The sequence below is a fragment of the Methylomonas methanica genome, assembly GCF_001644035.1.
Classification (GTDB): Bacteria; Pseudomonadota; Gammaproteobacteria; order Methylococcales; family Methylomonadaceae; genus Methylomonas; species Methylomonas methanica_A.
In genome coordinates, this window is sequence record NZ_LUUG01000053.1 from 1 (window position 1) to 57,671 (window position 57,671).

General features: G+C 51.6%; 55 protein-coding genes (1 of these 55 running past the window's edge). 26 read left to right on the plus strand and 29 right to left on the minus strand.

The genetic code is table 11. The features are described from left to right. On the plus strand, nt 1–299 hold a 299-nt coding region (locus A1332_RS06505; protein ID WP_231890228.1), incomplete at its 5' end, for a hypothetical protein. Here the strand turns inward: A1332_RS06505 and A1332_RS06510 are convergent. Further along, nucleotides 282–788 carry a YkgJ family cysteine cluster protein gene (locus A1332_RS06510; RefSeq protein ID WP_064007746.1) on the minus strand — a complete coding sequence of 169 codons (507 nt, stop codon included), beginning with the start codon at nt 786–788 and terminating at the stop codon, nt 282–284. The genes A1332_RS06505 and A1332_RS06510 overlap by 18 nt on opposite strands. A 378-nt stretch (nt 789–1,166) precedes the next feature. Between A1332_RS06510 and A1332_RS06515 the strand changes: the two genes are divergently transcribed. The 3 genes from A1332_RS06515 to A1332_RS06525 all read left to right on the plus strand — a co-directional run bounded on the left by A1332_RS06515 (nt 1,167) and on the right by A1332_RS06525 (nt 2,566). Then, a complete protein-coding gene (locus A1332_RS06515) occupies nt 1,167–1,331 on the plus strand; it encodes a hypothetical protein (protein WP_231886643.1) in 165 nt (54 codons plus the stop codon). 103 nt (nt 1,332–1,434) lie between these two features. Next, entirely contained in the window at nt 1,435–1,824 is a 390-nt protein-coding gene (locus A1332_RS06520) for a glycine zipper family protein (protein ID WP_064007748.1), read from the plus strand. Between the two features lie 187 nt (nt 1,825–2,011). Next, on the plus strand, nt 2,012–2,566 hold the full coding sequence (locus A1332_RS06525) for a hypothetical protein (protein WP_064007749.1): 555 nt from the start codon (nt 2,012–2,014) through the stop codon (nt 2,564–2,566). 89 nt (nt 2,567–2,655) lie between these two features. Here the strand turns inward: A1332_RS06525 and tpx are convergent, their stop codons facing one another. From tpx to queF, 13 genes are all read right to left on the minus strand, one after another. Further along, nucleotides 2,656–3,159 (minus strand): thiol peroxidase, encoded by a 504-nt coding sequence (gene tpx / locus A1332_RS06530; RefSeq protein ID WP_064007750.1) that lies wholly within the window; start codon nt 3,157–3,159, stop codon nt 2,656–2,658. Nucleotides 3,160–3,185: 26 nt separating this feature from the next. After that, entirely contained in the window at nt 3,186–4,577 is a 1,392-nt protein-coding gene (der, locus tag A1332_RS06535; RefSeq protein WP_064007751.1) for a ribosome biogenesis GTPase Der, read from the minus strand. Between the two features lie 4 nt (nt 4,578–4,581). After that, nucleotides 4,582–5,793 carry an outer membrane protein assembly factor BamB gene (gene bamB, locus A1332_RS06540; RefSeq protein ID WP_064007752.1) on the minus strand — a complete coding sequence of 404 codons (1,212 nt, stop codon included), beginning with the start codon at nt 5,791–5,793 and terminating at the stop codon, nt 4,582–4,584. 28 nt (nt 5,794–5,821) lie between these two features. After that, nucleotides 5,822–6,478 (minus strand): YfgM family protein, encoded by a 657-nt coding sequence (locus A1332_RS06545; protein ID WP_064007753.1) that lies wholly within the window; start codon nt 6,476–6,478, stop codon nt 5,822–5,824. A gap of 33 nt (nt 6,479–6,511) precedes the next feature. After that, on the minus strand, nt 6,512–7,798 hold the full coding sequence (gene hisS, locus A1332_RS06550; protein WP_064007754.1) for a histidine--tRNA ligase: 1,287 nt from the start codon (nt 7,796–7,798) through the stop codon (nt 6,512–6,514). A gap of 17 nt (nt 7,799–7,815) precedes the next feature. Further along, nucleotides 7,816–8,541, minus strand: a complete 726-nt coding sequence (pilW, locus tag A1332_RS06555; RefSeq protein WP_231890229.1) for a type IV pilus biogenesis/stability protein PilW — start codon at nt 8,539–8,541, stop codon at nt 7,816–7,818. Nucleotides 8,542–8,566: 25 nt separating this feature from the next. Further along, nucleotides 8,567–9,679 carry a 23S rRNA (adenine(2503)-C(2))-methyltransferase RlmN gene (gene rlmN, locus A1332_RS06560; RefSeq protein WP_064007756.1) on the minus strand — a complete coding sequence of 371 codons (1,113 nt, stop codon included), beginning with the start codon at nt 9,677–9,679 and terminating at the stop codon, nt 8,567–8,569. Further along, nucleotides 9,654–10,085 (minus strand): nucleoside-diphosphate kinase, encoded by a 432-nt coding sequence (gene ndk / locus A1332_RS06565; RefSeq protein ID WP_020485277.1) that lies wholly within the window; start codon nt 10,083–10,085, stop codon nt 9,654–9,656. Before ndk ends, rlmN begins: the two co-directional genes overlap by 26 nt. Nucleotides 10,086–10,233: 148 nt before the next feature. Next, a complete protein-coding gene (gene secD / locus A1332_RS06570) occupies nt 10,234–12,081 on the minus strand; it encodes a protein translocase subunit SecD (RefSeq protein WP_064007757.1) in 1,848 nt (615 codons plus the stop codon). A 75-nt stretch (nt 12,082–12,156) separates the two neighbouring features. Further along, entirely contained in the window at nt 12,157–12,507 is a 351-nt protein-coding gene (gene yajC, locus A1332_RS06575) for a preprotein translocase subunit YajC (RefSeq protein ID WP_082879572.1), read from the minus strand. A 108-nt stretch (nt 12,508–12,615) separates the two neighbouring features. Then, entirely contained in the window at nt 12,616–13,476 is an 861-nt protein-coding gene (gene asd / locus A1332_RS06580) for an archaetidylserine decarboxylase (RefSeq protein WP_064007759.1), read from the minus strand. Next, entirely contained in the window at nt 13,473–13,757 is a 285-nt protein-coding gene (locus A1332_RS06585) for an EscU/YscU/HrcU family type III secretion system export apparatus switch protein (RefSeq protein WP_064007760.1), read from the minus strand. The genes asd and A1332_RS06585 overlap by 4 nt, the downstream gene beginning before the upstream one ends. 7 nt (nt 13,758–13,764) lie before the next feature. Continuing rightward, nucleotides 13,765–14,154, minus strand: coding sequence for a preQ(1) synthase (gene queF, locus A1332_RS06590; RefSeq protein ID WP_064007761.1), 390 nt, complete (start codon nt 14,152–14,154; stop codon nt 13,765–13,767). Between the two features lie 294 nt (nt 14,155–14,448). Here queF and A1332_RS06595 point away from each other — a divergent pair, with 294 nt between their 5' ends. Beyond that, nucleotides 14,449–14,808 (plus strand): hypothetical protein, encoded by a 360-nt coding sequence (locus A1332_RS06595; RefSeq protein ID WP_064007762.1) that lies wholly within the window; start codon nt 14,449–14,451, stop codon nt 14,806–14,808. A gap of 57 nt (nt 14,809–14,865) precedes the next feature. Here the strand turns inward: A1332_RS06595 and A1332_RS06600 are convergent, their stop codons facing one another. The 4 genes from A1332_RS06600 to nhaD form a co-directional block, all read right to left on the minus strand. Beyond that, nucleotides 14,866–16,743 (minus strand): potassium transporter Kup, encoded by a 1,878-nt coding sequence (locus A1332_RS06600; protein WP_064007763.1) that lies wholly within the window; start codon nt 16,741–16,743, stop codon nt 14,866–14,868. Between the two features lie 150 nt (nt 16,744–16,893). Next, nucleotides 16,894–17,613 carry a response regulator gene (locus A1332_RS06605; RefSeq protein ID WP_064007764.1) on the minus strand — a complete coding sequence of 240 codons (720 nt, stop codon included), beginning with the start codon at nt 17,611–17,613 and terminating at the stop codon, nt 16,894–16,896. Further along, nucleotides 17,610–19,145, minus strand: a complete 1,536-nt coding sequence (locus A1332_RS06610; RefSeq protein ID WP_064007765.1) for a DUF4118 domain-containing protein — start codon at nt 19,143–19,145, stop codon at nt 17,610–17,612. The genes A1332_RS06605 and A1332_RS06610 overlap by 4 nt, the downstream gene beginning before the upstream one ends. A 24-nt stretch (nt 19,146–19,169) precedes the next feature. After that, complete coding sequence (gene nhaD, locus A1332_RS06615) at nt 19,170–20,618, minus strand: sodium:proton antiporter NhaD (protein WP_157203963.1); 1,449 nt, start codon at nt 20,616–20,618, stop codon at nt 19,170–19,172. A 370-nt stretch (nt 20,619–20,988) separates the two neighbouring features. On the opposite strand from nhaD, the gene smc reads away from it, so the two are divergent. From smc to A1332_RS06665, 10 genes are all read left to right on the plus strand, one after another. Further along, a complete protein-coding gene (gene smc, locus A1332_RS06620) occupies nt 20,989–24,489 on the plus strand; it encodes a chromosome segregation protein SMC (RefSeq protein ID WP_064007766.1) in 3,501 nt (1,166 codons plus the stop codon). After that, nucleotides 24,489–25,226 (plus strand): cell division protein ZipA C-terminal FtsZ-binding domain-containing protein, encoded by a 738-nt coding sequence (locus A1332_RS06625; protein WP_064007767.1) that lies wholly within the window; start codon nt 24,489–24,491, stop codon nt 25,224–25,226. Before smc ends, A1332_RS06625 begins: the two co-directional genes overlap by 1 nt. Before the next feature lie 71 nt (nt 25,227–25,297). Next, complete coding sequence (lepA, locus tag A1332_RS06630; protein WP_064007768.1) at nt 25,298–27,097, plus strand: translation elongation factor 4; 1,800 nt, start codon at nt 25,298–25,300, stop codon at nt 27,095–27,097. A gap of 12 nt (nt 27,098–27,109) precedes the next feature. Then, nucleotides 27,110–27,886: a signal peptidase I gene (gene lepB, locus A1332_RS06635; RefSeq protein WP_064007769.1), complete on the plus strand. Its 777-nt coding sequence runs from the start codon at nt 27,110–27,112 to the stop codon at nt 27,884–27,886. 102 nt (nt 27,887–27,988) lie between these two features. After that, complete coding sequence (locus tag A1332_RS06640) at nt 27,989–28,366, plus strand: DUF4845 domain-containing protein (protein ID WP_033155535.1); 378 nt, start codon at nt 27,989–27,991, stop codon at nt 28,364–28,366. Continuing rightward, entirely contained in the window at nt 28,363–29,046 is a 684-nt protein-coding gene (gene rnc / locus A1332_RS06645; protein ID WP_064007770.1) for a ribonuclease III, read from the plus strand. The genes A1332_RS06640 and rnc overlap by 4 nt, the downstream gene beginning before the upstream one ends. After that, nucleotides 29,043–29,933 carry a GTPase Era gene (gene era, locus A1332_RS06650; protein ID WP_064007771.1) on the plus strand — a complete coding sequence of 297 codons (891 nt, stop codon included), beginning with the start codon at nt 29,043–29,045 and terminating at the stop codon, nt 29,931–29,933. The genes rnc and era overlap by 4 nt, the downstream gene beginning before the upstream one ends. Then, nucleotides 29,933–30,634 (plus strand): DNA repair protein RecO, encoded by a 702-nt coding sequence (gene recO / locus A1332_RS06655; RefSeq protein ID WP_064007772.1) that lies wholly within the window; start codon nt 29,933–29,935, stop codon nt 30,632–30,634. Before era ends, recO begins: the two co-directional genes overlap by 1 nt. 73 nt (nt 30,635–30,707) lie before the next feature. Next, complete coding sequence (gene pdxJ, locus A1332_RS06660; protein ID WP_064007773.1) at nt 30,708–31,451, plus strand: pyridoxine 5'-phosphate synthase; 744 nt, start codon at nt 30,708–30,710, stop codon at nt 31,449–31,451. A 4-nt stretch (nt 31,452–31,455) separates the two neighbouring features. Further along, complete coding sequence (locus A1332_RS06665) at nt 31,456–32,199, plus strand: PP2C family protein-serine/threonine phosphatase (RefSeq protein WP_064007774.1); 744 nt, start codon at nt 31,456–31,458, stop codon at nt 32,197–32,199. 52 nt (nt 32,200–32,251) lie between these two features. On the opposite strand, the gene A1332_RS06670 is transcribed toward A1332_RS06665, so the two are convergent. The 5 genes from A1332_RS06670 to epmB all read right to left on the minus strand — a co-directional run bounded on the left by A1332_RS06670 (nt 32,252) and on the right by epmB (nt 40,044). Continuing rightward, complete coding sequence (locus A1332_RS06670) at nt 32,252–33,205, minus strand: sigma-54 interaction domain-containing protein (RefSeq protein WP_064007775.1); 954 nt, start codon at nt 33,203–33,205, stop codon at nt 32,252–32,254. A gap of 11 nt (nt 33,206–33,216) precedes the next feature. Next, nucleotides 33,217–33,942: a sulfite exporter TauE/SafE family protein gene (locus A1332_RS06675; RefSeq protein ID WP_020485298.1), complete on the minus strand. Its 726-nt coding sequence runs from the start codon at nt 33,940–33,942 to the stop codon at nt 33,217–33,219. 89 nt (nt 33,943–34,031) lie between these two features. Continuing rightward, nucleotides 34,032–34,955, minus strand: coding sequence for a diguanylate cyclase domain-containing protein (locus A1332_RS06680; protein ID WP_064007776.1), 924 nt, complete (start codon nt 34,953–34,955; stop codon nt 34,032–34,034). A gap of 4 nt (nt 34,956–34,959) precedes the next feature. After that, nucleotides 34,960–38,958 carry a PAS domain-containing protein gene (locus tag A1332_RS06685; RefSeq protein WP_064007777.1) on the minus strand — a complete coding sequence of 1,333 codons (3,999 nt, stop codon included), beginning with the start codon at nt 38,956–38,958 and terminating at the stop codon, nt 34,960–34,962. A 99-nt stretch (nt 38,959–39,057) separates the two neighbouring features. Next, complete coding sequence (epmB, locus tag A1332_RS06690) at nt 39,058–40,044, minus strand: EF-P beta-lysylation protein EpmB (protein WP_064007778.1); 987 nt, start codon at nt 40,042–40,044, stop codon at nt 39,058–39,060. Between the two features lie 73 nt (nt 40,045–40,117). Between epmB and efp the strand changes: the two genes are divergently transcribed. Together efp and epmA are read left to right on the plus strand one after the other, a co-directional pair. Beyond that, nucleotides 40,118–40,687: an elongation factor P gene (gene efp, locus A1332_RS06695; RefSeq protein ID WP_020485302.1), complete on the plus strand. Its 570-nt coding sequence runs from the start codon at nt 40,118–40,120 to the stop codon at nt 40,685–40,687. Beyond that, nucleotides 40,684–41,664, plus strand: a complete 981-nt coding sequence (epmA, locus tag A1332_RS06700) for an EF-P lysine aminoacylase EpmA (RefSeq protein WP_064007779.1) — start codon at nt 40,684–40,686, stop codon at nt 41,662–41,664. The genes efp and epmA overlap by 4 nt, the downstream gene beginning before the upstream one ends. A 90-nt stretch (nt 41,665–41,754) precedes the next feature. Here epmA and A1332_RS06705 read toward each other — a convergent pair whose 3' ends face one another. From A1332_RS06705 to A1332_RS06715, 3 genes are all read right to left on the minus strand, one after another. Next, the gene (locus tag A1332_RS06705; protein ID WP_064007780.1) at nt 41,755–42,030 is read right to left on the minus strand and encodes a hypothetical protein; all 276 of its coding nucleotides are present in this window, start codon (nt 42,028–42,030) and stop codon (nt 41,755–41,757) included. 264 nt (nt 42,031–42,294) lie between these two features. Next, nucleotides 42,295–44,085: an aspartate--tRNA ligase gene (aspS, locus tag A1332_RS06710; protein ID WP_064007781.1), complete on the minus strand. Its 1,791-nt coding sequence runs from the start codon at nt 44,083–44,085 to the stop codon at nt 42,295–42,297. A 91-nt stretch (nt 44,086–44,176) separates the two neighbouring features. Next, the gene (locus A1332_RS06715) at nt 44,177–44,440 is read right to left on the minus strand and encodes an FmdB family zinc ribbon protein (protein ID WP_064007782.1); all 264 of its coding nucleotides are present in this window, start codon (nt 44,438–44,440) and stop codon (nt 44,177–44,179) included. Between the two features lie 113 nt (nt 44,441–44,553). Here A1332_RS06715 and pyrC point away from each other — a divergent pair, with 113 nt between their 5' ends. The 6 genes from pyrC (at nt 44,554) to hemJ (ending at nt 49,627) form a co-directional block, all read left to right on the plus strand. Then, nucleotides 44,554–45,591 carry a dihydroorotase gene (gene pyrC / locus A1332_RS06720; protein ID WP_064007783.1) on the plus strand — a complete coding sequence of 346 codons (1,038 nt, stop codon included), beginning with the start codon at nt 44,554–44,556 and terminating at the stop codon, nt 45,589–45,591. A 204-nt stretch (nt 45,592–45,795) separates the two neighbouring features. Then, on the plus strand, nt 45,796–47,376 hold the full coding sequence (locus A1332_RS06725; protein ID WP_064007784.1) for an ArnT family glycosyltransferase: 1,581 nt from the start codon (nt 45,796–45,798) through the stop codon (nt 47,374–47,376). Nucleotides 47,377–47,452: 76 nt separating this feature from the next. Next, complete coding sequence (locus tag A1332_RS06730) at nt 47,453–48,178, plus strand: glycosyltransferase family 2 protein (RefSeq protein ID WP_064007785.1); 726 nt, start codon at nt 47,453–47,455, stop codon at nt 48,176–48,178. A gap of 48 nt (nt 48,179–48,226) precedes the next feature. Further along, nucleotides 48,227–48,604 carry a lipid-A-disaccharide synthase N-terminal domain-containing protein gene (locus A1332_RS06735; RefSeq protein ID WP_082879573.1) on the plus strand — a complete coding sequence of 126 codons (378 nt, stop codon included), beginning with the start codon at nt 48,227–48,229 and terminating at the stop codon, nt 48,602–48,604. Nucleotides 48,605–48,731: 127 nt separating this feature from the next. Continuing rightward, nucleotides 48,732–49,184, plus strand: coding sequence for a DUF4124 domain-containing protein (locus tag A1332_RS06740; protein ID WP_064007786.1), 453 nt, complete (start codon nt 48,732–48,734; stop codon nt 49,182–49,184). Nucleotides 49,185–49,201: 17 nt separating this feature from the next. Next, nucleotides 49,202–49,627 carry a protoporphyrinogen oxidase HemJ gene (gene hemJ / locus A1332_RS06745; protein WP_064007787.1) on the plus strand — a complete coding sequence of 142 codons (426 nt, stop codon included), beginning with the start codon at nt 49,202–49,204 and terminating at the stop codon, nt 49,625–49,627. On the opposite strand, the gene murU is transcribed toward hemJ, so the two are convergent. Both murU and A1332_RS06755 read right to left on the minus strand, forming a co-directional pair. After that, a complete protein-coding gene (gene murU, locus A1332_RS06750; protein WP_064007788.1) occupies nt 49,624–50,322 on the minus strand; it encodes an N-acetylmuramate alpha-1-phosphate uridylyltransferase MurU in 699 nt (232 codons plus the stop codon). The genes hemJ and murU overlap by 4 nt on opposite strands. Further along, complete coding sequence (locus A1332_RS06755) at nt 50,319–51,320, minus strand: aminoglycoside phosphotransferase family protein (RefSeq protein ID WP_064007789.1); 1,002 nt, start codon at nt 51,318–51,320, stop codon at nt 50,319–50,321. The genes murU and A1332_RS06755 overlap by 4 nt, the downstream gene beginning before the upstream one ends. A 212-nt stretch (nt 51,321–51,532) precedes the next feature. Between A1332_RS06755 and A1332_RS06760 the strand changes: the two genes are divergently transcribed. The 3 genes from A1332_RS06760 to A1332_RS06770 are packed head-to-tail and all read left to right on the plus strand — an operon-like array spanning nt 51,533 to nt 56,087. Next, the gene (locus A1332_RS06760; protein WP_231890230.1) at nt 51,533–54,241 is read left to right on the plus strand and encodes an LPS-assembly protein LptD; all 2,709 of its coding nucleotides are present in this window, start codon (nt 51,533–51,535) and stop codon (nt 54,239–54,241) included. A 7-nt stretch (nt 54,242–54,248) separates the two neighbouring features. Beyond that, nucleotides 54,249–55,535 carry a peptidylprolyl isomerase gene (locus A1332_RS06765; protein WP_064007791.1) on the plus strand — a complete coding sequence of 429 codons (1,287 nt, stop codon included), beginning with the start codon at nt 54,249–54,251 and terminating at the stop codon, nt 55,533–55,535. Between the two features lie 6 nt (nt 55,536–55,541). After that, on the plus strand, nt 55,542–56,087 hold the full coding sequence (locus A1332_RS06770) for a DbpA RNA binding domain-containing protein (protein ID WP_064007792.1): 546 nt from the start codon (nt 55,542–55,544) through the stop codon (nt 56,085–56,087). A 33-nt stretch (nt 56,088–56,120) separates the two neighbouring features. Here A1332_RS06770 and A1332_RS06775 read toward each other — a convergent pair whose 3' ends face one another. After that, nucleotides 56,121–57,671: the 3' portion of a TonB-dependent receptor gene (locus A1332_RS06775; protein WP_064007826.1), read on the minus strand. 777 nt of this gene lie beyond the right edge of the window; only the last 1,551 of its 2,328 coding nucleotides appear in the window; its start codon lies off the right edge, out of view — the gene reads right to left on this strand; the stop codon is at nt 56,121–56,123.

The following is a 57,671-nucleotide window of genomic DNA, read 5'->3' on the forward strand; positions in this document are numbered from 1 at the left end:
AAAAGCATACGGTAATGAACAAAATAGACTACGGGCGAAATTGCCCGCTTGCGCGATACTTGGAAGAGGTATCGATGATAGACAATGGCGGTCGCAAAGCCCAGTTCGCCAGCACTTTGTTACTCGGGCTCGGCTATCCGCTATATATCAAGCCACCCGACAATAAATTCAATGCGTATTTGTTGCGGCAAATTCAGGAGGAAAAGCAGAATGATCTATTGTCGGAAGTGGCAAGTATTTGTTCGCATTGCCCCCAATCAGTTCACTGCGAGGCTGGAGCCTCATTTCAAGTCTGCTAGAAACCAATCCGTAAACCACTCCGGTAATTCGCGCGACTCGCCTAGCGCAAGTAGCCGATGATCAATGCCGTCATGGTTGCCCCACACCACTTCGCTCAGCGCGCCGGCGCTTACGCGCGATTCGATGTCCTTGCAGTAAAGCCCTAGGTCGTGCTGGACATAGAAACCGTAAGTTCGGCAAGCGATAGGGCGGTGGGCATAGACCCGGCAGGCGCCTTTCGCTTTGTCCAGCAGCGGGCAGATGACCGGGCGCGATGTCTGACCGGCCTGCGCGGCTATTGCCCGGCCGATTTCCTGAAGTTGCTCCGGGGGTAAGGCCATTAGGCCTTCTTGCAGACAATGCCATTCCTCCTCTGTGATTTTGGGTACTGCGGCAAGCCGACGACAACAGCCGTCGCAACCCTGGCGGCATAGCCAATCGGATTGGCTGTCCCGGATGGTTTTTACGCGCGTGTCTATATCTGTCTGGAGTTGGGTGAGGGTATTCATTTGAATATACTGTCTGTTTAATTCTACTTTGTCAGATTATTTTCTAGGTCTTCATGCCCGCTGGGATACCCACAGGTCACAAGAGTGGACATCCAGTGCCACGGATGACAGCCTTCTAGCTATCCATGCAGCCTGGATTCCGGCGATCCATGCCGGAATGACGACCTTTGACAAAGGTTGTAATGTAATCTAACAAAGTAGAATTAACCAGGTTTTGCAAAGCCTTTCCGAGCATGACGCCGGTTCGGCGTGAGCTGTATAGGCAGCCGCTTTTAACCGGATCCTAATCAAAGCTTAAGTAGATTTTAAGTCGCCAAACTTAGAATTTTCCGCAAGTGAATAACTTACGGAGTGATTATGTGCGACTCGAATACTTTAATGAATCAACAGCTTGGCGAAAAACGCATTGGCGGCGGCACTTATGTTGCCATTGACGGCCTATTGAAATATTGCATAACAGCGCCCTTACTCGAGCTGCCGATAGATTTTAAGGAATGGTACAAACCCACCGGCACTAATATCCCGCAACTTTATCAACTCTAATGCGTGCCGAAGCATCTCTCCCGCAGCGGCATTCCTCTATGTCTCAAGCATAAATGTCGAAATTTTATCTAACGATTTAAACCTGTCTGTTTTTGGAGAAAAAATGACACAAAAATATTTACCCACTATTTTGGTACTTGCCACATTAACCAGCGGCTGCGCATCCATGAGTGGCTGGCATCCGATCATCGATCCGCGCTTAGACCAACACCCCGATACCACGCAGCGCGACATGGTCGAGTGCAAGTCACTGGCGGAACAAGCGTCGGATATCACCAAAGAAATCGGTATGGGCGCGGGTGTCGGTGCGGTTACCGGTGCGGCGGGTGGCGCGGCAGTCGGTGCGATAGCCGGCAGTGCTGCAACCGGTGCTGCGGGTGGCGCTATTTTGGCTATTCCCGCAGGATTATGGGAAGGTTACAAAGCTAACGAGGGCGTTAAACGGGCATTTAAAACCTGCATGCGTCAACGCGGCCATACGCTGGTTAACTAAAGAAAATCTCTGAAAATACCTCAGTCCCACGTAGCGCATTCAATTGCAAGCTGGGCGCCCACAGCGCGGGAGCAACAATATTAAGGGGGCGGTTTAATAGTCCTAGACACACTATAAATATCCGTTATCAGGCATCGGCTTGATACTATATCGTCTGGATATTTGTTGAACTTATTTAGAAATGACGATGCGTGAATTAACCGACCGAGAGTTGTATCAGGCCCTGCAATACGCCAAAAGCCAGGATGAAAATGCTGGCCGCGCCATACTTCAGCAATTCCAAACTGAGCAGAGCGCCTTGGCGCAAACCATCTTTGGGGTGTTTTCGGCTTTGATTGCCGACAAAGATCGGCTCCTGGCGAATGTATTCATGGATCTTTGCTTCGATGTGATTTGCGTATTCAGGCATGCTTTCGGCGATTTGCCGAACCAGCGGGAATTGAACATGGAATGGTTGCAGAATACCGCCACCTTGCTCGATACGGAGTTGCAAGCATTCATGCCGGGTAAGGAGATGGATACGAAATTCCGCGACAAATTTCAGAACCGATTTACCGAGCGTATGATCGATAGCAATTCGCAAGTGGGCTTGGTTAAATTCATGGACGAAGCGATCAGCGAATATGTCGCCGAAAGCCCGGCCGACCCTGAAGCGGTTCGAACCACTCGGAGCATGATATTTGTGGTTATTCAGCTATTTTGCGCGATGTACGATCAAGCGGAACGCCAGGCCAAGGCTTAATAATTTCTGCGGCTAGGAGTAGCCCGGACGTAGATAGATCTTTAGCCTGTTCTTTGCGCCGAGTTGAAAATTTGACTCGGCGCTCTGGATTACGGTTGATGCAGAGCGGCCAAGGCGCTGACATAATCCGGCTCATCGGCAATTTCACTGACCAGTTGGGTGTAGATCACTTTGTCGTTTTCATCGATGATGACGATAGCGCGGGCGGTCAGACCGGCCAAAATGCTGTCCAATAGTTCGACGCCATAGTCGTGTGCAAATTTGGAACGAAAGGTCGAGAGCGGCACGACGTGTTTGATGCCCTCGATTTCGCAAAACCGTACTTGCGCGAAGGGCAGGTCGGCGGAGACTACCAGCACCACGGTATTGTCCAGATGTGCGGCTTTTTCGTTGAATTTGCGGGTCGAGGTGGCGCAAGTCGGGGTGTCCAGGCTGGGGACAATATTGAGCACTTTGCGTTTGCCGGCGAACTCAGCCAAGCCCACGTCCTGCATTTTTCTATTGGTTAGCTGGAAATCCGGCGCTTGCGTACCTACCGACGGTAAGTCGCCGATAGTGTTGATCGGCTTGCCTTGGAAAGTGATGGTTGCCATAAGAATGCTCCAGGTATCTTGAGTTGTTATTTTTTCCGTTTACTGAAATCGATCAAGCGTTTGCGTTTTTTAACTTGGCGATCGCTTAGCGGATTTTTCTGGCCTTGAAACGGGTTTTCCGGCGACTTGAATACCAAGCGTATCGGTGTACCGGTCAGTTGCAACTGGTCGCGGAAATAATTCATCAAATAGCGCTTGTAGGCGCCGGGCAGGGAGTCGGTCTGGGTGCCGTGTATTACTACTACCGGCGGATTGCGGCCGCCCTGGTGCGCGTACTTCAATTTGATCCGGCGGCCACCGACCAATGGCGGCTGATGCGCGGCCAGCGCGTCGGTCAAAATCCGGGTCAGCAATGGCGTTGACATGTCGGTCATGGCCGAGTCGTAAAGAGTATGCACCACATCAAACAACTTGCCGACGCCGCTGCCGTGCAAGGCAGAGATGGGATGTTTTTCTGCAAACTCCAGAAACGACAATTTGATTTCGATCTGTTTTTTCACGAAATCGCGGTGTTCGGCGTTCAGGCCATCCCATTTATTCAAGCCGATGATCAAGGCCCGGCCGGCTTCCAGCACCAAACCTAAAATATGCGCATCCTGATCGGTCACACCTTCGCGGGCGTCAATCAAATAAATGACCACGTGAGCTTTCTCGATGGCTTGCAGCGATTTGATGATGCTGAATTTTTCCACCGTCAACGATACCCTGGAGCGGCGGCGCATGCCGGCGGTATCGATCAGGGTAAACTTTTGGCCGTTGCGTTCGAAGGGAATATAGATACTGTCGCGCGTTGTGCCGGCTTCGTCGAATACCACCACGCGTTCTTCGCCGAGCAGGCGATTCACTAGCGTCGATTTACCGACGTTCGGCCGGCCGACAATCGCGATGGCGATACCCGGATCTTGCTCTTCGAATTCGTCCGCGACCACCGGCAACAGCTCGTCGATGCGATCCAGCAAGTCGTGGACATTGCGGCCGTGGGTGGCGGCGATACCGATGGGCTCGCCCAGCGCCAGACTATAAAAATCGTTGGTCACGGTATTGCTGTCGATGCCGTCAACTTTATTGACCACCAGCACCACCGGTTTGCCGAGCTTGCGTAGCATGTCGGCGATGGCTTCGTCGGTGGCGTTCAGGCCATCGCGGGCGTCGACCATGAAAAACACCACGTCGGCTTCCTGCAAGGCGATTTCCACCTGCTTCTTGGCGAATACATCTATGCCTTCTTGTTCGTTGGTAATACCGCCGGTATCCACTATCAGACAATCGCGTTCGCCGCGTTTGACGCGACCGTATTGCCGATCGCGGGTTAGGCCGGGATAATCGGCGACTAATGCTTCGCGACTGCGGGTTAGATAATTGAACAGCGTGGATTTGCCCACATTGGGGCGGCCCACTAGGGCTATAACGGGTAACATGGATTTATTTTGCTCTCAAGGCGGCCAAGGTGCCGTCTTTGGCGTAGATGAAAACAGTGTCGTCCACGACTACCGGCTTGGCTTCTATCGCCGCTTTACTGACCTGAATGCGGCCCAATTGGCGGCCGTCGCTATTGGACAGCCAATGTACATAGCCTTCGAAATCGCCGACTACCACATAATTTTGATATACCACCGCCGCCGTCAATTGGCGGTTGTGTAAGTCTTTTTGTTTCCACAACGAGGCGCCGCTGCGTTGATCGAGCTGCCAAACCTCGCTTTGCGTATCGCTGACATAAAGATAACGATAATCCAGGCTTAGGCCGGTGTAGGACGACACCGCTTCGTTGCGCCACAGTACGTCGCCGTCCACTTCCGAAACAGAGGACGCGCCGCCGGTGAAGCCGGCAATATAAATCGCGCCGCGCGCGGCGACCGGATCGACATCCAGATCGACCAAACGTTCGACTTCGGAACGGCCGCTCGGAATCGCGATGGTGGCTTCCCAGATGGATTTACCGTCTTTCAATTGCAGGGCTTCCAGCTTGCCGTTAGCCGAGCCGGCGATCACATTGTCGTCAATGATGATGGGCGCGCCGGTGCCGCGGATACTCAAGGCCGGTACGTTGTGCTCGAAGGTCCAGAGTTGTGCGCCGTTATCTTCTTTTAAGCCGATGATCTTGCCGTCGGTGGTCCGGACGATGACGATCCCGCGACTCACCACGGGAGCGGCCAATACTTCGCTGGGCACGTCGACTTTCCAGCGTTGTTCGCCGCTGGCTTTGTCAAAACCTATGACTTCGCCGGTACTGGTACCCATCACCACCGTATGTACACCCAGACCGGGACCCGCCGAGAAGCTGTAATCGGTGTTGTTTTCCCAGGTCAGGCTGCCGTTGCCGGCCCCGCGAGCTTGCAAATGGCCTTTGTTGTCGCCGACATACACAGTGCCTTCGGCAACTGCGGGTATCAGTTTCAGATATTTTTCGTCCGCGCCATTACCGATTGATTCCTTCCACAGCACCTCGACTTGCACTTCAGGGGTATATTCCTGCAAGGCGGCCGGTGGATCGGCGTTGTCGTCGTCGCCGGTGATATATTCCGTTAAGCCCGAGATAAAGTCGCGTCCGGCATCCAGTCCGGCGCAGCCGGCCAGCATAGGCAGACAAGCAAGCAGCGGGAAAAGTGAGCGGTATCTGAAGTTCCTGATTAACATGCTAAAGCGTGTATCCGTTGGAGTGAGCTTAATTGGCGGTCGCCGGGGCAGAGTTGCTCGGCGTCGCGACGTCGTCCAGCTTGAACTGCGTCAGCGGGGTGGCTTGACCGGTTCTGATTGCGCTTTGGTAAGCGCTACGGGCTTCGTCCAAGCGGTCCAGCGCGACGTACAGGTCGCCCTGTAATTCGTCGTAACTGGCGGAAAAGCCTTCGGATTTGGCCGGATCGACCGCAGCGATCAGTTGCAAGCCTTGTTCGTATTGACCGGTAGCCAGCATTAATTGAATCAGGCGCAGACGGGCCACGTGTCTTAATTCATCACTGTCGGCATCCTTGATCGATTTTTCCAGAATCACTTTAGCGCCTTCCAGATCGCCTTTTTGCACTTTGCTTTTGGCCATTTGCAGGCCGGCATAGTGGGCGTAAGCGGTACCCGGAAATTCGATAGGCAAGCGTTCCGCCAGTTTTTCGGTGGATTCGCTATTGTCCTTGGCCGCGCTGTCCAATAATTGTTGGTACATTTGTGAGGCTTGGGCGCGTTTTTCCAATTGGTGGTTTTGCCAGAGATTCCAGCCGCTCACCAAGACGATGGCGGTGACCACGCCGGCGATCAATGAAGTTTGATTGGCTTCCCACCATTTTTTCAACTGTTCCAGCTGTTCTTCTTCGGTATCGTAAATTGCCACGGTAGTTCTCTTCTATTCTCAGGTTACAAGGGATTATCGGCTGTGCCAGTCTTGCAGGGTTTGCAGGAGTTGGTCGTGATTGTGCGTGCTTTGTTCGGCGTCGATGCGCAAGGGTTTCAAAGCCGCTTCGCCGCGTTGGGCTTCGTCGTCGCCGATGATGATGGCGTACTCGGCACCCGATTTATCGGCTTTTTTAAATTGGCTCTTGAAACTGCCGGCGCCGCAATTGACTTGCAATTTCAAGCCGGGAATCGCATCGCGAATGCGTTCGGCCAAGCGCATGCCGGCCACTTCGGCGCTGGCGCCGACGCGTATCATGTAGACGTCCGTGGTACGTTCGACCGGTACGTTATCCAGCAACTCGAGCAGGGCCAGGATGCGCTCCATGCCCATCGCAAAACCGATAGCGTGATTAGCCTTGCCGCCCAGTTGTTCGATCAGGCCGTCATAGCGGCCGCCGGCACAGATGGTGCCTTGCGAGCCCAAATGCTCGGTGACCCATTCGAATACGGTTTTCCCATAATAATCCAGGCCGCGCACCAAGCGGGTGTTCAATTGGTAGGAAATACCCAGATCATCCAAGGTGGCTTTCAAACTGTTGAAATGCGCCAGGCTCTCTTCACCCAGATGCTCAAGCAACACCGGCGCTTGTTGCAACATGGCCTGCATATCCGGGTTTTTGCTATCCAGAATGCGTAATGGGTTGGTTTCCAGACGGCGCAGGCTGTCTTCGTCCAAAACCGTCAGGTGTTGTTGGAAATATTCGACCAGTTTGCCGCGATAGGCCAGACGTTCTTCGCTGGTGCCAAGGGAATTGATTTGCAACTCTACTTTGTCGCGAATGCCCAGTTGCTTCCAGAGCCTGTCGGTCAGCGCGATGATCTCCGCGTCGATGTCCGGGCCGGGCATGCCGTAGGTTTCCACGCCCAGTTGGTAGAACTGCCGGTATCGGCCTTTCTGCGGGCGCTCGTGACGGAACATCGGTCCGTAATACCACAAGCGGTGGCTTTGATTGTGTAATAAACCGTGCTCCAGGCAGGCGCGCAAACAGCCGGCAGTGCCTTCAGGGCGCAAAGTCAGGGAGTCGCCGTTGCGATCGTCGAAGGTGTACATTTCTTTCTCGACGATGTCGGTGACTTCACCTATCGAGCGTTTGAACAGCTCGGTTTTTTCGACGATGGGTAGTCGGATTTCCTGATAGCCGTACGCGCCCAGAACTTGTCTGGCTTGGCCTTCCAGCCATTGCCAATAAGGCGATTGCTCGGGAAGGATGTCGTGCATGCCGCGGATGGCCTGAATGGCCTGTTGTTGTTTTGCCATGATGCTTTAATGCCGGATTATTTGCTGATCGCGGTTTTTACTTGTTGAGCCTCTTTGGAAGCAGGAAATGAGCTAATCAATTGCTCGCGGTATTCTTCCGATATTTTGCTGTTACCCAGCGCCCGTTCGGTTTGAAACGCTATCCACAGCGTTTCCGGGGTATGTTTGGCGACACCCAGGTAGCGTTCTAAAAACGCCCGGGCCGACATGAACTGGCCGTTCTGATAGCTGATACGTTGCATCTCCTGCAAGGCCGGCGAATAATCCGGCTGAGATTGCAGTGCCTGACGAAAATAGTCTTCCGCACGTTGCATGTCGTTTTGCTTTGCATGGCAAACGCCCAAATTGGTCAGCGCGAACCAGGGCCGGGTATTCATGGGCGACGCCATGGATTCTTGCAGCAGGGCGACGCCTTTGTCGAATTTGCCTTGCTCGCACAAAAAACGACCGTAGTTGTTCTTGATGCTGAAGTTATCCGAGTCTTTACTCAAGGCTGTTTGATAGCTGTCGCTGGCCGCTTCGGTTTGCTTGATGCGCTCGTAGAAGACCGCCAGCGCGTTATGGGTTTCCGGATTGCTGGAATCCAGCCGCACGGCGGTTTCCAGTTTTTCCTTCGCGACTTCGAGCATGCCCATGTCCAGGTAGCGGGCGCCCATTTGCAAATTGAGTTTGGCTTTTTCGGCGTTGCTCATCGTGTCGCGGGTCTCCGGCAGCAAGCCGCAGGCGCCTAGCAACAAGCTCATCAGCACTAATCCGCGAGCTGTTCGCCTATTGACCATGCGAGAGTCCTTGCGCTTGCAGCTTTAAATGTCTGCGGCTTTTGTCTTGTACTTGACCGACCAATTGCCCGCAGGCCGCGTCTATGTCTTCGCCGCGGGTCTTGCGGACGGTGGTGACGATGCCGGCATTATGCAGAATATCCCGAAACTTCAGGATAGCGGCGTTACTGGAGCAGCGATAGTGCGATTGCGGAAACGGATTGAAAGGAATCAAATTCAGTTTGGACGGCACGGTTTTCAATAGTTTGACCAAGGTACGCGCGTCTTCCGGGCTGTCGTTGATGCCGTCCAGCATCACGTATTCAAAGGTAATGTGCTTGCGCGGGCCGGTTTTGGCATATTCGCGGCAGGCTTCCATCAATTCTTTTAGCGGATATTTGACGTTGATCGGCACCAGCTGGTCGCGTAATGCGTCATGCGGGGCGTGCAAGGACACGGCGACGCTGACGTCGCAGACGTCGTTCAGGCGTTTCATCGCCGGGACGATGCCGGAAGTGCTGATGGTGACGCGGCGTTTGGACAGGCCGTAGCAAAAGTCGTCCATCATTAAATTCATTGCTGCGACGACGTTATCGAAGTTCAGCAGAGGCTCGCCCATACCCATCATCACCACGTTGGTGATGCGGCGTTCCGGACCCAGTCTTTGTTGCGCCAGATAGAGCTGGCCGATGATTTCGGCGGTGGACAGGTTGCGGTTGAAGCCTTGTTTGGCGGTCGAGCAAAAGGTGCAGGCCAGTGCGCAGCCCACTTGCGAGGATACGCACAGGGTGGCACGACGCTCTTCGGGGATGTAAACCGTTTCCACCCGATTGCCGCAGTGCATCTGCACCGCCCATTTGGCCGTGCCATCGGACGCCAGTTGTTCGGCGACGATTTCCGGGGCCTTGATGTGGCAGTGTTCTTTTAAATGACTGCGTAGCGATTTGCTCAAGTTGGTCATCTCGTCGAAATCGGAGACACCTTCCTGATAAATCCATTTCAGCACTTGAGTGGCGCGAAACGGCTTTTCGCCGAGCTCGACAAAAAAGGCTTGCAGGCCTTTCCTGTCGAAATCCAGCAGATTAATCAATGCTGGCTTAGCGGATACGGTCGCAGAGTTCATCAGCTGAGAAGAAGTAAGCGATTTCGCGTGCAGCGGATTCCGGTGCATCGGAACCGTGGACGGCGTTTTCGTCGATGCTGACCGCGAAGTCGGCGCGAATGGTGCCGGGTGCGGCTTCTTTAGGATTGGTGGCGCCCATCAGTTCACGGTTTTTCAGAACCGCGTTTTCGCCTTCCAACACTTGCACAACGACAGGGCCGGAAGTCATGAAGCTGACCAAGTCTTTGAAAAAACCGCGCTCTTTATGCTCTGCGTAAAAACCTTCGGCTTGTTCTTGGCTTAATTGCAGCATTTTTGCTGCGACGATGCGCAGGCCGTTTTTTTCGAAGCGGCTGACAATTTCCCCAATCACATTTTTAGCGACTGCATCAGGCTTGATGATTGAGAAAGTACGTTCGATTGCCATTGTGTAACTCCAGTGAGGATAGTGATTGAAAAATTAATTGCGCATTATAACTTGTCAGGCCGGGTGTTGAAAAACACCCGGCCGAATAGTGCTTTCCCGGAACCGCCGAAGCGGCCCGGTTTGCGGCGCCGAACCTAAAGTTTTTCGGCTAGATGGAAATTTTGTCGGCGCGATGATCGTTGCCGTAGAACCAGTTGACCAACATCCGGGTGCCGGTGACGGCGGTAAATACCGAAGTGGCGATACCAATCATCAAGACCAGCGCGAAACCTTTAACCGGGCCTGTGCCGAAGCCGAACAACAATACAGCGACGATGAAGTGAGTCACGTTGGAGTCGAGAATGGTCGCAAACGCTTTTTCGTAACCGACGTAAATACTTGCCTGCCGGCTGAGACCGTTGCGCAGTTCCTCGCGGATCCGTTCGTTGATCAGTACGTTGGCGTCCACCGCCATACCCACTGTTAACACGATACCGGCCATGCCTGGCAAGGTCAGGGTGGCTTGCAACACCGACATGATGGAGATCAGCAGCACTACGTTGAACAACAAAGCAAAGTTGGCGATCAAACCGAAAGCGCGGTAATAAACGACCATGAAAAATACGACCAGCAGGAAGCCGGCGGTAATCGACATCATGCCTTGATCGATATTTTCCTGACCCAAACTAGGGCCAACAGTGCGTTCTTCGACGATTTCAACCGGAGCGGCCAATGCGCCTGCTCTGAGTAGTAAGGCCAAGGTGCGGGCTTCTTCAGGGCTATCCAGACCGGTGGTTTGGAAGCGTTTGCTGAAACTGTCGCGGATGGTGGCGACGCTGATGACTTTTTCGACTTTTTCTTTGTGCTGGACTTTCTCGCCGTTAACGACTCTAGTCTCGGATTTGTACTCGATGAATACCACAGCCATCGGCTTACCGATATTTTCCTGGGTCATCTTACCCATTTTCTTGGCGCCGACACCATCCAGCGTGATGAATACGGCAGGTGAGCCGTCTTGGTCCAAGCCTGATGATGCATCGGTGATCTGGTCGCCGGTAACAATAACCGCGCGTTTCAACAGTACTGGGGCGCCGTTTTTGTCTTTATATAAACGGCTGCCGATAGGTTCGTGGCCGCCCAGGGCCGACTGCACATCATGCTCCACGTCAACCAAACGGTATTCCAGTGTGGCGGTGGTACCTAACAATTCTTTCGCGCGGGTAGTGTCTTGCACGCCGGGTAATTGCACGACGATGCGGCTATCGCCTTGTTGCTGAATGATAGGCTCGGCTACGCCCAGTTCGTTGACCCGATTGCGTAGTGTGGTGATGTTTTGGCCCAGCGCCGCTTTCTTGATTTCGCGCAGGTTACGTTCGGGGATGTTCAACGTAAATTCATTCGGACCGCTTTCCACTAAATCCAGTGTGCGGAAATCTTTGTTCAGCACTTCCGTGGCGGCAACTTTGGATTCTTCGTTAGGCAGCACGACTTTGATGCCACCAGATTCCTTCGAAACTGATTGATAACGAACTTTTGCATCGCGGAAGGCCGAGCGAATATCGTTGGTATAACGTTCTTCAGCCTGCTTCAGCGCGCTGTCCATGTCAACTTCCAATAGGAAGTGCACCCCGCCGCGTAAGTCTAGGCCAAGATGCATAGGGTTTGCACCGAAAGCGCGCAGCCAAGCAGGGGTGGCGGGTGCTAAATTTAAGGCGACTGTGGCTTTGCCGGACATTTGTTCGCGCAGCATATCCGCCGCTTTCATTTGATCGTCGGTATTGTTGAACCGCGCCAGAATTTTGCCTTCGGCAAATTCGAAGCTTTTCAGCGCGAAACCAGCGTTTTTGATGCTGGCGGCGACCGCGTCAGCCTGAGACTGCTGCAATGGCGTCGGGTTGGACGAAGCCAATTGCACTGCCGGGTCGTTGCCGTAAAGATTAGGCAACGCGTAAATCGTACCAACCAGCAGCACGAAAATTACTAGGATGTTTTTCCAGACAGGGAAATGATTTTGCATGGTTATTCCATTAAAAGCAGTGACAGCCAGGCTGTTGCGAATAAAAGCGGGGGATATCGCAGGGTTAAAGCAAACTTATTCTTTGGTTTTTTTGCTGTTCAAGGTTTTGTAAGTGCCTTTGGGCATCATGTTGGCGATGGCGTGGCGCTGTACTTGAATAAAGCTGTTATCGGATACTTCCAATTTGACGAAGTTGTCGTCCAGTTCGGCCACTCTACCGAGGATGCCGCCGGTGGTAACGACTTCGGCACCTTTACCCAGCGCTGCCAGCATTTGTTTTTGTTCCTTGGTGCGCTTGGATTGCGGGCGGATGAACAGGAAATAGAAAAAAATCAGAATGCCCAACGGGAACAGCATGCCTTCAAAACCGGGTTGTACGGCGGTGGGCGCTGTTTGGGCCAGCGCATCAGAAATCAAGAAACTCATGGTAATCCTCTTATTGTTATCGTCGTTTTAATGGTCCGGCCGGGCGGACAGGCGCGCATTATGCCACACTAGCAGTGCTTATCACATTACGCTGTCGATTTGCCCGGCTTATGCTAGCGTCCGGCCGATTGCCTCGCCCAGTTGCACCGCTTTACCGCTGGTGAAGTCGTCGTTCCAGGCTGTTTTTTCTTTACCGAACAAGACGATAATGGTTGAGCCCATATTGAACCTGCCCATTTCCACGCCTTTTTCAAGAGTCGGTGCGTTTTCTTCATAACGCCAAGTTCTGGGTGCGCTGATGCTCGGCGGCGTTACTACACCGTGCCAGACGGTTTCGACGCTGGACACGAAAATCGCGCCCACCAGAATCAAAGCCATCGGCCCGGCGTCGGTATCGAAAATACAAGCTACGCGTTCGTTGCGCGCGAACAGATTGGGCACGGCGCCGACCGTGGTGTTATTCACGCTGAACAGCCGGCCGGGAATATGCACCATTTCTTTCAAAGTGCCGGTTAAGGGCATATGCAGTCGGTGATAATCCTTCGGCGATAAGTAAATGGTGGCGAAGGAACCGTTTTCAAAGGCCTGTGCCCGTTCGGCGTCGCCGCCCAGCAATTCCAGCGCGCTGTAGTCGTGGCCTTTGGCTTGGAAAATACGACCGTTGCTGATCGGTCCAGCTTGGCTGACCGCGCCGTCCGCCGGGCAGGCTATTGCGTCGGCTGCTGAGGCAATTTGTCTGGCACCGTCTTTTAATTCTCGGGTAAAAAAATCATTGAAGCTAGGATAGTGATCCAGGTCTTGAAACTTGGCTTCCTGCAAATTCACGCCGTACATCTGCACGATGGATTTGATAAACAGGTTTTTCCAGGTTTTGTTTTGGCAATGGGTCAATTTGGACATCAAGCCGGAAAGGGCGTGATGCGGCAACGCGTATTGCGGCAGCACGGTAAAGATTTCTTTTAAGTTCATGATTCGGAATCGGGGGTTTTGCCGCTGATGAAATAAGCAAAGGCGATGACTTCGGCGACGGCAATATAGAGTTGTTGGGGGATTTCCTCGCCGAGCGGGACTTGCGCCAAAATGCGCGCCAGTTCCGGTTCGTTTTGCAGCGGTACGCCGTGTTTTTCGGCGATGGCCAGGATTTGTTGAGCGGTAAAGCCTTCGCCTTTAGCCGTAACTTTGGGCGCATTTTTGCCGTCGTACTTTAGCGCAACGGCAATGTCGCTGTTATAGAAGGTTCTACCGCTCACGTCAGGTTTAAGGCAGATTGACCAATTCTGGTGCCTGCCAGCTTGGGTCGCGATGCTCGGAGATCACCGTGGTGTAAATGCCGCCGCGTACATTGAATTCGGCGCGCAGGCGCATAAAGTTTGGTGACGTGGCTGCGACGATATGGTCGAGAATCTCGTTGGTAACCGCTTCATGAAAGGCACCACGCTCGCGAAAAGTCCACATATACAGCTTTAAAGACTTGAGTTCCACGCACAATTTGTTAGGTACGTATTCCAGAACCAGTTTGGCGAAGTCGGGTTGGCCGGTCATCGGGCATAAACAGGTAAATTCCGGGATGTCGATGCGAATCGTAAAGTCGCGCGCCGGCCTGGGGTTCTCGAAAGTGGTAAGGTCTGCGCTGGGTTTTGTAGTCATTGCTTGATTTGGGTTGCTAGGGATTCCAGAGTGGCGAATTGGACGTCCGCCGGTTAAGTCTGGTCATATTTTACCAGCTAAGATGCGATAACGTATTAAGCATTTAAACTCAATGAGTTATCGTATGATTTTGCGGTAGCGGGTGTGTGGGGTTACGGGTTTGTTCTTCCTAAACGAGTCGAAACAATTGATTCGCACAATTGTCAACAACTTGCGGCGAATGATGTAAAATTATCGTTAAGGCGAATCGTAAAAACCGCTAGAATGTAAGTTCAATTTGCAGGGGAGTCGACGATGGAAATCAACACTACATACCCAAACCAAAATACCTTGGCTAGCCAAGGCGTATCCAGAGAGCAAAAAGCCGGCGCTATTGAAGAATTGGCAGAGCGCAGAAAGGCTGCGAATTCTCAGAGTCAGGTCGAAAGAACCGAGCCAAGTCCAAGCGACACGGTCAGTTTGTCCCAGGAATCTTTGAAATTGGCGCAGGCCGCCAGCGGACAAAATAGCGACAGTCAGGCCAGAATCAACAGTCCGGAGCAGGCGCAGCAGGTGGTTGGAAAGTTGATCTCGGACATCCAAAACAATCCAGGTCAAGCTCAATCCGCTGTTGCCAATCGTTCGCTGTCCAAATTGGGTGCTTTGTTGAACTAGCATGAGTTGTATTCTTAAAGTGCTGCATGCCAGTCTTGAGCTGGTTGCAGCATCCGTCTACAACAGAATACGCATACCCAACTCAACCACCCGATCCACCGGTATTTTGAAGTACTCAGTAGGGCTTGAGGCGTTGTGATACAAAAATCGAAATAACGCGCGCTGCCACTGCGGCATCGGGCAGTGGCGGCGGAAAGACAATTTCTCGCTGGCGACAAAAAAAGATGCTGTTTTCTGATCGATTACCAATCCTTCCTTAGCGCAAAGCTGCAAGGCGCGACGCATGTCGGGCTCGTCTTGAAAGCCAAAATACAGTTTCACCCGAAAAAATTTGCCTGTTTCACCGAAAACTCGAAGTTTGATACGTTGGGATTCTTCTACGGTCGGTAAGTTTTTGGTGACGATCGTCATAACCACCATTTGCTCGTGCAAAACGTGATTGTGTTCCAGGTTGTGTAGCAGTACTTGCGGCACGCCGTGCAGGTTTTTCGCTAAATAAATTGCAGTACCGGGAACGGTTTCCAATGGATGGGTTTGAATTTGCTGCTCCAGCTCTTCGAACATCAGCCTTTTTTCATCCATGTTTCTGGCAAGCAGCTTGCGGCCCTTGATCCAAGTGGTCATTAGCACGAACAAGACGCCCCCAACAGTAATTGGCAGCCAGCCACCCTCGGTAATTTTCATGCTATTGGCCAGAAAATATAAGATATCCAGGGCTAAGAAAAACGATAGAAAATTGATGCTGGTGAACCTGTTCCAATGCCATAACTCGGAAATTACGATAAATGCCAATATGGTGGTGGTAATCATGGTGCCGGTCACCGCCAAGCCGTAAGCGGAAGCCAGTGCCGTGGAGGATTTGAAGCCGGCGACCAAGATAAACACCGATGTCATCAACAACCAGTTCACTGCTGGGATGTAAATTTGCCCCATTTCGTCGCCGGATGTGTGGCGGATGTTCATACGCGGTGAATATCCCAATTGAATGGCTTGTCGTGTGAGGGAAAATGCCCCGGAGATAACTGCTTGCGACGCTATCACTGTCGCTAAGGTCGAAAGCAGCAATAGCGGGTACAAAGCCCAAGTTGGTGCCATTAGGTAGAAGGGGTTTTCTATTGTCTCTGGATGCCCGATCAAGAGTGCGCCTTGTCCGAAATAATTTAGCAATAATGCGGGAAAGACAAAGCCAAACCAAGCGAAACGGATCGGTTTCAAGCCGAAATGTCCCATGTCGGCGTACAAGGCTTCCGCGCCGGTGATGACCAACACAACAGACCCCATTATCAAGTAGCCCTGCCAGCCAAGTTCATGTAGCAAGCTAAAAGCATAATAGGGATTAACTGCTTGCAAGACCTCCGGTTGCTGGACAATATTGATCACTCCCATGACTGCCAATACCACAAACCAAACGCACATGATGGGCGCAAACAATTTGCCGACCGCCTCTGTGCCACGCGCCTGGATCATGAATAAAGCTCCCAACACGCTGAAGGTTACAGGCAAAACATAGTGCTCTAGTTGCGGCGTGATAATTTGCAAGCCTTCAACCGCACTCAGCACGGAAATGGCCGGGGTAATAATCGCATCGCCATAGAACAGTACAGCCCCGATCAAGCCGGTGGTGACGATATATTGAAATTTCCGAGGATTATCTTTAGCAGTCTGCAAGGCCAGCGCCAATAACGCCATAATGCCGCCTTCACCTTTGTTATCCGCGCGCATGATAAAAATTGCGTATTTGGTGGTTACTACCAGGGTAAGCGACCAAAAAATCAGTGATAACGCCCCCAGGATGTGCCCCGTATCGGTAGTTAATCCGGCATGAAACACCTCCTTTACGGCATATAGCGGGCTGGTGCCAATGTCGCCGAATACGACTCCGATGGCGCTTAAAGTTAAAGTTTTAATCGATGATTGGTTTTGATCAGCAGACATTGCAGTTTAAGGATTTTTTGCGCTGGGGCGATGAGGCGGCGTGTTTGGATCAGGCGCCAAGATTTTGGTCGGTTGTCGGTGGTAAAACGAAGCGGCGAAATATACGGACTTATATATAAAAAAATCGTAAAAATTAACGGGCTTGAGCGATTAAACAAGCGGTTTGGAAACGTCAGTATCAGCATCAATCGCCATGCGATAACCCACGCCGACTTCGGTCAGTAAATAGCGGGGCCGCGCCGGGTTGACTTCCAGCTTGTGGCGCAATTGCCCCATATAAATACGCAGATAATGTTGGTCGTGGATGTGTTCCGCGCCCCAGACCTCCTGAAGTAGCTGGCGATGAGTGACCACCAAGCCGGCATGGCGAATCAGAATGCCGAGCAATCGATATTCGATAGGGGTGATGCGTACTTCATTGTCGGCGACGAATACTTTACGACGCGTGAGATCGACACGTAACTGACCGGTTTCGAAAATCTCTTGGTTGCCAAGGCTGCGCGTCACTCGCCGCATCAAAGCTTGTAGTCGAGCATGCAACTCGCCGCTGCCGAAGGGTTTGGTTAAGTAATCGTCGGCCCCCGCATCCAGTGCCATGATTTTGTTTTGTTCCTGGCTGCGTGCCGACAAAATCAGGATGGGTAGATCCGACAATTGCCGCAAGCGTCGGGTAACCGCGATACCGTCCATGTCAGGCAGCCCTAGATCCAAGATCACGATGTCGGGATGTTCGCTATTCAGCATCGCCAGCCCGGATTTGCCGCAATCGGCTTCGACTGTGGACCAGCCGCGATGGCTGAGACTGGTTTTCAGGAAACGGCGGGTTTGCGCGTCGTCCTCTATCAATAAAATCAACGGCGTTGCCGTCATGCCACGCTCCCCAGAGCTTCCGATTCTGCAAGCAGCGGCGGCGCATGCAGGGGTAGTTGGATACTAAATTCCGCACCTTTGCCGGCGCGGTTATCGGCTTGAATAAGCCCGCCATGCGCCTCGACGATAGCCTTGCACAATGCCAGTCCCAGACCTACCCCGTTTTGCTGGGTTTCGGTGGCGCCGCGATAAAATTTCTCGAAAATCCGGGTTTGTTGATGCTTGGCAATGCCTGGGCCGTAATCGGTTATGCTTAAGCGGAATCGCTCCGGTAGCGCTATGGCTTCGATGTCAATGGGGCTGCCCGGCGCAGTATACTTAACCGCGTTTTCGATCAGATTGACCAGTACCTGTTCCATCAGTACCGCGTCGATCCACAATAGCGGCAAGCTATCCGGCAGCAGCGTACGTACCGGTCTGTCCTGCAAGTGCTTATCCAGGCGGTTCAAGGCGCTGCCGACGATTTCTTCAATGGCGTTCCAGCTGCGGTGCAAAATGATCTGACCGCTGCTCAAGCGGGCCATATCCAAAATTTTGCCGGTGAGCTCAGACATGCGTTGCGCTTCGTCCAATACCGATTGATTTAAATCTTGGCGCTCCGCGGCTGATAATCCGGCATCGCTCTCGATGGCGGTGCCAACGGCGCCAATAATGCGGGTCAGCGGTGTGCGCAAGTCATGGGAGATGGAGCTTAATAGGGCATTGCGCAAGGCTTCGGTTTCGGCTTGTAGATTGGCTTCTCGGGCTTGGGCGGCTAGCTGAAGCCGTTCCAAGGTTTGCGCGATTAAATGGCAGAAGGTGTTTACTTCCGGTGTTTGTCTGGTCAAGGCTTCACTTTTTAGGATAGTTAACACGCCCTGCACAGCGCCAGACCCTTGCAGCGCGTAATAGCTTAAAGGCTGCTGCTGTCTGACTTCGCCCGTCTCGAAGGCTTGCTGTGCCAGTGTAAGGTCGATGCTTCGCAATGAAATGGGCAATACTTGATTTGTCTGGATTTGCAGGCTGTTCTCGGTATTGGCAATCAGCAGCATCGAATCGGTGCCGAATTCATTGTCAATATGCTCGACCGCGATGCGCGCGACGGCGTTGTGATCCTGGGCTGCCGATAGGTCGCGACTCAATCGATACAGCGCATTGGTATGCGATTCCCGTTGTTTGGCTAATTCGGCTTGCAAGCGCGATTTTTCAAGCAAGCTGCCGGTAACGTTCGCGACAATGATCATCACCGCCAAGCCGACGATATTTTCCAGGTCGCTAATCGCAAACGAGAAAATTGGCCGGGCAAAATAAAAGGCAAAGGTTGGCGCGCTGAGTAGCGAGGCGACAATGGATGGGCTACGGCCATAGCGGCTGGCGACCAGAAAGACACCCAGCAAGTAAGTCATCAGTATGCTGGCCGGCCCCAACAGGTCGCGCAAAGGCCAATCAATCAGCGTGCAAATGAAGGGCGCGGCTACACCCCAGGCATGGCCGATGAAACGCTCGTTATTCGCTAGATTCCGCGTGGAGCCGAAAATTTCAGAGAGTTTCATCGGTGCTTTTAACGGCTCAGCTGCTTAGAAAGACCCGGCATTGACCAGCATATGCGTACCGATGCTGGCAAAGTATGCCAATATGATTACCGGGCACCATTTCATATGACTGCCAAATGTATATTGTCCTTTGGCTTGGCCCATTAAACCGATTCCCGGCGCGGAGCCTATTGCCAGGAGGCTGCCGCCGACGCCCAACGTCAAGGTCAGCAACAGCCATTGTCCTTGCGGAATATCGGGATGCATGGTTAACACCGCAAACATCAGTGTGCCGTTATCGACGAATGCCGACGATAATCCGATCATCACATTCGCCAGTGTCGGGCTAAATTGCCCGTATAGCACCTGAGATATGGCATCAAGATAGCCGATAAAGCCCAAGCCGCCGATTCCCATCATCGCGCCGTAGAAGAACAGTAGGGTATCCCATTCCAGTCGGCCCACTTTATCGAAAATATCCAGGCGTTTGGCTTCTATAGACAGGGAATTCAAATCGCCGCCACCGAAAAATAGCGAAAATTCCGATTGTTGCTGATTGCTTGGTTTATCGGATTTTTGCAGGTAGAAATAAAAGAACTGTAACAAGGACAGACCTGCCATCATGCCGGCTGCCGCCGGTAAGCCCAACGCCATATCAAAACCAACCGCCAAGCCGATGGTCACGCCGAACAGGAATATGATGCGCTTGGCTCCGCGTGGTAACAAAATTTGCTGGGGTTCGATAATGGGTTTGTCTTTGGGTAGCGCAAAATGCATGGCTGCGGCCGGCACCAGAAAATTTACCAGACATGGAACGAACAATTTGAAAAACTCGGTAAAACCCAGCATGCCATGTTGCCAAACAAACAGTGTCGATATGCCGCCCAGCGGGCTAAATGTGCCGCCGGCATTGGTGGCAATCACGATGTTCAAACAACCCAGTGAGACAAAGCGTGGGCTATTTTTGCCGACGGCTACCACGACAGCGCCCATCAACAGGCCAGCGGTCAAGCCATTGACGATACAGGAAATTAGAAAAACTAAAAATCCCGTTATCCAAAATAGCCGCCGATAGCTAAGGTCTTTGCTGACCAGCCAGATCTTCAGCGCATCAAAAATGCCCATGTCCTCCATGGCATTCAGATAAGTCATCGAAACCATGATGAACAGCAGCAATTCGATGTAAGCCTGCAAGTTTCCCTTAAAAGCGGTAGTTGCCGGCAAGCTGTTACCGTGTTGTTGATACGCCAGGACGATGACAAACCAGATTAAAGCCGCTGCCAGCAGCATCGGTTTGGATTTGCGCAGATTGGTTACATCTTCGAGCATCGCCGAGATATATGCGACGACCATCACGACCAGCGAAAAGTAGCCAACCCAATGTCGAGTAAGATCAAGATGAAAGGACTGCGGCGCTGCTGTCGCCGGCTCGGCAAATCCGAGTCCGGGAAATATCAGCGACACTAAACCGAACAGATAAGCAACCTGCGGCATGCATTCTCCTGTTAACGAGATAAATGAAGATGCCTAAAATTGCTTTATTTCCGGCGACTTTGGGCGACCTGCGGATTTTATTTTTAGCTGTGTAAAAAAGGCGTAAAGAGGTGGTGTTTGCACGCAACGCCGCTGCATGCGCGAAACTTGAGATCGACTTTGTTAAAGGCGGCTAGAGTTTGTCGCCAGGCTTACAACTCAGGTTGGTCAAGCTGGAACAACAATGTTTTTACACATTGATTTTCGAGACCAAATGCTTCGTTCGGTTTAAGGTGCAGTGTTAAGCGGATTTAAATTCCATTCGAATCGAAACGGCATTTCGAAGATAATAGCCGGCTTTGTAAACGGCCTTGAGCGTCTCTAACCAGTCATGAAGCTGGAAAAAATCAAACTTTCGGGTTTTAAATCCTTTGTCGATCCCACCACGATACCAATCAGCGGCAATTTGACCGCTATCGTCGGTCCCAACGGTTGCGGCAAATCCAATATCATCGACGCGGTGCGTTGGGTGATGGGCGAAAGCTCGGCTAAGCATTTGCGGGGCGGCAATATGGCGGACGTGATTTTCAACGGTTCGTCGGGCCGTAAGCCGGTGAGTATGGCCTCTGTAGAGTTGGTGTTTGATAACAGCGAAGGCAAGGCCGGCGGCGAGTATTCGCAGTACGCCACTATTTCCATCAAACGCCAGGTCAGCCGCGACGGCCAATCGCTATTCATGCTCAACGGCTCCAAATGCCGGCGTAAGGATATTACCGACTTGTTTTTGGGTACCGGCCTCGGCTCGCGCAGCTACGCAATCATTGAGCAGGGTACGATTTCCCGGATGGTGGAAGCTAAGCCCGAAGACTTGCGGGTACATATCGAAGAAGCAGCCGGCGTTTCCAAATATAAAGAGAGGCGTTCGGAAACCGAAACCCGCATGCGCCATACCCGCGAGAATCTGGAACGACTGAACGATCTGCGTGATGAGGTCGAAAAGCAGATCAAGAATTTGGCCAAGCAGGCCGAAAAAGCCGAAAAATACACCGAGCTAAAAAAGCAGGAACGCCAATACAAGCAAGAGTTGCTGGCGATGCGCTGGCAAAATTTTCAGCGCTCCGCGCAGAAGCTGGAAGAAAAGCTGCAAAGTATTGCCGCCGAACACAATCGTTTGTTCGTGTTGCTGCGTGATACCGAAAAAGCCATGGAGCTGAAACGCGGCGAACAGAAAGCTCAGCAACAACATCTGGACAGCACCCAAGCCGAATATTATGCGGTGGTTGCAGAAGTCAGTCGGCTGGAACAGACCATCAAGCACAACCAAAAAAGCCATGAAGAAACCCTGGTCGAAATCAATCGCTTGAAGCTGCAAGCCGAGCAGGCGCAATCGGAATGCGAGCAGGACAGGCAGCAGTTGGAGGAGATTCGCCAGACTTTATTGGAAGCCGAGGAAACCATGATCGTGGCCCGCGAACGCGAGGAAGACTTGCTGGGCATTCAACAAGACGCGCATCAGCAAAAGCAGCAATGGCAGCAGCAGTGGGAAGCCTTTTTGGCCGAGAACGCCGGCTATCGCGAACAAGCCGAAGTGCAGCGGACCAAACTGGTACAGCTGGAAAATCAAAACCGCCAGTTGCAGACGCGCCTGGACAAATTAAACGGCGAACGCGGCGGCCTGGCCGATACTCAGTTGCAATTGGAATTGGAAACGCTCGATAGCAGCATCGAGTTGATCGAAGCCGAGCGCGAGCAGTTACAGCAACAGCTGGAAGCCGTTCTGCAACGCATCGCCGAACTGCGGCCAGCGATCAAGCAGCTGCACGATAACTTACACGTCAGCCGTGCAGAGTTGCAAAAGGTCAACGGTAAAATTAGTTCCTTGGAATTGTTGCAGCAGCATGCGATGGGTAAGGACAAAAAAGAGTTGGGCGTCTGGCTGGAACAGGTAGGCTTGGAGGAACAACCGCGCTTGGCCGAGTTTCTGGATGCCGAGGAAGGCTGGGAAACCGCCGTGGAAACGGTGTTGGGCAGTTATTTAGAGGCGATCTGTGTGGATAGCGCCGATTCGATACTGGGCGAGTTGCAGGACTTGACCAAACAATCCTTGGTGGTGTTTGAAACGCATGTCAGTCCAACCGGCGCGAGTGCCGACTCGGTGGCTTTGGCGAGTAAGCTGCGTAGTCGCTGGGACTTATCCAGTCTATTAAGCGGTATCTATTGCGCAGAAACGCTGCAACAAGCCCGGCAAATGAATTTGCAGGCGCACGAGTCAGTGGTATTGGCTGACGGCACTTGGCTGGGTAAGGACTGGATTAAGATCAGCCGGGGCAGCGACAGCAAGGCTGGGGTGTTGCACCGGGAAAAGGAATTACGTGAACTGAAGCAGCGGCAAAGCGAATTGCAGATGGTTATCGCCGAGGACGAAGCGCAATTGGCCAATTCCGAACAGGAGTTGAAGGCTACCGAGAGCAATCGCGAGCAATATCAACAAAAAGAAAAACTGCTCAGCGCCGAGTTTTCCGCAAAAAGCGCCGAATATAGTGCGCAGTCCGCGCGCTTTGAGCAGCAAAAACGTCGTCTGGAGCAACTCGATCACGAAATTGAAGAAATCAGCCAGCATCTGGCGGAAAACGCCGAAAGCATCTCCGAAGCGGAGATGATTAAGCAGGACGCCGAGCAAGCTTTGGGCGATCTGGGTGACAAGAAAACCGAATTGGAGCAACTGAATCAACAGATTCAAGCCCAGCAGCAAAACACCGACGCCTCGGTCGATGAAGCGCGCCGACATTTGCACAGATTGCATGCGCAAATCGAGTCCTTGAAATCGTCGGAAGTGCTGACCGCCAAGCAGATCGAGCGTTTGCAATTGCAGCATCAGCAATCGGCCGACCGTATCGCTGAGTTGGAAAACAAATTGCACTATTCGTTGGCGCCGCTCGACGACGAGAAAATGCAGTTGGAAGAATTGTTGGAGAGAAAAGCCGAATTCGAGGATAGCCTGCAATCCGAACGCCAGGCGCAACAAGCCAGCGAGCAGACGGTCAGTCAGTTGGCCGAACAGTATTCGCAAACGCAAAGGTCCTTGGAAAAACAAAAAGAAGCGCTGGATCAGGTGCGTTTCGAGCAACAGGACAGCCGGGTGCGGCAGCAAACGATTGCCGAGCAACTAACAGAAGTCGATGCCGATCCGGAGGCGATACTAACCAATCTGTCCGAAGGTGCTACGGAAGCCAAGTGGAAAAATGCCGTCGACGAGCTGACTGATCAGATAGAAAAGCTGGGTTCGATAAATCTGACAGCGATTGAGGAGTTTAAAACCCAGTCCGAACGGATGAAGTTTTTAAACGAGCAGCATGACGACTTGGTCGATGCCTTGAACACGCTGGATCAAGCGATCAGCAAAATCGACAAAGAAAGCCGCCAACGGTTTAAGGAGACTTTCGACAAAATCAATAATGGTCTGAAAGAGAAGTTTCCGCGCTTGTTTGGTGGTGGTCAGGCATATTTGGAATTGACCGAGGACGATTTGCTGGAAGCCGGCGTGAATATCATTGCCCGGCCGCCCGGCAAGCGCAACAGCTCGATTCATTTGTTGTCCGGCGGCGAGAAGGCCTTGACGGCTGTCGCCTTGGTTTTCTCTATTTTTGAATTGAATCCGGCGCCGTTCTGTTTGCTGGACGAAGTAGACGCGCCGCTCGACGATGCCAACGTCGTGCGCTTTTCGCAGATGGTGGAAGACATGTCGGCAACCGTACAGTTTTTGTATATTTCGCACAACAAAGTCACAATGGAAATTGCAAAACATCTGGCAGGTGTTACCATGAAGGAGCCTGGAGTATCCAGAATGGTGGCGGTTGATATTGATGAAGCAGTGAGCATGGCAGAAAGCTAATGGATAAAGAATTATTAAGAGTCGTGATTATTTTGATCGGCGTGCTGGTGATGATCGGCATGGTGTTGTGGCATTTCGTCAAATCGTTGCGAGAAAGACGCACGCCCGACGATTATTACGATGAGGACTCTTACGACGACCGAGTGGTTGACGAGTTTTCGGTCGAGGAAGATGACGATGAGATGGATGTTTTTGCGTTGGGCACCGAGTTGGTTGATGGAGATGCTCTGTTAGACGATCAAGCCATCAAGCCCAGCCCAAAACCCACGCCCGATGCCTCGCGTAAGGATGTCGAGAAAAAACAAGCCGCGACGCTGGCTAATTCGCGGCGTTTGGAATTGCCGGCCTTGATCGAGTTCAGCATCGTGGCGCGCGCCGATCAGGGATTTAACGGCGAAGATCTGTTCGAGGCTTTCGAACGTGTGGGCTTACGCTATGGTAGTGTGCGGGTATTCGAACGCGTCGATGCCAATCGCATGGTCGATTTTGCGGTCGCCAGCATGGTCGATCCCGGTACTTTCCCCGACACCGGGCTACAAGACTTTTATTGTCCCGGCATCGTGTTTTTCATGCAGCCGCGCGAGGTCGATGCGCCATTGGCGGTATTCGACGACTTCATGGAAACCATAGACATTTTGGCCGATGAGTTGGACGGCGTGGTCTGGGACAATCAGCGGCAGCCGTTGACAGCGGAAACCGTCGCGCAATTTAGACAAATATTGGCCAAGGCCGCCTAAAGCAGTACCTCGCGGGGGCAGGGCTGCCGCCGCACTTATTCAGTAAACCTAACGAATTAACTAGAAGCTAAGTGGATCAAAAAAATATCAGAAATTTCTCCATCATTGCCCATATCGATCACGGGAAATCGACATTGGCAGACCGATTCATTCAAATTTGTGGCGGATTAAGCGACCGGGAAATGGAGGCGCAAGTACTCGATTCCATGGATCTGGAGCGGGAACGCGGCATCACCATCAAGGCGCAAAGCGTCACCCTGGATTACAAAGCCAGCGACGGCGTCACCTATCAACTGAATTTTATCGACACACCGGGACACGTGGATTTTTCCTACGAAGTCTCACGTTCCTTGGCCGCCTGCGAAGGTGCCTTACTGGTGGTCGATGCCGCGCAAGGCGTGGAAGCGCAAAGCGTGGCCAACTGCTACACCGCCATCGAACAAGGTTTGGAAGTGGTGCCGGTGCTGAACAAGATCGATTTGCCCTCCGCCGAACCGGAACGGGTGATGGAAGAAATTGAGAATGTCATCGGTATTCCGGCCGACGAAGCCCTGAAGATTAGTGCCAAGACCGGCATCGGCGTCGAAGCGGTGCTGGATCAATTGATCCAGAAGATTCCACCACCTGCCGGCGATGAAAATGCGCCCTTACAGGCTTTAATCATCGATTCCTGGTTCGACAATTATCTGGGCGTGGTCTCACTGGTGCGTATCGTCAATGGCAATCTGCGCAAGAAACAAAAGATTACCGTGATGTCTACCGGTAAATCGTTTCTGGTCGAGAAGTTGGGTGTTTACACCCCAAAACAGCTGGAGAAGCAGCAATTACATACCGGCGAAGTGGGCTTCATCGTTGCGGGCATCAAGGATATTTTCGGCGCGCCGGTAGGGGATACCATTACCGCGACAGACAATCCCGCCACCGAAGCCTTGCCAGGCTTTGAGAAAGTTCAGCCGAGAGTATTCGCCGGTTTGTATCCGGTCAGTTCCGACGATTTTGGGGCGATGCGCGAAGCCTTGGATAAGCTGCGCCTTAACGACTCGGCATTGAATTACGAGCCGGAAACTTCGCAAGCCTTGGGCTTTGGATTTCGCTGCGGATTTCTCGGTATGCTGCATATGGAAATCGTTCAGGAAAGGCTGGAGCGTGAGTACAACATCGATTTAATCACCACCGCACCGACTGTGATTTACGAAGTGGAAACCCATGGCGGCGAGATCGTGATGGTCGATAACCCGGCGAAATTACCCGATGTCGGTACCATTATCGAAGTCCGCGAGCCGATCATTTTGGCGAATATCCTGGTGCCGCAAGCCTATTTGGGTAATGTGATCAATTTATGTATCGAAAAGCGCGGCGTCCAGAAAAACATGCAATATGCCGGCAGCCAGGTTTCGCTGAGTTATGAGTTACCGATGAGTGAAGTGGTCTTGGATTTCTTTGATCGTCTTAAGTCGGTCAGTCGTGGTTACGCGTCATTTGATTATGAATTTCTGCGTTTCGAACCAGCACCGCTTGTGAAACTGGATGTATTGATCAACGGCGACAAAGTCGATGCCTTGTCTATTATTGTGCATAGAGATTTGAGCCAGAATCGCGGTCGCGACCTGGTGGAAAAGATGAAAGACTTGATTCCGCGGCAGATGTATGAAGTGGCGATTCAGGCTGCTATAGGCGCCAAGGTGATCGCACGCTCGACTGTAAAAGCCATGCGCAAAAATGTCACAGCCAAGTGTTATGGTGGCGACATTACACGTAAGAAAAAGCTACTGGAAAAACAGAAAGCCGGTAAGAAGCGGATGAAGCAGGTGGGTAGTATCGAGATTCCTCAGGAAGCCTTCCTGGCGGTGTTGCAGGTCAATAAAGAATAATAACGATCAATTATGGATTACGATTTTTCATTTTTTCTGGTGGTAGCCAGTTTTGTCACCGGTGTTGTCTGGGGTGGATATTGCTTGTACTTGAAGCGGGCCAATCTGCCTTATCCTACCGAAAACGAGCCGCTACTGGTCGAATATGCCCGCTCGTTTTTCCCGGTGGTATTGATCGTATTGTTGCTGCGCTCATTTCTGTTCGAACCGTTCCGGATTCCGTCGGGATCGATGATGCCGACATTGTTGGTCGGCGATTTTATTTTGGTGAATAAATTTAGCTACGGTGTACGCTTACCGGTTTTGAACACCAAGGTTATCGAAGTGGGCGAACCGAAGCGCGGCGATATCGTAGTGTTTCGGTTTCCGAAACAACCGGAAGTAGATTACATCAAACGGGTGATTGGTTTGCCGGGGGACCGCATCGCTTACTTTGACAAAAAGCTTCACGTTAATGGCGTTCCTGCCAAGCAAGTGTCGCTGGGGCGCTATCAGGGCGTCGGGCAGGGCAGCAATATGACCGGTGCCGAGCGTTTGGAAGAGGATTTGTTGGGGATTGAGCATTCCATCCTGGTGAGTCGCGGCGCCTCGTCTGTTGAGGATGTATTTGTGGTCCCGCAGGGCCAATATTTCGTCATGGGCGATAACCGCGATAACAGCAACGACAGTCGTTATTGGGGCACGGTACCTGAAGCCAATCTGGTTGGTAGAGCCTTTTTTATCTGGATGAATTGGGACTGGCAAAATAACGGCATTGCTTTTGACCGGCTTGGTACAGTGCTGCGTTGAGCGGTTTACTGCGGGATAATCGTCGTCTCGAAAAACAATGTTTATTGCGGTGGATTTTCGATAGTCTCTGGTTTATTTCTAATTTTTCGCGGGGGTAGTGTTATGCCGTCATCATTAAAAAAACAACGCGGTTTAACCTTTCTGTCTATTGCCTTTATCTTGGCGCTAATTGGTTTCTTTACCCTATTGATTCTAAAAATTGCCCCGATTTACATCAATCATAGCCGAGTGGTAAACGCCTTGAAAGCAGTGGAAAACACTACCGATATAGTGACTAAAACTAAGTCTGATATAAAAGGTAGCTTGGAAAAACGCTTTGATATGAATTATGTAGAGCACGTGACCAATGACAATATCAAAATCGTTGCGCAACCCGGCTATGTGCGGGTTGATATCGACTATGAGAGAGTGGAACCCATTATGGGTAATTTGAGTGTGTTGGTTGAATTCCACGAGGGATTCGAAGCTGGCAATAAGTGATTAAAAAACCGGAAACTCTTGCCGGCAAGTTGGGTTTAACGTTTAACGACCCCAGCTTATTTGCGATGGCCTTGACCCATCGTAGCATGGGCGCCAAAAACAATGAGCGCCTAGAATATCTGGGCGATTCCGTGCTGGGCTTCGTAATCGCCCAAAAATTATACGAACTGTTCCCCGAAGCAGGAGAGGGCGCCTTAAGCCGATTACGTGCCAGTCTGGTCAACCAAAATTCGCTGGCGGAAGTGGCTCGACAGCACAATATTGGCGACTATCTGATTTTAGGTTCCGGCGAACTGAAAAGCGGCGGTTTTCGTAGAGACTCGATTCTGTCGGATGCCTTGGAAGCCATTATGGGTGCCTTGCTGAAAGACCAAGGAGTGGATGTCTGTCAGCAATGGATACTACGATTATTCGATGACAAACTGGCTGCGCTGAAAGTAGACGATTGGACCAAAGACCCGAAAACCCGGTTGCAGGAATTGATGCAAGCCAGCCGTAAGCCATTGCCGGTTTACGAATTAGTCAGTATGTCCGGCGCGGATCACGCGCAAACCTTTGAAGTGAAATGCACTATCGCATTAACGCCGGAAACCCGTAACGGTGTCGGTATTTCCCGAAAAAAGGCTGAGCAGGCAGCTGCCGAAAATATGTTAAATTTTTTACAATCCAGGGATAAATGAACTGCGGATATGTTGCTTTAATCGGTAGGCCCAATGTCGGTAAATCGACGTTGATGAATCACTTGCTGGGTCAGAAACTCAGCATCACCTCAAGAAAGCCGCAAACCACCCGGCATCGAATTCTGGGTATCAAGACGACAGCCGCCGGGCAGGCCATCTTTATGGACACCCCGGGCATGCACAGCGACGAAAAAAAGGTATTGAACCGTTATCTGAACAAGACTGCGGACAGTACCTTGCTGGGAGTCGATGTGGTGATTTGGTTGCTGGACGGCTTGTATTGGCACGAGTACGACGAGAAGATTTTCCAGAAACTCGAGCGAGCCGGACTGCCGGTTATCTTGGCAATCAACAAGGTCGATAAAATCAAGGATAAGGATGCAGTGCTCAAATTCTTCGCTGAGGCCCAGCAGAAATATCCGTTTCAGCACATCGTGCCGGTTTCGGCGCTGAAAAATACCAATCTTGAGCTGCTGGAGCAGCACATCATGGCCTTGTTGCCCGAGGCCGAGCCAATTTACCCGGAAGATCAAATCACCGACAGGCCAGAGCGCTTTTTTGCCGCGGAAATTATTCGCGAAAAACTGACCCGCCGTTTGGGCGACGAATTGCCTTACGCGCTGACTGTAGAAATCGAACGTTACGAAGAGTTTCCGGAACTTTGCAAAATATACGCAGCGATTTTGGTAGAGCGGGATAGCCAAAAAAGCATCGTCATCGGTAAGCAAGGCGAAATGCTGAAAAAAGTCGGTAGCGAAGCACGCGTCGATATTGAAAAATTGATTGGCCAAAAAGTCTATCTGGAACTGTGGGTTAAAGTGAAAAAGGGCTGGTCGGATAACGAGCGCGCCTTACAGAGTTTAGGTTTTAGCGATTTTGGTAATTAATGAATGGTTCGGCCGTTTATTTGCAGCCGGCGTTTGTGCTCCAGCATCGACCATACCGGGAAACCAGCGTATTGTTAGATGTTTTTACCCGGGATTTTGGCGTGGTTTCCATGCTCGCCAAGGGTGTGCGTAAGGAAAAGTCGAAAATCGCCGGCTTGTTGTTGCCTTTCAGTGCGCTGCGGCTGTCTTTTGTCGATAAAAATGAATTAAAAGTTCTTTCTCAAGTGGAATACGTCGACAGCTATCCTTTAGAGCGTTTGGCTTTGTACTGCGGATTTTATGTGAACGAGCTGGTGCAGATATTTGTGCACAAATACGATCCTCAACCCGAGATGTTTAGTTGCTACGAGCGTTGCCTGAGTGATTTATTGCTTGGTGAGCGTATCGAGCAGACTCTGCGTTATTTTGAGCTGGATTTATTGCAAGAGGCTGGCTATGCCGTTGCGATGGACTCCGAAGCTAACGGTAACCCAATAATGACAGGGCAACGCTATAATTTTTTAGCTGATTTCGGCATGGTCGCGGATAACGAAGGCTTGATCGGCGGTGAAACCTTATCAATCTTGGCCGCAAGGGCGCTGCTGGAAGGCCGCGCTTTGTTTGAAGCCAAACTACTCTTCAGAAAGATGCTGGATGGACATTTGCAAGGCAGACAGCTGAAAAGCAGGGATGTACTGGCAAAAATCATTAAGTATTTGTAGGCTAAAGACGAAACTCAGGACGGGTTTACCATCTTTCATCCATCTTACTCATCCGCTTGCGGACTTATATTCAATGGAAAAACAAATCATCTTATTAGGCGTCAACATCGACCATGTTGCGACCTTACGCCAGGCTAGAGGCACTCGTTATCCCGAGCCGGTGCAGGCTGCGCTGGTCGCCGAGCAGGCCGGTGCCGACGGCATTACCGCGCATTTGCGCGAAGACAGACGGCATATTCAGGACAGAGATATTTATTTGCTAAAGGATATGTTGCATACCCGGCTGAATCTGGAAATGGCCGTGACCGATGCTATGTTGGCGTTGGCGGTTAAGGTCGAGCCGCAAGCTTGTTGTTTAGTGCCGGAACGCCGTGAGGAATTGACCACCGAGGGCGGTCTGGATGTGGCCGGTGCTGCGGGTAAAATGCGCTCTGCCTGCCGGCAATTGGCGGATGCCAATATAGAAGTATCCTTATTTATCGATCCGGACTTCCGGCAAATCGACGCGGCGGTTGAGGCTGGTGCGCCGGTGGTGGAGTTGCATACCGGCCGCTATGCGGACGCCGTGAGCAAGGTTGAGAGAGAGGAAGAATTGCAAAGAATCCGCACGGCTGCGGCTTATGCTCACCAAGCAGGATTGCAAGTCAATGCCGGACACGGATTGAATATCGCCAATGTCGAGGCTATTTGCCGGATCGAGCAGATTGTGGAATTAAATATAGGTCATTCCTTGATTGCGCAGGCTCTGTTTTCCGGCTTGGAAAACGCGGTTAGGGATATGAAGCGGGTAATGCGGGAGTCGCGTTTACACGGTTGATAACATGCAGAAAGAGCTCGAGTTTTATCAATTAACCTCGATAGGCAATCGCGAGGTTAATCAGGATTGCATGGCCCACCGAGTGTGCGTTGATTACGCGGTATTTGTCGTCGCTGACGGATTGGGCGGGCATTACTCCGGCGAAAAGGCCTCACAATTTTTTTGCCGTAGCTTGATTGCCTTGGCGGAAAAATATCGTGGGCATGTATCATCAGCGAAGGCCGAGACGGTGATGGCTGCTTGGGTCACCGAAGCTGTCAGGAATATGAGTGAACTGTTTGCCGGCGATCCGTTTGCAAGCGATGCTCACACCACCTGTGCGATTCTGTATTTGGACCAGGAGCGGACGATAGTGGCTCATTGTGGCGACTCCAGGGTCTATCGTATCAATCCCGAGCAAGTCTTATGGCGTACAAAAGATCATTCGGTGCCCCAACAACTGTTTAACGAGGGCAAAATCAGCGAATGGGAAATGGGGGTGCATCCCGATCAGCATAAGCTGACGCGTAGTATTAATGTGCTGAGTGCGCCTGCGGTCGATATAGCCAGTTTCCCACCGATGAAAAGCGGCGAAACCTTTGTGCTCTGTAGCGACGGTTTCTGGGAGTTTGTAAAGGAGCCGGAGTTGTTGGCGTTATCGCAAGAGGGTATTGGGAAGCCGGAGTTGCAAAAGATGGCAAAAATGGCTGTGTTACGCGCCCAAGGTAAAAGCGATAATGTTACCGTGCAGTGGATAAGGCGGCGTTAGCTGTGCAGGAGGGCCGGGGCATAGCAGATGCAGCCCCGGTAAACTGTATGGCTTAGTGTGTTGCCAAGCCGTGTTTTTGAATACGGTAAAGCAAGGTGTCCCTGGATATGCCCAATAGACGCGCCGATTTGCTGCGATTGCCCTTGGTTCTGTTCAAGGCTTGCAGAATCATGTCTGCTTCCAACGCATCAAGTTGTAGCCCTAACTCCGGCAAGGTAAAGTCGGAACTGACTGTTATTGCGCTGCGGTTGAATTCGTGGGGCAGATTTTCCGGCTCGATTACTTTGCCCGACAACAGAATGCTTAGTCTTTCACAAAGATTTCGCAATTCACGTACATTGCCCGGCCATTTGTAGCTGCGCAGCGTTTTTATGGCTTGTCTGCTGAATGTAGGCGGTTCCAGCGAATGCGCGGCTGAGAAGTGCGTGAAAAAATGTTTGGCCAGTATTTCGATATCTTCGGTCCGCTGATGCAATGCCGGCAATTCCAGAGGCACTACATTTAAGCGGAAATATAAGTCTTGACGAAACTGACCGTTTTCTATCAGTTTGGTGAGGTCGGCATTGGAGGCCGCAATAACGCGCACATTGACCATATAGGGTTTGGTGCCTCCGACCGGCAAACATTCTCCGGATTCAAGGAAACGTAAAAGTTTTGCTTGGATCCCCAAGGGTAAAGAGTTGATTTCGTCCAGAAATAAAGTACCGCCATCGGCTGCCTGAAACAGTCCTTGCTTGTCAGATACCGCGCCGGTAAAAGCACCTTTCTTATGGCCGAATATTTCTGATTCAACCAGACCTTCAGGGAGTGCTGCGCAATTTAAGGCGATGAAGGGTTTATTTGCGCGCGGGCTATCCTTTTGAATTGCCGTTGCCAGTACTTCTTTTCCCGTGCCGGTTTCACCTTTGATCAGCACGGTAACGTCGGTCGCCGCAACGATACGAGCGCTACGAATCAATGCTTCGATTGCGGGAGATTGTCCAATAATAGGATCGAAGTTATCCACTGTAAAACCTCTCAAAACGTCATGATGTGTTCAACGCGCATAGGGTAGAGCCATGGGAAGGCTGCCAATAGCGCAAAGATAATAAACAAGGCTGCCACCGCGTGTTTAAAGTGCCGGATTTTAGAAAGCCTCGCCAGTAATGAGGTCATTATACCGACACCCATCACGGCAGGTAAAGTGCCCAATCCAAAAGCCAACATAGTGAGTGCGCTGTGGGTAATGCTGCCCGTGGTAACTGCTAGTGCCAATGCCGTATAAATCAAGCCGCAGGGCAGCCAGCCCCACACCATACCAAACAACAAAGCTTGGGTGCGGTTTTGTACCGGAATCAATCGGCGGCCGAATGGTTCGATAAGTTTCCAGAAGCGTGCGCCCATTTTTTCTATGTAGGCAAAGTAAGGGAACCAACCGCCGAGGTAAAGTCCGGCACCTGCCATCACCACGGCCGAGAGGAGTTGCAAAAATCTGTGTGCTTGGCCTTGAGCAAACGGTAGCGTTAAGAAGGCCTCCAGGACTCCAACTAAGGCGCCGGCCATCGCGTAGCTAAGAACCCGGCCGATGTTGTAATTCAGCACGATACCGAACAGACGGCGTTTATCGTTGCGAAGTTCGGGTTTAAGACTGTAAGTTAGGGTGCCAATAATGGAGCCGCACATGCCTATGCAATGCAGGCTGCTGAATAAACCCATTACAAACGCGGCAAGATAGGAAGCATTAAAGTCGAGGTAAAGATGCATAAACAAAAAGCCGGGGTAATAAGGTATTGAGTGAATTAGCGAGGATTATAGACGCTTTCCGAAACGCTAACGACGCGCAGATCTTTAAATTAACCGCTGTTGGATAAGTTATTCGCGCAGATGCGATTCCGCCCTTGATGCTTGGCCTGATACAACGCGTCGTCCGCCGCTTTCAGTAAACTGGCAACATCGTCGAATGTGTGGGCCTGTAAGGTCGCAACGCCGATGGATATGGTCACGAAATTGTTTGGGTTGTTCTGCGTATGGCGTATCTTTAGATTCTCTATAGTTTCGCGGTACTGCTCGGCACGCATTAGGGCGCCTATGCTGTCGGTGTTGGGAAGCAGGATGGAGAACTCTTCACCGCCCAGCCTCGCCACCAAGTCTTCGGGCCTATGGGTAATTTTTTGTAAGGCGCGCGCCACCGTTTTCAGGCACTCGTCGCCCATGGGATGCCCAAAGTAGTCGTTAAATTGTTTGAAATTGTCGATATCGGCTATTAACAACGAAAGCGGCATGCCCGTGCGTTTGGACTGATTCCATTGGCGTTCCAGGGCGGCGTCAAATGCTCTGCGATTGGGGATCTCCGTCAGTCCGTCCAGCGATGCCAGTTTTTCCAACAAATCGGATTTGGTTTTTAGCTGAATTTGGGTTCGTACTCTGGCTAACACAATGGATGGCGAAAACGGTTTGGTGATGTAGTCGCTACCGCCTATTCGAAAGCCATGCACCTCATCTTCTTCCGAATGTTTGGCGGTCAGGAAAATAATCGGAATATTGCGGGTTTTATCCGCCGACTTGAGCTGATGGCATATTTCATAACCATCCATGTCGTCCAGCATGATGTCCAGCAGGATCAGGTCGGGAAGTTGGCTGGTGGCGATATGTAAAGCCAGTTCGCTATGCACGGCTACTTTGACCGTGTAATGGGGTTCGAGAATGTTCTTGATAAGATCCAGATTTTCCGGGCTATCATCCACCGCCAGAATGGTATGCGTGTTTCTATTTTCCATTTTCCTATATCCCATGTTCCAGTATGTGATTGAGAGCTTGCGCGGCATCTACAAACTGGTAATTGGCAATTTGTTTTTTGATGGGCAATAAGGTTTGCAGCAGGGCTTTTTCATCGATATGGCGCATAATCCGATCAAGTTGCTGGTCCGAGTCGGAATCGAAGGTTTGCAGTTTATCGATCAATATGGCCAGTTGTTGTCGAGTTTCCAGTGTCGAATAGCGCGGTTCACCATTGCCGAGGCTCTCGCTGTTGGCCAAATTACTGTTGATACTACTGATAACCTTGGTCATCTCCAGTGTTGTCGCGGCAATATTGCTATCGATATGCGGGACATCGGCAATATTGGGGCGAAAATCGATTAGCGACTCTTCCAGTCGTACTAAGTGACTTTGCAATTGTAGCGCGCCGAGCGAGCCGACCAAACCTTTCAAAGTATGGACTAATTGATATGCTTTGTCGTACTGGTTGTGTGTGAAGGCTTGGCCGATTTCGTTCATTGTACCCGCATGATTTTCAGCAAATTTTAGTAATACTTTTCGATAAACGGTTAGATTGCCGGCCGTATGTTGTAATCCGGCGAAGGTGTCTATGCCGTAAAGATAAGGAAGCGGATGACTTTCCGGCTCTTCGCTGTTCGGGGTGGTCAGGGTCTTCCCGTCAGCTCGGGGTAGAATCCACTTCGCCAGCGTGGCGTAAAGCGTTTCCGGCAATATCGGTTTACTAATGAAATCGTCCATATCGGCTTGAAAGCACCTGTTGCGATCATTGCTCATCGCGTTGGCGGTCATCGCTATGACCGGCAAGGTTTGGCAGCCGGGCATGGCTCGTATCAGCTTGGTGGTTTGATAGCCATCCATTACCGGCATTTGCACATCCATTAACACGCAGTCGTAAGCGGTTTGTTGCAGTTTGCTCAAGGCAATTTCGCCGTTTTCGGCCACGTCGACGTGCAAATGCGCTTGTTCCAGCAGTTCGATGGCTACAATTCGATTTACCTCGTTGTCTTCAACCAGCAACACTTTGGCGCCGCTGATATGCTGCAATTTACCGGTATCGAGGGGGAGCTTTTGTTGGTATTGCGCGTTGCGTATCGAAGCGATGCTGGTAATGCCGAGTTTGACGCTAAAGGTAAACGTCGAGCCGAGGTTTTCTTGGCTGGAGACGCTTATCGTTCCGCCCATTTGCTCTACCAATTGTTTGGAAATGATCAGGCCCAAGCCCGTGCCGCCGTAATGACGCGTAACACTACTGTCGCCTTGGCTGAATGCCTGGAATAGTTTGGCTTGTTTTTCCGCATTCATACCGATGCCGGTATCGCTGATACTAAACTGCAAACAAGTCTGTTGCGCGGAGCGCCTAAGCTCGGTGAGCGTGACTTTTACCTCGCCATGTTCGGTAAACTTGATCGCGTTCCCGATCAGATTGATAAAAATTTGTCTTAGACGCTGCGGGTCGCCAACGACAGGGAGAAAGGTTTGAGTCTCCGGCGGGCGAATCAATGCTATGCCTTTGCTCGCGCAGAGTTCGGACATCGTGGAAAACACCTTATCCAGCATTTCTCCCAGTAAAAAAGGTACGGATTCCAGATGCATTTTTCCGGCTTCCATTTTGGAAAAATCCAGAATATCGTCGATGATGGTCATCAACGAGCGCGAGGCGGTTTCCACTCGTTCCAGGTAGTCGCGCTGTTTTGCGGTGATACTGCTGTTCAGACATAATTCAACCAAGCCTATAATGGCATTCATCGGCGTGCGGATTTCGTGGCTCATATTGGCGAGAAATTCGGATTTTACTCGTGTCGCCTGTTCTGCCTGCTGCTTGGCTTCCAACAGCCTTTGCTCGGTTTGCAGCCGGTCGGTGATGTCTTGCATGGTGCCTTGAACGCCAGTGATTTTATCACTGAGGTCGCGAATAACTTGTCCTCGCTGATGGACATGACGAACTTGGTCGTTACCGAGAACGATCCGATGTCTGAAATCGATACTGCCGCTACTGATCGCGTTTTGCATCGCCGTTTTAAAAAAGCTTTGGTCGTCCGGGTGAACCAGTGTGCTTAAAATGCTGGAAAAGGTGGGGGTAAAAACAACTTTACTGGTTGCAGTAATCCGATACATTTCGTCCGACCAGCTAAAGTGATTATCCGGCAAATGCCAATGCCAATCTCCAATATGGGAAATACTTTGCGCATCCAGTAAGCGTTGTTTTTGGTCTTGCAATGCATTGATGGCGCGGCTGCGTTCCAACTCGGCGGTAATTTGCAACGCAAATAATTTCAGGGTGTCAGTGGCAAAGTTGGTATCGGGAATTGGCCGACAGTAGGATACCGAGATAAATCCGAAACTATTTTGTTGTTTGTCGAGCAATGGAATGCCCAGATAACCTTGAATTTGTTGGCTCCGCAGCCAGTCGGCGTCGGGGAATTGCTCGGCTACATGCTGTTCGACGCAACAAATAGCCCCAGCGGCAACCTCGCGGCAAGGCGAGTTATCCAGGCTAAATTCGCGATTACCGACAATTTTGCCTTTTGCGCAAAGCGATAGGCTGCGGGCGCGTCCACTGTCCAGTGTTTCGGCAATTAATGCAAAGTCGGCTCCCAGGGTTTCTACGGTCAATAGAGTCAGATTATCCAGTAGCGATGTAGCATTTTGCGGCAGGTTGCTGGATACGATATTCCTAATCACGCTAGTTTGCTGGCGCTGTTCAGTGATGTCGGTAACCAGACCCTGATAATCGATAATCCTGCCTTGCTCGTTGCGCACCACCATTTTTCGGTCTTGCACCCATTTTATGCCGCCGTTTTGGGCGACGATGCGATAGGGTTGATGCGCTATTTCGGAACAGTCCGGATCGTTGCGGCAGGTGCTTATTTCGCGAAGGAAAACTCCGGCATCGTCGGGATGGACCAGGTTGAGATAAAACAGATTGCCGGTTATCAATTGTTCGACACTATAGCCGAACAGCTGGCGGGCATTCTCAGTGGCGAATTCTATCGGTAATCCTTCGCAATTATTCCATTTCAATACCACTGCGGCGCTCTGGCTAATAATTTGATAGGCGCGTTGCAGATTGTACTCCGACTGCTTACGCACGCTGATGTCTTGGTGCGTGCCGCATAGCCGGCTTGGGCCGCCGCTGACAGTGTCGTGGGCTACAACGGCGCCGGACCCTTGTATCCATACCCAATGGCCGAGTTTGTGGCGCATGCGAAATTCCACTACATAGGGGCGACCGGACTCTATGTGCTTGGCAACCACCTCTTTCACTCGTTGTCTGTCGTCCGGATGCAGGCGTTTGTCCCAGTCGCTGACATAGTTATCCAGTTCGTCATGGCTGAGGCCCAGCATTTCCAGCCAGCGTTGATTCACGGAATGTTTGCCGCTTAGATAATTCCAATCCCAATAGCCCAACTGGGCGCCGTCTATTACCAGGGCTAATTGTTCTTCAATTTGCTTTCGAGGTGTGATGTCGATATGGAACTGGATTAATTCGCTGTTGTTATGGGTGGAAAGACGGGTAAGCGAGATTTGCTGCCATGTTTGATTTGGAAACGCAAAGTCGCTAGCGGGCATAGCCTTTCCGGCCTTGATATGTTGGCATAAGGGACATGCTGTTTCGGCATGGTTGGTCGGATGAAACCAGGCGTGTATAGCTTGTCCCTCTAATTCCCCTGGGGACTTGCCCACCGACAAAGCCGCAGCCTGGTTGGCATTACGAATGATGCCCCGATTATCCACCACGATGGCGGATTGGGCGATATGGTCGTAAAAGTTGCCGATTGGCGCCAGTCCGGATGACGGATGTTGCCGATTCGACAACAATTCGCTAAAAATCAGCAAGACAGCCAGTCCAGGCAGCAAAACTATCAATATTTCGGTCAGTTCCCCAGAGCCATTTATGCTCTGATACAGCACAACGGTAATCTCGCATATCAACAGTAAACACACTGCTACCAGCACGAACCGGCGTATCTGATTGGCAGTGTTTGCGAGTTTATCTGTCATAGTTTGCTGATGTTGGGAATCAAACCGGGAGGGTCGGGAAAAATCTTAGCCCGGCTATCGGCAAATGTGAATCCATGTCGCCGGAAAACTGTCCGGTGGTCAGCAAATTGGGATTTTATACGCTGCTCCGGCCCGTTCTTTAACCAGTTTAGGAACCAGATAGCCGGGCAGATGGCTTCGCATATCTTCTATTAAATGCCTAGCGGCGGTTTCGGATACTTCAAAATGGCCGGTGCCGCTGGCGTGGTCCAGCACATGCAGGTAGTAAGGCAAAATGCCCAGCTCAAACAGCTTCTCGCTCAGTGCGCAGAGCGTCGTGCCGGCATCGTTAATCCCCTTCAATAGGACGCTTTGATTTAATAAAGTGATGCCGTGGCGGCGTAAATCGCTACAAACCGCTCCAACAGCAGGGCTCAGCTCATTCGCATGATTGGCATGAAATACCAGCACAATTTGTTGCGATAGGCTGGATAAGGCGTTCAGCAGTTGTTGGGTAACGCGCATCGGCAATACGATGGGCACCCTGCTATGAATGCGAATCCGTTTGACATGTTCAATCTCCCCTAGTTTTTCCAGTAGCTGGCCGAGCTTATCGTCATTTAGCAGCAAGGGGTCGCCGCCGCTGAGGATTACTTCGCTGATTTCCGGATGGTTGATAATGTAGCTAAGTGCTTGTTGGACTTTTTGCGTAGACAACTGCAACTCCGCATAAGGGAAATTGCGCCGAAAACAATACCGGCAGTGCACTGCGCAAGCGCCGGTGCTAATCAACAATACTCGGCCATGATACTTATGAATAATGCCTGCTTCGGCAACGGCGCCAAGGTCTCCCACCGGGTCATGGCTGTAGCCCGGATAGTCGATCAGTTCGTTCTGAGTCGGCAGCACTTGTCTCAGCAAGGGGTCATTCGGATCGCCGGGGCGCATGCAATCGGCAAATCCGCGCGGGACACGAAGCGGAAAGGCTTTGAAATCCGGCAGCAATGCCACGCTGTCTATTGGAATATGCAGATAGTCACAAAGGGCTTCGACGCTGGTAAATGCCTCGGCCAGCGCTTGTTGCCAGCCGGCGGTTTGGGTGTTCAATGCTGCTCCGGTTTCCGATTAAAAATCTTATCCATTATAATCGTCCGACTATTATTTGTTTCACGAGGAAAAAATGGCGACTTTTAGCACCAACGAGTTCAAGGGCGGTTTGAAAATCATGCTGGACAACGACCCTTGTTCGATTATCGAAAACGAGTTTGTTAAGCCGGGTAAGGGGCAGGCGTTTAATCGGGTCAGGATCAGAAATCTGAAAACCGGTCGGGTCATTGAGCGTACCTTTAAATCCGGCGATACCGTGGAAGGTGCGGATGTCGTTGATAAGGAAATGCAATATTTGTACAGCGATGGCGAGTTCTGGCACTTCATGGTGCCCGATACTTTTGAACAGTATCAAGCCGACAAAAACGCTGTATCCGATGCTATTAAATGGCTGAAAGAACAAGATGTTTGCACAATGACCCTGTGGAACGACTCACCGTTGTCGGTAACGCCACCTAACTTTGTGGAATTAACCATCACCGAAACCGATCCCGGCCTGAAAGGCGATACCTCGGGCGGCGGCGGTAAACCGGCCACGCTGGAGTCCGGTGCCGTGGTGCGCGTACCCTTGTTTGTGCAAATCGGCGAAGTGATCAAAGTCGATACCCGTACCGGCGAGTACGTGTCCCGCGTTAAAGAGTGACGGTACGCTGGCAGCCGAGCTGCCCACTTGAGCATTTGCGCACTCGCGCGCAAATGCTGGCGGCGATACGGCGTTTTTTCGAGGCGCGGGATGTGCTGGAAGTCGAAACGCCGCTACTGTGCCCGGCTACCGGCACCGATCCGCAGCTGGATTTTTTCAGCAGTCAATTTAATTCCCCCCCCAACAGACCAACCCTGTTTCTACAAACCTCGCCGGAGTTCGCGATGAAGCGGCTGTTGGCCGCGGGTAGCGGCAGTATTTATCAGGTCTGCAAGGCGTTTAGGAACGGCGAAGCCGGGCGCTATCACAATCCGGAATTCACGATTTTGGAATGGTATCGGGTCGGCTACGATTTGCGGCAATTGATGGCGGAAGTCGCCGAATTGTTGCAGCAGCTATTGCAGTCCTTCTCTGCCGAATTGCCAACCAAGCAAATCAGCTACCAACAGCTATTTTTGGATTCCACAGGTTTGGATCCTTTGATTTTTTGCGTCAGCGATTATCAGACCTATGCAGTTGCGAATTCGCTTCCGGAGGCTAACGAGCTGTGCGGTAACGATCATGCATTATGGCTGGATTTCATTTTTAGCCATCGCGTCCAGCAGATGATGGATAAGGATACGATTTATTTGCTGCATGGCTATCCGGCCATCCAGTCTTCGCTGGCACGCTTGAATGTCGATGATTCGCGGATCAGCGAGCGTTTTGAAGTGTTCATCAATGGCGTGGAGCTGGGCAATGGTTTTTATGAACTCGCCGATCCGCTTGAACAGGAAGCGCGTTTTGATCAGGAAATTGCCTATCGGCTAAGTCATGGTTTACCGGGGGTTGCTAAGGACGACGCATTTTTGCAGGCATTGAAATTCGGTTTGCCGGATTGCAGCGGGGTAGCGATTGGCCTGGACCGGCTGCTGATGATTGCTCTGGGCAGTGCGTCTATTAGCGACGTGCTGGCTTTTCCTGTCGCGCGCGTTTGAGGCTCAATCTTGAAAAGCCTGAAAAAACTCCCCCTTCGCCGAAGGGGGATGTAGTCGGTAGGTTTCCCTAAAAACGATTAATCGATTTGCTTAGTAGGGCCAGCTGAGCGAACTTTTTTGTTGGTCCGGGTGGTCTGCGGCATCTAGCGCCGTTTGTATGTCGTCTACGAAAAAGCGTCTAAGGCCGCGGCCAAGGCGATGCGCCAGCACCGGTAGAGCTTGTTCTTTTTCCAGGTAAGCCACCGGTTCGCGACCCTTGCGGTAATTGTTTAGCGCTCTTCTGACTGCGCCGCACAGATAGCACTCTGCACCCTCAGGAAGAGTGGCGTTCAAATCGCGAAGTAGATGTGGAGTTATTTTATTCATAGCATCCCCCTCCTCATTCGGAGTGTTGGGCGGTAATCCTTATGCCATGCGAAGATCCGCAACCCGGATCTGTTATTTAATAAAAATAACGTGATTAACTTATCAATATGGCAAAAAAAGTCAACGAGTATTTGGCGCGGTTTTTTGACGTATATCAATACCTTTGTTGACTGTTTGGCAAGGTATTGCTGCTGGTAAGCTTACTAAGATAAGTGTTTTAACAAGAAGATAGGGCGGACAAGTGTGTCCGCCCTCAGATTTGGCTTAATCCTGCTTTTCGGTCTTGCCGGCAGGGTTACGCAGCTTGATGCCCAGTTCCTTTAACTGCTCGTCGCTGACCAAGGCTGGCGCATTGAATAACGGGCAAGCAGCCGTCTGGGTTTTCGGGAAAGCAATGACATCGCGAATCGAGCTGGCGCCGGTCATCAGCATGACCAAACGGTCCAAGCCAAACGCGATACCGCCGTGCGGCGGCGCACCGTATTTCAAGGCATCCAGCAGGAAGCCGAATTTTTCCCGCGCTTCTTCGTGGCCAATGCCAAGAATGTCAAATACGGTTTGTTGCATCGCGGTGCGGTTGATCCGGATCGAGCCGCCGCCGACTTCGGTGCCATTCAAGACCAAATCGTAAGCGCGTGACAAGGCGGTGCCGGGATTGGCGACCAAATCTTCCACCGAGCAACTCGGCGCGGTAAATGGATGGTGGATCGCGGTGAAGCGTTGGGCTTTTTCGTCCCAGGCAAACATCGGGAAATCCACGACCCATAATGGTTTCCAAGGTCCGGTCAACAGGTTGCGGTCCAAGCCCAATTTTACCCGCAGCGCGCCCATCGCTTCGTTGACGATGCCGGTTTTGTCGGCACCGAAGAAAATCAAATCGCCGTTTTGCGCGCCGACTTTTTCCATCACCTTGGCCCAGACTTCGGCCGGAGCGAATTTGACGATGGGCGATTGCAAGCCTTCGACACCGGCGGCCAAGTCGTTGACTTTGATATAAGCCAAGCCTTTCGCGCCATAAATGCCGACAAATTTGGTCAGTTCGTCGATCACGCTACGGCTCAAGTCGCCGCCTTCCGGCAGGCGCATGGCGACGACGCGGCCGTTCGGATCGTTGGCCGGGCCGGAGAATACTTTGAAGTCAACGCCTTTCATTTCCTCGGCAATGTCTACCAGCTCCAGCGGAATACGCAAATCAGGGCGATCGGAACCGTAACGGCGCATCGCTTCCGAATAGCTGATCACCGGAAATTCATCGCCCAAATCCACGTCGATGATGTCCTTGAACAAGCGGCGGATCATTTCTTCCATGATCGCCATGATGTCTTGCTCATTCATGAACGAGGTTTCTATATCCAGCTGGGTAAATTCCGGCTGCCGATCAGCCCGCAAGTCTTCGTCGCGGAAACAGCGTACTACCTGATAGTAACGATCCATGCCGGCGATCATCAGCAATTGTTTGTAGAGCTGCGGCGATTGCGGTAAGGCAAAGAACGAATTGGGGTGAGTGCGGCTGGGCACGATGTAATCGCGAGCGCCTTCCGGCGTAGCTTTGGTCAGGTAGGGTGTTTCGATTTCGAAAAACTCGTGATCGTCCAAATATTGGCGCAGATTGCGAGTGACGTCGCGGCGGACCTTCATTTTTTGCTGCATCGCAGTGCGGCGCAAATCGATATAGCGGAAGCGCAGCCGAGTTTCCTCGTTGACTTCGATATCGCTTTCCAACGGGAACGGTGGGGTTTCCGACTCGTTCAGTACTTCGATGTGTTTGCCCAATACTTCAATTTGGCCGGTGGACATATTCGGGTTATGCGTGCCTTCAGGGCGGTCGCGCACGATGCCTTCGATACGCAGCACATACTCGCTACGAACACTTTCGGCAATCGCAAAGCTTTCGGCCATATCGGGATCGAACACCACTTGCACCAGGCCGGCGCGGTCTCTCAAGTCGATAAAAATAACGCCGCCGTGGTCACGGCGACGATGTACCCAGCCGCACAGGGCAACGGTTTGACCTAAATGTTGGGTGTTCAATTCTCCACACTTGTGGCTACGCATAGTTGTTCTCGGGTTAATCAAAATACGGGGGGTAGGTAAAAATTAGGAAGTGCCAGTCGTTTCTTAAAAACTGGCAGCCACCATGGGTTTCCTAATGGTTATGGTTGGGGCAGCCGCTGCAACTGGCGGCTTTTTCGGGGGCTTTGTTTTCGCCGGCCACGTTTTTCTTGGTGCCGCTTTTGAAGTCGGTTTCATACCAGCCGCCGCCTTTCAGACGAAATCCCGCTGCGGAAATTTTCTTTTTTAATTCCGCTTCGTTGCAGGCAGGGCAAACGACCAGGGGCTCGGCACCCAATTTTTGCAGGGCTTCGTGTTCGTGTCCGCAAGCATTGCATTGGTATTCGTAAATAGGCATCTGCTTCTCCAGTTGAAAGTGTCTAAAACGGCTTACTAAGGGCGGGGTTTTAAATTTTCAAGGCCCTTAATGTTAGAATAACTGGCTATTTTAAATGAAAACGCCCGGAGATTATGGATAAATTGACCATCCGCCAACCCGACGATTGGCATTTGCACGTCAGGACCGGCAGTATTTTAAAAACCGTGATAGGTCATACGGCCAGACAATTCGGTCGGGCCATCATTATGCCGAATCTGAAACCGCCGGTCACAACGGTCGCGCAGGCTTTGCTTTACAGACAAGAAATTTTGGCCGCTTTGCCGTCAGGATCGACATTTCAGCCCTTGATGACCTTGTATCTCACGGCAAATACCTCGGTGGAGGAAATCAAAAAAGTGGCCGATGCCGAGCATGTGTATGCTTTCAAGTTGTATCCGGCCGGTGCGACCACCAATTCCGATGCCGGCGTCGCCGACATCGAAGCGGCTTATCCTTTATTCGCGGCGATGGAGAAATACGGCGTGCCGCTATTAATCCACGGCGAAGTCACCGATGCTGAATACGATATTTTCGACCGGGAAAAAATCTTTATCGATAGTAAATTAAGCAAGCTTACCCGGCAATTCCCGGCGCTACGCATTGTTGTCGAGCACCTGACGACCCAGGAAGCGGTAGAGTTTGTCCAAGCCGCCGGCGCGAATATCGCCGCGACTATTACCCCGCAACATCTGCTCTACAACCGCAATGCCATTTTGGCCGGCGGTATTCGCCCGCATTTCTACTGTTTACCTATCCTGAAGCGCGAACATCATCGCCAAGCCTTAACAAAGGCGGCTACCAGCGGTAATTCCAAATTTTTCCTCGGTACCGACAGCGCGCCGCATTTGACCGGGTTGAAAGAAAATAGCTGCGGTTGCGCCGGTTGTTATAGCGCGCATGCGGCATTGGAATTGTATGCCCAAGCGTTCGAACAGGCTGGTGCATTGGATAAGCTGGAAGGCTTCGCCAGTTTTTACGGCGCGGATTTTTACGGTTTGCCGCGCAACTCCGCGAGCGTCACTTTAGAAAAACAAGCCTGGATCGTACCGGAGGCCTATGCCGATGCGGATGGAGCTATTACGCCATTACGAGCCGGCGAGAGTCTGTCATGGCGCTTAGTCGTCGCCTGATTCCTTATGATAAATGGGGCAATTCAACCTGCTCAGCGGTTTGTTTCAACCGATCCTGTTGCCTTTTGGTTTCGACTTGAGATGCGTCGGGCTTTGCCGTCTGTAATGTTGCTGGCATGAAACTAGCTTAATCTTTTGGCATAACGCTGGCGTGATTCTGGTCGCTTGGATGTCCAGTGGTCGGAATCGATATTTTCTAGAACAATGACCATACCCGAAAAACTGATATACCATTGGGGCATCCTGCCGCTTTGGCTGCTGCTGACCGCAAGCGTTTATTTTCGCTCGCCCATACCCATCGACGAAACGCGCTATCTTAGTGTGGCTTGGGATATGTGGCTGCGCGGCGACTTTCTGGTACCGTATTTGAATGGCGAAACCTATAGTCATAAACCGCCTTTATTATTTTGGTTGATTCAAGCCGGCTGGGGGGTATTCGGCGTTAATCAGTGGTGGCCGAGTTTGGTAGGGCCGTTGGCAGCATTGGCAAATCTTTTGCTGACGCGGAAATTGGCGGAGAAACTTTGGCCGGAGCAGGCGGCAGCCGCCTTGTTGGCGCCGTGGATACTGATGGCAACCTTGCTCTGGACTTTATTCGCCACGTCAACCATGTTTGACATTCTGCTAACCGGCTGGGTGCTGTTGGGAATGCTCGGTCTGCTGGAAGTTATGCAAGGAGCGGAACGTAATGGTTGGATATTGGTTGCGGCAGCAATGGGCTTGGGCATTCTAAGCAAAGGGCCGGTGGTTTTATTGCATCTAATCCCAACCGCGGCTTTGGTAGTTGTCTGGACGCCGCGTCCGATTGCCTTCCCCCGCTGGTTTGGTGGTTTGTTAATAGCAGTCTTGCTCGGAGCCGCTATCGCGCTGTTCTGGGCGATTCCGGCGGCCATGGCCGGTGGCGAGGAATATGCCAACGCAATCCTGTGGCATCAGACCGCTGATCGCGCAGTAAGCACCAAAATCCATACCCGGTCACTGTTCTGGTATCTGCCTTTTTTGCCGATGTTTTTGTTCCCCTGGCTGTTCTGGCCGCATTTCTGGGGTAGTTTGCGCGGGAGCCGATTTTTTAACGATAGCGGCCTGCGTTTCTGTCTGGTTTGGCTGGTATCAAGCTTTGTGGTGTTTTCGTTGTTGCCCAGCAAGCAGATTCATTATTTGATTCCGATGTTACCGGCCTTTGCGTTGTTGGTAGCCAGGGTGGTGGGGCAAAACGCAGAAAAGCCGAGGCTAGCCGGAGAGTGGTTATTGCCGGTGCTGTTCGGCGCAATCGGGATATTTTTAGTTTATCTGCCCAAGACGCCGGGCTTGTCGAAATTGAATTGGGTCCAGACTGTACAGCCGGCATGGGGTTTGAGCGTATTGGCTATTGCCATCATTTTGGCGCTGTCGGTTTGGATTAAACGTGGGTTGTCGATAGCTGCCCTATCCACGGCATTGGTGACGGCGATTTTTGTCGGATTTATATTTTTCTTCCGCTATGCCGGCCCGGCATACAACCTGGCGCCCGCGGCAATGCAGGTGAAAAACTACAACGAACAGCACATCCCTTTTGTCTATGTTGGCAATTACCAAGGGCAATTCAATTTCTTGGGGCGTTTAACTCAGCCGGTGCCGGTTTTGCCTGGAGAACGGCTTGCGGATTGGGCAGCACAACATGCGGACGGCTACCTGATCTCCCTGGAAAAAAACAAGCCTAGCGACGCCATATACCTACAGCCCCATCGGGAATATTGGCTGGTATTTCGGCGCGCGGGGCAGGCTGCTGATGTCAAACCCCTATAACTCAAACCTGTACAAAATTCTTATCTGTGCATAAGCGTTTGATACAATTCACAACTTTTTCAACTTTTACCAAGATATGAAGATTTCTGTAGTAGTCCCCGTTCACAATGAAACGGACAATGTCGAATTGCTGATCGAGGAAATCCATCGCGCGCTGGGCGATGGGGAAGCCTATGAAATGATTTTTGTGGACGACGGCAGTACCGATGATACCGGCGTTAAATTGCAAGGTGCGATGCAGCAATATCCGACACTGCGAGTGCTGACGCATCAGCGCAGTTGCGGGCAAAGCCGCGCGGTGCATACCGGTGTCTCGGCGGCGCGCTATCCATGGATAGCCACCTTGGACGGCGACGGTCAGAACGATCCGGCCGATATACCCAATCTGGTCGCGGCCTGGCACGCACAAAACGACAGCCAATTGTGGATGCTGGCCGGTTTTCGGCATAAGCGCAACGATACGGGTTGGCGGAAGTTCTCATCCAAATTTGCCAACGCGGTGCGGCAGTCAATTTTGCATGACGCCACTCCGGATACCGGTTGCGGCTTGAAGTTATTTCTGCGAGATAAGTTTTTGGCTTTGCCGTATTTCGATCATATCCATCGGTTCTTGCCGGCGTTAATCAGAATGGCGGGCGGGCATGTCATTTCGGTGAAAGTGAATCATAGACCGAGAAATTTCGGCACGTCGAAATACGGAACTTTGGATCGGGCCTTGGTCGGCATCGTCGATTTGCTGGGCGTCGTTTGGTTGAAAAAACGCCATAGCCTGCCGATTGTCAGCGAGATTCAGCGTGGTTAAGTGCTGGATTCAACCCGTTTACCCCGCAGTATCTCAGGAGTAGTTAACATGGAAAATCAAAGTGGTATCGTTTATTTTTTTACGCATTTGGCTGATAAATGGCAGCACCATTTATCGATCATGGACTCGAATGACATCATTTGGCTGACTATCGGTTTGGTAGGGCAGGCCTTGTTCATGATGCGTTTTATCGTGCAATGGATACACAGCGAGCGGCACCAGAAGAGCATGATTCCTGTGAGTTTCTGGTATTTCAGTTTGTCGGGTGGTGTTATCGTGTTGGCTTACGGCATTCACCGAGTCGATCCTGTCATCATCATAGGACAGCTACCAGGCACTTTTGTGTACGCCAGAAACTTGATGCTGATTCGTCGCGAACATCGCGATGCGTTGGCGGAAATGACCGAGCAAGACCTGGGGACCTAAACGGTTTGACCGCCTGGAAAATTGCCTAGCCTGTTTTAGCGAGGGCATTTTTCCGAACTATTGAAAACAGACTCGATTTTTACCCTAAACTATGGCCCGGGCAAATGCTGTTTTGGCGAGGTGTGCGATGAGGGTGTTAATTTTGCTGGCGATGGTTCTGAGTTTTCACTCGGCAAGCGCGGAAGTATTCAAATGTATCGGTAAGGACAGTAAAACCGTTTATCAGGCCAAGCCTTGCCAAACCAGCGATAAAACCGTGCAGTTGGATATTCAAGCCAATGAAGCCCAAGAAGCGGCGGCCAAAGCGAAGCTGGAAGCCCTGCAAAACGAACAGGAAGCCGCCAAAGCAGCCAAGCAGGAAGCGGAAAGACGCGATGCGATACTGAAAAATCAAACCGAATCGACAAATGCTCTAAAGCAAAGCGCGATCGCGCAGCAGCAGCAAGTCGAAGCGGAACAACGCCAGGCGGCCGCCTTGGAAAGACAGGCGCAGCAAAACAGTAATCGGGTGCTGATTGTCGCGCCTCCCACCGCACTACCGGGCATGTCCGCGCCGGTGATCACCGAAATTTTACGTTAGTTAGCCTCGGGAACCTCATGCTCTGGTTAAAAGCCTTACATTTGATTTTTATGGTGACCTGGTTCGCCGGTTTGTTTTATTTGCCCAGGTTATTTGTTTATCACGCAATGAGCGACGACAGTATTAGCAACGAACGTTTCAAAGTGATGGAACGCAAGTTGTACTACGGCATCATGACGCCGGGTATGATTGTCACCTTCATCTTTGGTGTTTGGATGTTGGGCGATTACGCGTGGATGCTTTATTCGGCCAGCGGTTGGCTGCATCTCAAACTGGGGTTGTTGGGTTTGCTGGTGGTTTACCATTTGTTTTGCGGCAAGTGGTTGCTGGATTTCAAGCATGATCGCAACCAGCATTCGCATGTGTATTACCGCTGGATTAACGAGATTCCGGTATTGTTCTTGGTCGCCATAGTCCTGCTGGCTGTCGTCAAGCCGTTCTAGTTAGCGACATCCTCGGTATGTTTGCTCGTGTCGCGAGCCTGCTGTTTACCCAGTTCTGCCAAGCGTTCCGGCGTGCCTATGTCCATCCACAAGCCGGAAAATTTCTCGCCGCTAATCCGCTGTTCTTGCATGGCACGGTTTAACACCGGTCTTAGTTTTAACGGGGCGGCGGGGATGTTTGCAAACAGCTTGGGGTGATAAACACCGATGCCGCTGAAGGTCAGTTTGTTTAAACCTTGTTCCGCCAATAGACCACCGGCATTCAGCGAAAAATCGCCCTCCGGATGATGCGGCGGATTGTTTATCATCACCAGATGAGCGAGATCGATGGCTCTGGTCCGCAAGTTGGCTAAAGGATAATCGCAAATAATGTCGGCGTTAAGCACCAGGAACGGCTCGTCGCCCAACAAAGGCAGGGCCTTGGCAATGCCGCCGGCGGTTTCCAGTGCGGTTTCGCCTTCATCAGAATACTCAATTGATACATTCCAGCGCTTACCGCTTTCGCAGTAGTCTTTAATCTGCTCGCCTAGATGGGCGATGTTGATGACGATTTCGCCAAAGCCGGCGTTAGCCAGATTTTCTATGGTGTATTCGATCAGCGCCTTACCGGCGGCTTTCAGCAAGGGTTTGGGGGTGTGGTCGGTCAAAGGCCGCATTCTTTCGCCGCGTCCGGCCGCTAAAATCATGGCCTTCATGCTGATACTCCGTAAGCAGGCATTACCTGTTCTTGCAGAAACTGCCGCATCTCGGCGAGCTCAGGATAAATATCGCAAACCTCGGAGATGTAAGCCAAAGTGCGCGGGATGTCGGCCAGATAATTGGATTTGCCGTCGCGCAGATGCAATCTGGCGAAAATGCCGACAGCTTTAAGGTGGCGCTGCATACCCATCAGGTCGAACCAGCGTTTGAAACGATTAAAATCGGCTTGAATCAATCCGGCCGCACAGAGGCGTTGGTGATAATCCTTAGCCCAGCTGATGACTTGTTGGTCCGGCCAAGCGATGTAACAGTCGCGCAGCAGCGATACCAAATCGTAGCTGATCGGACCAACGACTGCGTCTTGGAAATCGATAACACCCGGTGAGTCGTGTTCCAACACCATCAGGTTGCGCGAGTGGAAATCCCGGTGCACGCAGACTTGCGGTTGTTCGAGCGCCGAAGCGATCAGAATCGCGTTGAGAGGTGTCGCGAGCGTATCTGGAATCGCAATCCCTAGCAGCTTTTCCAAAAACCATTCGTAAAAAATAGCTAGCTCGCGGAGCAGAAGGGCACTGTCGTAAGCCGGCAAGCCGCAATCAAGCGGGTTTACGCCGGTTTGCAGTTTGAACAAGCTGTCCATGGCCTGGCTATACAGCAGTTCGGCATCGCCGGTTTGTAAGCGGTCGAGAAAACTCGTTGAGCCTAAGTCTTCCAGCAACAGAAAACCTTGGCGACTATTCTGTTGATAGATATTCGGGATATGGATATCGCTTGGTTTCAGAAGCCCGGCGACGCGTACGAACGGCTCGGTATTTTCTTTGTCCGGCGGCGCGTCCATGGCAATGTGACAGCCGTCGCGGTGCTCAACTCGGAAATATCGCCTGAAGCTGGCGTCGCTGGAAGCCGGGGTAATTTGCTGTATATCAAGCGCGACGTCGTTATTGAGCCAATCGACAAGCTCCGCCAAGCGGCGGTCTGAGCTGGAAACGTACATTTTTATTAATTGCGGGTCAACCTAAGGTAAAATGATGGGAAGCATTTTATTCGATTTCCATTCCGCTAAGTCAATTTAGCTGCATTCGCCAAGACATGAATTATCGGTTTTATACAATTTCTTCAGCATTATTGTTTTTTACGGGCGTCGCCTCTGCTGCCAATAATGCGGCGTGGAATTGTGAGCAAACCAAAAATGGCGAATGGACCTGTTTGAATCAAACACCCGCAGGCAATGAGCCAACTGCTCAGCCGCAAGTGATTAAACCTACTCCACCCACTCAAACCAAGCCCGCGCCGCCGGAAACGGTCGCTCAGCCGCCTGTTCCTGTCGTTCCCGCACCCGTTCAGCAAGCGGTTAAGCCAGAGCCGGAGCCGGAAAAAATTAATGTGGTCGAAAAGGTGGTGGAAAAAGCCGTCGCCGAGCCGCAAAAACTGCGGGTCAAAGTGACTGAAAATCAAAAACCGGTGCTGGAAAAAGTCGAGCCCAAGACCGAGACAGTCAATGCCAATAGCGGCAAAGTGCCCGGCTGGACCTGTAAAACCGGCGACGACAAGAGCGGCTGGAATTGTAATTTGGTAGGGGCCGATCCGAAAGGCGAGGCCCATGTCGTGGCCGAGGGTGGTGGTAGCGAAGAGTCCGGTTCGTATTTGTTTACGCCTACCTTTGATCGCAAACAGGAGCGGGATTTTCAAACCTTACGTGCCGAATTCGATAAAGATCCTTGGCAAAGCTGCGAAGTGTGGGGCGCTAAAAAGCGCAAAATCAGAGCTACCTCAGCCGAGGTTCGCGATGCGGCGACCACCGATATCAACGCGGACTTTTCCGAAGTATTCGACGGCGAGGTGCTTAACTTTGCCGGTAACGTCGATATGGTGCGCGCTGATCAGCATCTGATCGCGGACAAGGCTAGTTACGATACGGTTGCAGAAACCCTGGACGCGCAAGGTAGCGTGTTATACAGCGAAGATCAGTTGGCGTTCTCCAGCGAGACTGCCTCCTTGAGTCTTGGTAAAGACGAAGCGCGCTTGCGGAAGGCGCAATTCATCGTCGCCGAGGCGCCGTTTCGCGGTAATGCCGAGGTGGTTTATCGCGAGAGTAAAGGCTTGTCCCGTTATAATGACGCCGCTTTTACCAGTTGTGCGCCGGGCAATCAGGACTGGATCGTGCATGCTTCGCGGATGAAAATTAACCGGGACAGCGGGCAAGGTTCAGCGAAAAACGCCTGGCTGGAATTTAAAGGTGTACCGGTGCTGTACACGCCCTATATTTCCTTCCCTACCGACAATCGGCGTTTGTCGGGTTTATTAGCGCCAACCTGGGGTAGTACGCAGCGGAACGGTTTTGACGTTTCCGTGCCGTTTTATTGGAATATCGCCCCCAACTTCGACGATATCGTCACGCCGCGTTACATGAGTAAGCGTGGCGAGCAATTGCGCAATAAGTTCCGCTATCTGACCGATATGTCCAGAGGTACATTTTCCGCAGAATATATGCCCAACGATCAGTTAGTCAACAAGGCCCGTTATTCTGCAAGCTGGAAAGATCAAACCAGCTTATTGCCTGGGTTGAGTTCCTTGCTGGATTTGAACTATGTCTCCGACAAGACCTATTTCAACGACTTGAACAACGCTTTGGGCTTCCAAAATACCAGTTATTTGCCCAGTACTGCGTTGCTGAGTTACGGCGGTGCTGTTGCCGGCACCGGCGTAGGCCTGTCGGTTGGCGCATACCACTACCAATCGGTGGATAAAACCATTCCCGATGCGGCCATGCCTTACGATATGCTGCCTCGCGTCAATTTCAACGTGGCCCGTGCGTTTGAAGGCTTACCGGTCACACTGGCGATGAATAACGAGTTCACCCATTTCTATCACACCGATTTGGTTAATGGTCAGCGCATTAATATTGCACCTTCGCTCAGCTTGCCATTGGAAAGTAGCGCCGGATATTTCATCCCGAGAATCACCGGTCAATACACGCAGTATCAATTAAGCAACCAAACCTTAGCCGGTCAGCCCAGTACAATCAGCCGGACGTTGCCGATCTTCTCGGTTAGCAGCGGTATGAATTTCGAAAAAGACCTTAACTTCGGTGGTTCGCAGTATCTGCATACCTTGGAGCCGCAGGCTTTTTACCTGTATATCCCGCGCAAGGATCAAAGCAATATTCCGGTTTTCGATACAGCTTTGTACGATACCAACTTTTACAGCTTGTTCAGGGAAAACCGCTTCGCGGGCGGGGACAGGATTCAGGACGCCAATCAGGTTACGCTGGCGACTGTTTCGCGGTTTATCGATTCCAATACCGGTTTGGAACCGTTAAAAGTCAGTCTGGGACAGATTATGTATTTCCAGGATAGAACGGTGACGATGCCTGGGCAGCCTATCGAAACCAGTAGTACCTCCAATTTCGTCGGCGAACTGAGCGGCCAATTCAATAAGAATTGGTCTTACATGACCGGTACCCAATGGGACCCGGAAGCCAACGGCTTTGCGCGCGGCCAGGTGGCATTAAAATACAATATGCAGCCTAACCAGATTGTTAACCTCGGCTATCGTTACCGCCGGAATCCCTTGGATAGCTTACAAACCATCTCGCAAACCGACGTATCGTTCCGCTTACCTTTGTTTGGTGAATGGTATGGTTTCGGTCGTTGGCAGTATTCTTTAAATTTCGACAAAACCACGGAAAGTTTCATTGGCGTGGAACGGGAAAACTGTTGCTGGCGCTTCCGTATTCTGGGTAGACGCTTTATCAACGGTGCCAATACCATCGCCTTTATCGATCCTAGCACCAAGCCGGAAACCGCGTTTTTCGTACAGTTGGAGCTGAAAGGTCTGTCCAGCTTCGGCGACAATGTCGATACGTTCCTGCAAACCAACCTGAAAGGCTATCGCAAAGCCAGCTATTTTGAGTAAGCAACGCATGATAAAAAATTGGTTAGTGATTTTCTGTTTGCTACTGGGTGCTTACATCGCCCCGGGTCAGGCCCAAGTATTGGACAGGATAGTGGCGGTGGTCGAAGAAGATGTGATTCTGGAACGCGAGCTCAATAACGAAGTGGCTGCCATCACCAACAAATTGAGCAGTAGCAATGTGGCGATGCCGCCCGAGTTCGTTTTACGCAAACAGGTATTGGAACGCATGGTGGTTGATAAACTGCAACGGCAACTGGCGGCTAAATCGGGCGTACAGGTCAGCGATGAGATGCTTAGCGCTTCAGTCGCCGATATAGCCAGCCGCAACGGCTTGTCGGTTGAAAGCTTCCGTAACGAGTTGGCCAAACAAGGCATGGAGTACAAAGCTTTCGAGGATAATCTGCGCAACGAAATTATCATCAACCAGCTGCGCGGGCGGGAGATCGGTTCGCGGGTCAAGGTCACCGATGCTGAAGTTTTGCATTACATGGAAACCCAGAGCAAAGCCGGGCAGAGCAACTCCCAGTATCATTTGGGGCATATTCTAATCGCGGTGTCGGAGGCGGCTTCGGCCACCGCGATTCAAAAAGCCAAGGACAAGGCCGATCAAGTCATCGCCGATTTACGCGGCGGCAAGGATTTCAAACAAGTCGCGGTGAGTGTTTCCGACGACGATAACGCTCTTAAAGGCGGCGATCTGGGTTGGCGCAGCATCGGTCAAATTCCTTCGCTGTTCACCGAAGTTGTCACGACGATGAACCAAGGCGATGTCTCTGAAGCCATTCGCAGTCCCAGCGGTTTTCACATCATCAAAATGCTGGAAACCGAGGGTGCCGGGCAGCATATCGTTACCAAAACCAAGGTCAGGCACATTCTGATTAAGACTAATGAATTGGTGGACGACGCCGAAGCGCAAAAGCGCTTGGTGGCGCTTAGAGAGCGGATTAACGACGGCGACGATTTTGCCAACTTGGCGCGCGCACATTCCGACGACAAAGGTTCTGCGATTAATGGCGGTTCGCTGGATTGGGTAGGTCCGGGCGCATTAGTGCCGCCTTTTGAGGAAGCCATGAACAAGCTGGCGATTAACGAGATTAGTCAGCCGGTGCAAACCCAGTTCGGTTGGCACATGATCCAGGTGTTGGGCCGCGAAAACCAGGATAACAGCGAGCAATTCAAAAAAGACAAGATTCGCGAGGAAATCCGTAAGCGTAAAATCGAGGAAGAAACCGAGTTATGGTTACGGCGCTTACGCGACGAGGCTTTCGTGGAAATCGATCTGGATAGACTGTAAGGGAACATGAACGCTTTCTCTGTCGAAAGTCGTAAGGAAGACAAGTTTAAAAGACGCTTGCAGCGCATCGTCATCGAAGAAGACCTGACTCTGCATCGGGAGTTGATTCAACGTACCGCCGCCGAATTGGATATAGATCTACTGACTTGCGCCGCGGCCTTGGTTTATTTGAGCCAACCAAACTTGTACCCCGCTCATACTCAACAGCCCAAGTTGTTGGTCCCTCTACCGCAGCCTCACAGTCGCGGTCCACATGCAAACGGTAAAATGGTGCGTTATCGCTTGGCCGTCGGTAGTCAACATCAGGTTAACTGTGACGATATTCAAGCAGTATTGGTCGAAGAGTCCGGTGTAGATAAGAAGCGCATCGGGCGGATCGATATTCGCGATACCCACACACTGGTGGAGTTGCCGGACGGCATGCCGGCGGATATTTTTCAGTTATTGACCGAAGCGTCCATTGGACCGCATCGTCTCAACATCAAACGCATCAAGCCGAATAAATTCAGACAGACCCGTAACAACAATCAACTAGACGATGAAAACGGCTAATTTATCAGCCGTTTTCCTGCGGCTAAACTTGGCTTACATCGTCAGTCGAATGCCTATCCAAGCTGCGCGCGGAGCGCCCACCCCGACAAAACGGCTTTGTTGGTCGCCAGGCAATCCCACGCCGTCCAGGACATCTCCAGTATTTCCCCAAGTGCCGAAATTGGCATATTGACGGTCGAACAAGTTGGTCACTTTACCGAACAGCGCGACGTTTTTACTGAAGCGGTATTCGCTACGTAAGTTAAATACTACGAATCCGGGGAGCTTAGCGGTCAAATTGGCTTCGTCGCCGCGCAGATATTGCGAGCTGTTGTAGTTCATGTCCATACCCAAGGTCCAGGCTGAGACGATATCGAAATCGGTGCTGAACTTGAATTGATGGGCGGGAATGCCGGGGATGTTATCGCCGCCGTTCACTTGAATATTCCCGCCGTCATTCATAGGGTTGTTAGGACTGCTGCCCAAAAACGGGGTTTCGAAGCTGGCATCGATATAGGTGTAATGGCTAGACCAACGCCAGCGCTCGTAAAAATTACCCGACAATCCCGCTTCCACACCTTGGCGTAAAGTAGAGCCGACATTGTCGAAATAACCGACATTGCTGCCGACGCCGCCGGTACTTTTGAAAATGATGTCGTTATTGTTGATGGTGCGGAATAATGCCAAATTCCAGTCCATGTAGCCCGGCAGCAGGTTTTTAAAACGGCCGCGCACACCGGTTTCGAAGGTATTAGCGACTACTTGTTTTAAGGGAGGATCGGAGACGAAGGCATTAGGCAGACGGCAAGGGTCGTCCGGGTTGGCGCAGCTTAACTCCATGGGTGTCGGTACCCGCGACGATTCGCTGTAATTACCGTAAAAAGTCAATTCCGGCATAAATGCGTAGGTTAAACCGGCCGCCGGATTGAAACGATCAAAAGCATGTGAGCCATTCAGGTCGTTGCCGTAATGGTCGCGCAATTTAATGTGTGATTGGTTGTAACGGCCGGATACGGTCAGGTCCAACTTGTCCGTCAATGAATAGGTGTCGGTTAAAAACACCCCGTAATGATCGGTCTCGGTAGTCAGACGGACATGCGCATCTTGCAGCAATACCCCGCCCCCGGAAACTCCTCGGTCGGCTGTTAACGAACCAAGCTGGGTGTCGGCATGATAGCGGGCGTTACCGTAGTCGAAACTGGCTCCGCCTACCAGGTGGTTGTTACGGCCGAATATTTTGTGGTCGAAAGCGTTTTGCAAGGCAAAACCGAAGGATTGTTGCAGCGTGCTGGAGGTGTTGATGGTGCCGCCCTCGACCGCTGGTGAGGCGGCTATATTATTGCCGCCGAGGTCGAACAAGCCCTCATCGTCCAACTCGCCGCCGGATTCTGCACACAAAAAGTCGTCTTCGCCAGCGCCTTCGTCAATACATTCGCCAAACTCGCTACCATCGCCGTTATAAGTGCCGATCTTATTGCGCCGATAATACATGGTGCCCGACAACTGATTTTGGTTGTTTAACCAGGTATCACCGGCCAACGATACCAGCATCATCCGGTTGCGGGTGATGTCGGGATGCGTAAATACTTGATCGCGGCCGAATGC

What these genes read in the sequence shown, in the direction of transcription:
- lepB (WP_064007769.1), top strand. Translation starts at nt 27,110, where the DNA reads ATGGATTACGATTTTTCATTTTTTCTGGTGGTAGCCAGTTTTGTCACC.
- der (WP_064007751.1), bottom strand. Translation starts at nt 4,577, where the DNA reads ATGTTACCCGTTATAGCCCTAGTGGGCCGCCCCAATGTGGGCAAATCC.
- A1332_RS06510 (WP_064007746.1), bottom strand. Translation starts at nt 788, where the DNA reads ATGAATACCCTCACCCAACTCCAGACAGATATAGACACGCGCGTAAAA.
- A1332_RS06680 (WP_064007776.1), bottom strand. Translation starts at nt 34,955, where the DNA reads ATGGAAAATAGAAACACGCATACCATTCTGGCGGTGGATGATAGCCCG.
- pyrC (WP_064007783.1), top strand. Translation starts at nt 44,554, where the DNA reads ATGGATAAATTGACCATCCGCCAACCCGACGATTGGCATTTGCACGTC.
- era (WP_064007771.1), top strand. Translation starts at nt 29,043, where the DNA reads ATGAACTGCGGATATGTTGCTTTAATCGGTAGGCCCAATGTCGGTAAA.
- recO (WP_064007772.1), top strand. Translation starts at nt 29,933, where the DNA reads ATGAATGGTTCGGCCGTTTATTTGCAGCCGGCGTTTGTGCTCCAGCAT.
- A1332_RS06595 (WP_064007762.1), top strand. Translation starts at nt 14,449, where the DNA reads ATGGAAATCAACACTACATACCCAAACCAAAATACCTTGGCTAGCCAA.
- A1332_RS06520 (WP_064007748.1), top strand. Translation starts at nt 1,435, where the DNA reads ATGACACAAAAATATTTACCCACTATTTTGGTACTTGCCACATTAACC.
- hemJ (WP_064007787.1), top strand. Translation starts at nt 49,202, where the DNA reads ATGCTCTGGTTAAAAGCCTTACATTTGATTTTTATGGTGACCTGGTTC.
- bamB (WP_064007752.1), bottom strand. Translation starts at nt 5,793, where the DNA reads ATGTTAATCAGGAACTTCAGATACCGCTCACTTTTCCCGCTGCTTGCT.
- ndk (WP_020485277.1), bottom strand. Translation starts at nt 10,085, where the DNA reads ATGGCAATCGAACGTACTTTCTCAATCATCAAGCCTGATGCAGTCGCT.
- A1332_RS06735 (WP_082879573.1), top strand. Translation starts at nt 48,227, where the DNA reads ATGGAAAATCAAAGTGGTATCGTTTATTTTTTTACGCATTTGGCTGAT.
- A1332_RS06715 (WP_064007782.1), bottom strand. Translation starts at nt 44,440, where the DNA reads ATGCCTATTTACGAATACCAATGCAATGCTTGCGGACACGAACACGAA.
- A1332_RS06765 (WP_064007791.1), top strand. Translation starts at nt 54,249, where the DNA reads ATGATAAAAAATTGGTTAGTGATTTTCTGTTTGCTACTGGGTGCTTAC.
- A1332_RS06740 (WP_064007786.1), top strand. Translation starts at nt 48,732, where the DNA reads ATGAGGGTGTTAATTTTGCTGGCGATGGTTCTGAGTTTTCACTCGGCA.
- A1332_RS06685 (WP_064007777.1), bottom strand. Translation starts at nt 38,958, where the DNA reads ATGACAGATAAACTCGCAAACACTGCCAATCAGATACGCCGGTTCGTG.
- secD (WP_064007757.1), bottom strand. Translation starts at nt 12,081, where the DNA reads ATGCAAAATCATTTCCCTGTCTGGAAAAACATCCTAGTAATTTTCGTG.
- A1332_RS06640 (WP_033155535.1), top strand. Translation starts at nt 27,989, where the DNA reads ATGCCGTCATCATTAAAAAAACAACGCGGTTTAACCTTTCTGTCTATT.
- A1332_RS06605 (WP_064007764.1), bottom strand. Translation starts at nt 17,613, where the DNA reads ATGACGGCAACGCCGTTGATTTTATTGATAGAGGACGACGCGCAAACC.
- pilW (WP_231890229.1), bottom strand. Translation starts at nt 8,541, where the DNA reads ATGAGCTTGTTGCTAGGCGCCTGCGGCTTGCTGCCGGAGACCCGCGAC.
- A1332_RS06675 (WP_020485298.1), bottom strand. Translation starts at nt 33,942, where the DNA reads ATGCATCTTTACCTCGACTTTAATGCTTCCTATCTTGCCGCGTTTGTA.
- nhaD (WP_157203963.1), bottom strand. Translation starts at nt 20,618, where the DNA reads ATGCCGCAGGTTGCTTATCTGTTCGGTTTAGTGTCGCTGATATTTCCC.
- A1332_RS06610 (WP_064007765.1), bottom strand. Translation starts at nt 19,145, where the DNA reads ATGAAACTCTCTGAAATTTTCGGCTCCACGCGGAATCTAGCGAATAAC.
- A1332_RS06625 (WP_064007767.1), top strand. Translation starts at nt 24,489, where the DNA reads ATGGATAAAGAATTATTAAGAGTCGTGATTATTTTGATCGGCGTGCTG.
- A1332_RS06725 (WP_064007784.1), top strand. Translation starts at nt 45,796, where the DNA reads ATGACCATACCCGAAAAACTGATATACCATTGGGGCATCCTGCCGCTT.
- A1332_RS06515 (WP_231886643.1), top strand. Translation starts at nt 1,167, where the DNA reads ATGAATCAACAGCTTGGCGAAAAACGCATTGGCGGCGGCACTTATGTT.
- rlmN (WP_064007756.1), bottom strand. Translation starts at nt 9,679, where the DNA reads ATGAACTCTGCGACCGTATCCGCTAAGCCAGCATTGATTAATCTGCTG.
- A1332_RS06770 (WP_064007792.1), top strand. Translation starts at nt 55,542, where the DNA reads ATGAACGCTTTCTCTGTCGAAAGTCGTAAGGAAGACAAGTTTAAAAGA.
- A1332_RS06600 (WP_064007763.1), bottom strand. Translation starts at nt 16,743, where the DNA reads ATGTCTGCTGATCAAAACCAATCATCGATTAAAACTTTAACTTTAAGC.
- smc (WP_064007766.1), top strand. Translation starts at nt 20,989, where the DNA reads ATGAAGCTGGAAAAAATCAAACTTTCGGGTTTTAAATCCTTTGTCGAT.
- asd (WP_064007759.1), bottom strand. Translation starts at nt 13,476, where the DNA reads ATGAACTTAAAAGAAATCTTTACCGTGCTGCCGCAATACGCGTTGCCG.
- A1332_RS06525 (WP_064007749.1), top strand. Translation starts at nt 2,012, where the DNA reads ATGCGTGAATTAACCGACCGAGAGTTGTATCAGGCCCTGCAATACGCC.
- A1332_RS06705 (WP_064007780.1), bottom strand. Translation starts at nt 42,030, where the DNA reads ATGAATAAAATAACTCCACATCTACTTCGCGATTTGAACGCCACTCTT.
- pdxJ (WP_064007773.1), top strand. Translation starts at nt 30,708, where the DNA reads ATGGAAAAACAAATCATCTTATTAGGCGTCAACATCGACCATGTTGCG.
- queF (WP_064007761.1), bottom strand. Translation starts at nt 14,154, where the DNA reads ATGACTACAAAACCCAGCGCAGACCTTACCACTTTCGAGAACCCCAGG.
- efp (WP_020485302.1), top strand. Translation starts at nt 40,118, where the DNA reads ATGGCGACTTTTAGCACCAACGAGTTCAAGGGCGGTTTGAAAATCATG.
- A1332_RS06730 (WP_064007785.1), top strand. Translation starts at nt 47,453, where the DNA reads ATGAAGATTTCTGTAGTAGTCCCCGTTCACAATGAAACGGACAATGTC.
- hisS (WP_064007754.1), bottom strand. Translation starts at nt 7,798, where the DNA reads ATGGCAAAACAACAACAGGCCATTCAGGCCATCCGCGGCATGCACGAC.
- aspS (WP_064007781.1), bottom strand. Translation starts at nt 44,085, where the DNA reads ATGCGTAGCCACAAGTGTGGAGAATTGAACACCCAACATTTAGGTCAA.
- A1332_RS06665 (WP_064007774.1), top strand. Translation starts at nt 31,456, where the DNA reads ATGCAGAAAGAGCTCGAGTTTTATCAATTAACCTCGATAGGCAATCGC.
- murU (WP_064007788.1), bottom strand. Translation starts at nt 50,322, where the DNA reads ATGAAGGCCATGATTTTAGCGGCCGGACGCGGCGAAAGAATGCGGCCT.
- A1332_RS06755 (WP_064007789.1), bottom strand. Translation starts at nt 51,320, where the DNA reads ATGTACGTTTCCAGCTCAGACCGCCGCTTGGCGGAGCTTGTCGATTGG.
- tpx (WP_064007750.1), bottom strand. Translation starts at nt 3,159, where the DNA reads ATGGCAACCATCACTTTCCAAGGCAAGCCGATCAACACTATCGGCGAC.
- yajC (WP_082879572.1), bottom strand. Translation starts at nt 12,507, where the DNA reads ATGAGTTTCTTGATTTCTGATGCGCTGGCCCAAACAGCGCCCACCGCC.